Genomic DNA, 57,671 nt, shown 5'->3' on the forward strand with positions numbered 1-57,671 from the left:
GCCCCCAACGGAGTCGCCAACTGTGCGTGCTGCCAGTTGACGACACCACCGCCAAGACTCCGGCAACCAGCGGAACTGAACTCTCCTTGTTGCAACCGCAGTTGCAGCTCTCCCTGGGCGGTGATCGGCAAAGGCAACGACAGCTGTTGGCGCACAACATCTGCAGGAACAGAGAGTTGCCACTCATGCAGTTGAAGATCCAGCCAACCACGCAGGATTCCGGCTCCCTGCAAGCCTTGCGGGTCCCTTAGCTCAATCTCTAAGGCCGGCATCCAAGAGGAGAAAGTGAACTGCCAGTTCAGTTTCGCCAGCATAATGTTACGCCAGCTTAACTGGTGCAAACTGCCCTGCCACACGGAGCCAGAAAAGCCACCGACCTTCATATCTGCGGGTATAAAAACTTGTAATACCCGTGCCGGCGCGTGGCCTCCCAGCAATAGGAGATAACAAGCCAACAAAAGCACGGCCTTTTTGGCTTTAGCGCCCATCGCTGCGCTCCAGCATCAGTTTGTTTACCGTCACCCATCCTGGTTTATCGGGACGCATCGCCACCTCAAGCGCCACAATGCGAACGCTATAGCGCTTTTCCAACTGTGTGAGCCAAAGCATCAAGGCATTAAAATCGCCAGGTTCCAGCGTGACCGCCAGCCGCTCTCCCTGAGGCTGCATGCGGGTAATGTTCATGTTTTGAGCTGCAGCGCTCTGTGCCACCCTGGCCGACAAGCTTAGGGAGGTCTCCTCTATGGGTTGTGCCCCCTGTAGGCGCAAGCGCGGAGCCTGTTGCAACATCCATTCCACCGTGTTTTTTTCACGGGCGATAGTACGCTGCCATTGGCTAGCCTGTTGTTGCCAGGGCAGCCATAGTGCGTAGTAGCACAAGCTCACGATAACCAATACACCACAGCCCAGAACCAAACCTCGTTCCCGAAGGCTGAGCTGTAGCCAGCGGTGCTTGAGTTCATTCATCCTTTATCCCCAGAGTCAGTCGGCCCTCTACCCCAGTTGGATTCTGCTTGATTTCGCCCGGTTGCACTTGGTAACGCTGCCCGGCAGCAACCTGAAACTGTTCCAACGCCTGAAAAGAGGCCGCCTGTACATCGACCTTCAGCTCTTTACGGCCAGCGTCATAAGACAGCGCCTGGAACCGGATTGCCGAGTTCTCCGCCATCAGCTGTTGCAATTGGCGCATCTGTGCGACCACACCGGCTTGCTCGATAGGCTGTAATTGCTGCAAGTGCTGCTGCATCTGCACGCGCGGATTAACCACCTTTTTATCAGCCGGAAACAGCTGTTGGTAGACCCGCACACTTTCCTGCCGCCAATGTTCAGCCTGTTGCCAAAGCCGGTAATGAGATAGCCCGGCGCTCACACACAACAGCAGTAAATACACTGTTAATGCCATCATCACGGTTCGCCAGGGGCGTAATCGAGCACGCCAGGGGCTCGAGCGGATGAATTCGCCCTGGCGCAGATCGGCTCCGCTATCGTGCACGCCTTCTGCAGCCAACTGCAGTAAATGCCGCGGTGGTTGAACACGCCATTCCGGAGGGCTAGTAGTGGATGCTGGTGGTGCAGAGTAGCTTTCAATGACCGGCGGTGCCCACACGGCCAAAAACGCCGATAGCCAGGAGGATTCAACAATCATCCCGGCATGCTTTTCCCGGCGAAACAACCATTGATCATTGAGATTGACCGCACTCCAACCGTCGGCGGCCAAGGGTAACGCCAGCACATCTGGCAACATTGCCTGCACCTGCCCCCCTAGACGTTCACAACGGGCTATCCACTGATGCATAAGGCTTTTATCAACTACCGCAACGTCACACTCATCACCACGTTGCTGCAAAATGGCAAAATGCAGCCGTTCAACCTCCGTTGCCAATTGCTCCTCCAGCATAAACGGCAGCACTTGCAAACGCTGACGCCTGGCACGACGAGGCAGCGTCACACGATGGAAAACCAACTCGCTCGCAGGCACCAATACCCAGGCAGGGTATCTGGCAAGCAGGCTCACCAATTGCTCATCGTTCTCCCCCATAGCCAAACTACCTTGCTGATGACCGTCTGCTGAAGCGAAATACCACAGCACTGGCTGTGCTTCATCGCTGGGTAAGCGCAGTATCAACCTGGCTTGCTCACGGGGCTTTCTGTTAGGCATCAAGGCTCCACCATCATGCTTAATCCATATTGCCGCTGTACCACCTGAAAACTGTTACCGGCCTTGCGCAACAGGCTGCGCTGGCTATAGTGAGTCTCCCCCATCAGCACGGTGAAACGGGCTAAAAACAGCTCACTCTTTATCGTCAGCAGCGATCTGACCGTTGAGGTGTCGATGTCCTTAAGGGCAACCTGTGCCAAAAATGCCGTCGTACTGCTCCACCCTTCACGTGGACGCTGTTGTAACAATCGAGTCGCCATGGCTGAATCAAGCTCCTTGAGAAATAGCGCCGCCAGTAATGGCCCTTGAGACTCACTCAGGGTATTAACGTTTACCAACAGCGTCTGTGTTGGCAGCGCACAAACGTAAGGTAAAAGACGCCGATAAAGGCTGGCATCAACCCCAGAGACGGTCCGCAACTCGCTGACATCCTGCATGGGTTGATTGGCAGGCAAGTAAGCCACCGCCTGGGCCATATAGACCTCATCTTCAGCGCCATCAATGCCTGGCTCGCTGTCACTGTCTATCCAGTCACGCAGTGCCGCGGCTATCTGCGTCGCACGCAGGGGGTCTTCCCCCAGGTTGATTAGCAGCTGTCTAAAAACCTGGGTAGGGTAAGGCAATATCGGCTGCATACCTTCAGTAGCAGCCCCTTGGTTAATGGCATTGAGATTAAAGCAGGCCTGGCCATCAACAATCTGCCCAAACACCTCCCCGCCTTCAACGGGAAAACGGCGCTGCTCTTGCGCCCAGTTTTGCGCCAAATGTGTTTTATTAGGTGAGTCCAGCGCATCTCGTTGCAAAATTTTCACCGCCAGTGCTTCTGCCGAGCGGGCATACCATTTTGCCTGCTGGCGATCCAAATGAGCAGCGGTACGCAGATAAGTGCGCCCGTTTCGCTCGGCAATGGTCGCAGCAATCGTCACCATCAGCGCCAGGATCAGCAACACCACCAGCAGGGCAACGCCCTTTTGCCGCGCCCTCATTCTTGCCCCACCGCCGTGATCAAAAACAGCCGGGTCAATTCACCCACGCCAGCAACCACTAATGTCACCTCAATCCCCTGCGGCAAAACCGACGCGTTGTTCCAACTCTCCCGCCACGTACCCTCAGCAAAAAAACGCAGGCGAAAGACACTGACCTCATCGAGCAAAACCTTGACCACCGGCTCTTCCCCAACGAGTGGATCCGCATGGGCATAGCTCAACCGCTCTAACTGTTGATGGCGCAGACGATATCCCACCGGTTGTAACTCGGCACGGGGCAACATCCCCATCGGGTTTTGCCAACCGTTGCGCATGAAAGAGACGCCCCAGTCCTCACTTTGTAATTGATAGCGCGCCGCTGAAAACACGCGTTCATTCCCTCTGTGATGGCGAGGGATGATCTGACCGAAATCCCCTTCCAACTGTATAAAGGCACGTTGAAGCTCGGCCAACCGCTGAGCCTTACGCTGCGAAATCTCATCATTGCGCATCACCCCCTGCAACACCTGGAAGGCACTGATGCTCAACGCAGCAAAAATCGCCAATGCCAACAGCATCTCAAGCAACGTGAAGCCCCGCTGGCTACGGCATTTCATTCCCGCACCACGTAGCTGCGTAAAGAAACCACTGGCGCAGCGTCTTCTTTATGACGCCGCACCTCAACATCGAGTGCCCGTAATTGACCCAGTTCGGTATCAACCCCCTGCCAGCGTACAGACCAATCCTCGCCCGCATAGGTCACCGTGGTGCCGATCCAGCGCTTTTCCGGCCAGGTTTTCTCAAGATGTAACCTGACCTGTTGATTATCCGCCAACCAGCTTGCCAGTATTTTTTCCTCCATACGGCCAATGCTGCCAGCCTGTTGTGCCGTGGTTTGCAGCACGGCTAACCCCGCCAAAGCGAAAACGATCAGTGCCACCAGCACTTCGAGCAATGTCATCCCTCTTTGGGTATTCATTGTGCGGCTCCGTTTGCTGACGAATCGATCGCGCCTGCTGCATCTACACGAAGCCAAACCAAGGGTTGGCTACCGGCCTCACTGAAAACCAGCTCAAACGGTGTAACCTCCCCGCCGGGTAACAGCAGAATATCGGGTTCTGGTGCCAACTCCGCAGCACGCGGCCACTCCTGCCGATCGGGGAAATGCAGCTTGAGCCGAATATCATCAGGCATTTGGCTCCCTAACGCCGCCTGACGGGGTTGCCAATTCTGCCAAACGTAACCTTGCCAACTATCCGAGCCAGATACTGCCCCGCGTTTTTCAGCAGCCTGACGCTGTAGCATTTGGAATTGCCAGCCATCTGGTCGAACCCAGATTCCCAGCAATTGGTCATTTTGCACCGAGGCATCCATGGCAAACGCCAACTGAGCCTGAAAGCGTTTCAGCTGTAGCTGTGGGTTATTTTGTTGCATGGCCGGAAATGACATGATCACCAAACTGGCAGCACTCCCGATCAGCAGCACTACCAGCATCATTTCCAACAACGTAAAGCCGCGTTGGCGCACTACTTCTTACCAATAGTCCAGTTACCGATATCATCCTCGGTGTCCGGTATGCCATCTGGGCCATAAGAGAAAACGTCTAACTGACCGTGTTGGCCCGGGCTAAGCAACTGATAGTCTGCCCCCCAGGGATCCTGCGGCAAACGGCGAATATAGCCACCTTGGGGATAACTGCGCGGTTCCGGTTGTGCCGAGGGCTTGGTCACCAGTGCCTGCAACCCTTGTTCGGTGGTGGGATATCGGCTGTTATCCAGCTTGTACATATCCAACGCGCTCTCCAGCGCGACAATATCGCTGACGACCTTCTGATGGTCCGCCTTCTCTTTATTTCCCATCAGGTTAGGCACGACCAGACTCGCCAGGATGCCCAGGATCACAATCACCACCATAATTTCCAGCAGGGTAAAACCTCGCTGACGCTGTTGCCGCATTTTTCTCTCCGTTATTTGCAGATTGAATTTACATACTCATCAAGGTATTTAATTGCAGGATTGGCTGCAGGATCGCCAAAACGATAAACAGCACCACACCCGCCATACTCACCACCAACAAAGGCTCAAAAAGCCCCAATGCCAACTGCATTTGGGCAGTAAACTCCCGATCCTGATTGTCTGCCGCGCGTTCCAACATGCTGTCCAGTTCCCCACTGCGTTCACCGCTGGCGATCATGTGCCGCATCATCGGGGGAAACAGCGCAGTGATTTCCAGAGCCCGATGCAGGCTCACCCCCTCACGCACTGATTCCGTCGCCAATGACAACTGGCGGCGCGCATATTCATTGGTTAATACCTCTCCGCTGATACGCATCGCTTGCAGCAATGGCACAGCGCTGGCATTGAGAATGCTCAGCGTTCTGGCGTAACGGGCAGTATTGAGCCCTCGTGCGATGCGTCCGATCACCGGGAGGCGCAGCAACTGCCGATGGAAAGCAATGCGCCGCGCTTCTTGGCGCAGCCACAGGCGCATCAGCATCGGCGCCAATAACAGCAACAACAGCACCCAAGGGCCAAAAGCTCGAACTCCGTCACTCAGCCCCATCAGCACACGCGTTGATAGCGGAAGTGCCTGCTTCATGTGAATAAACTGCTCCACTACCTTGGGCACGACGGCGGAAAGTAAAATGGCGATCACGCTGATGGCTACCACCGTCAGCACGCAGGGGTAAATCATCGCCTGCAGGATACGAGCTCGCATTTGCTGGCGCTGCTCGGTGTAATCCGCCAACCGGTTCAGAACCAGATCCAGGTGACCAGAAGCCTCACCCGCCGCCACCATCGCACAGTACAGCCGCTCAAAACTGGTGGGATAACCGCTCATGGCCTCCGCCAGGGAATGTCCCTCCAGTACTTTGGTGCGCACTGCGGCCATCAGGCTGCGCTGCCGGGGTTTTTCACTCTGTTTTGCCACGGCATCAAGCGCCTCCTCCAAGGGTAAGGAAGCGGCGACCAAGGTCGCCAGTTGACGAGTCAACAACGCCAGATCGGCACTGCTAATCCCCCGCCCCCATGAAAGACGCCGCCCGCTTTGGGCCTGCTGGCGTTCATCCTGCCCTTCGTCCAGGCTTACAGGGACCAACCCCTGCTCGCGTAAAAGTTGACGGGCGTGGCGGGCTGAATCCGCTTCCTGCACTCCCCGCCGTTTTTTGCCGCGCTCGTCTAACGCCTGATAATGAAATAGGGCCATGTCATCCCTCTTCCTGAGACTGGCTTTCGGTCACGCGGATCACCTCTTCCCAACTGGTCTCGCCCGCCAATACTTTTTCCAATCCCCCCTGGCGCAATGTTTTGTATTCATTACGTAATTGACGAGCAATCGTGAACTCACTCTCTCCCTGGTGGATAGCCGTACGCACTCGGTCATCAATCAACAGCAGTTCATGAATACCAGTACGCCCACGGTAACCGGTAAAATTACACTGCGAGCATCCCTTCGGTTGCCATAATGGGGTTCCGGGTAAAATCCCCATCTGATCGGCCAGGACCGGATCGGCTGCATAAGTTTGACGACAATCGGGGCAGAGTGTACGAACCAGCCGCTGTGCCAATACGGCCAGTAATGAGGTAGAAAGCAAAAAAGGCTCGATGCCCATATCCTGCAGCCGCGATAAGGCCCCCAGCGCGCTGTTGGTGTGCAGCGTGGAGAGTACCAGGTGCCCTGTCAGTGATGCCTGAACCGCAATCTGAGCGGTTTCGCTGTCGCGGATCTCCCCAACCAGCACCACATCAGGATCCTGACGCAGAATGGCCCGCAAACCGCGAGCAAATGTCATATCTACCTTGGGGTTTACCTGCGTCTGGCCGATACCCTCGAGTTCATACTCGATCGGGTCTTCGACCGTCATGATATTGCGTTCGCTGGCATTGAGGCGGCTCAATGCGGCATAGAGGGTGGTGCTCTTACCCGACCCTGTCGGACCGGTGACAAGGATAATGCCATGTGGCCGCTGGATCAGTTCATCGATCTGCCGCCGATTAGGTGAAGACATGCCAAGCGCGGCGAGATCCAGACTGACGCTGTTTTTATCCAGTAAACGCAGAACAATTCGCTCACCATAATTAGACGGTAAGGTCGAAACCCGCACATCAATGGATCGGCCACCGATTCGCAGTGCCATGCGCCCATCCTGAGGGATCCGCTTTTCGGCAATATCCAGCCGTGCCATGACCTTGATGCGCGATATCAATAAAGAGGCCAACCGCCGCTGAGGGCGCAGAATTTCACGCAATACGCCATCGACCCGGAAACGGATCTGCAAATGGCGTTCATAGGTTTCGATGTGGATATCCGATGCTTTATCCTTGATGGCTTCAGTCAGCATCGCATTGATCAGGCGGATAATAGGGGCATCATCATCGGCATCCAGCAAGTCGTCGCTGTCGGGTAGCTCTTCTGCCAAGGTATAAAAATCCATTTCATTGCCGATATCGGTCATCATGCGTCGCGCCTCTTTCGAATCGCGCTGGTAGCTGATCACCAGTTGTTTCTCAAACTCGTCACCCGATACCGTGCTGATAGTCAGCCCACACCCGGCAACCCTACGTGCCTCAAGCAATGCTGTGGCGGTGGTTTCCGCCAGACGGAGCACACGGCACCCAGCATGATCCCGCAACAGCAAAATGCGTTGCGCACGCGCATAGGCAAATGGCAGCTGCGGGCGCAATTCACTCAGGTCCTCTGGGAGGGTATTCATCGCCCCCCCGTTGAATAGAATGCGCTGATCGCGGCATTAACCTGGCGGAAAGTGGCACCGTTTTGATCGGGTGGCAACTTCAATACCTCATTGTTCAGCGTGGCTACGCTCCCTTGTTTGCCGCGCTGTTGGTCTTGTTCCTGATTAAAGGCCTGATACTTTTCTGAGGAGGCATGGCGATACTGGTCACGATCCCGGATAATCGATGGGCGGATGAACAGCATCAGGTTGCGCTTGGAAACCTGTTTGCTGTTGGAGCGGAACAGATAGCCCAACACAGGAATATCCCCCAGCACCGGAACCTTGTCGCTGCTGTCGCGAACGGTTTTATCCAGCAAGCCACCCACTACCACGGTTTCGCCGCTGCCTACCAGCACCGCGTTATTGACCGTGCGGGTATTAAAGGTCGCCCCCAGATTAGCGCTGCTGCTGGAAGCCGCATCAGCCACACTGGAAACCTCCTGCTCGATCTCCAGCAGCACGGAATCCCCTTCGTTGATCTGCGGTTTGACCTTCAGCTTAATGCCGACGGTTTTACGCTCCACCGTGTTGAAGATATTATCGCCCGACGTCGTTTGCGAGCCGGAGAGGACAGGAACTTCCTGGCCGACATTGAACGTCGCCTCCATGTTGTCAAGCGTGACAATGCTCGGTGTCGCCAGAATGTCATTCTTGCTACTGCTGGAAAGCGCGGTCAGCAGCATGGCCCAATTGCCCTGATAAAAACCAGCAGCAATACCGTTAAAACTGCTGAGAGCGCTGGCCAGGGTACTATTAACCGTCCCGTCCTGATTGTATTGATTGGCTCCGGCAATCGCCGTGGTGATAGGCAAACCGGTATTGGTGAACTGCGTCACTCCGGCATTCTTGTTAGCCCACTGTATTCCCAGGTTCAAACCATCGGCGTCTTGTACCTCTGCGATAATCGCCTCTACCAGTACCTGTGCACGGCGAATATCCAACTGAGCTATCACCTTCTCCAGATCTCGCATGACATCCGGAGCCGCCGTCAGTATCAGTGAATTGGTTTGCTCATGGGCTTTGATGGTGATGTCTTTACGCAGTGCTTCCGCCGGCTTGGCATTCTGTTGCTCACTTTGAATACTGGTACTGACGCCAGTCAACACCTCAACCAGATCGGTGGCTTTGGCATACTTCAGGTAAATCACTTTGGTATTACCTTGCACGGCCTGCTCACGATCCAGTTGCTTGATCATGGCGATAATCCGCTGGCGGGAGTTGGGTTCTCCGCTGACCAAGACCGAGTTGGTTCGCTCATCCGCAACAAGATTGGCTACCATCAGGCTTGGCATCGCTGATTTGCTGGCATCCTTGGTTAATTCGGTGACCAGCTTGACGACTTCAGCAGCAGACGCATAGGCCAGCGGTACCGTGACCACACTACGGTCACCGACCTTGTCAACGCGTTCAACAATCGCCATCAAGCGTTTGATGACTGCTGCACGCCCGGTCATCAACAACACGTTGGAAGGCTCATAATGCACAACACTGCCAGCCCCGGCGTTATCGTTCAATTGACGGAGTAACGGGGCAAGATCGCGTGCCGCCACGTTATTGACCGGCACGACACGTGTCACCACTTCATCACCCTCGCCCGGCTGGGCATCGCTGGCTACCGGCACCGCAGCGGTTTTCGCATCCTTGGAACGCACCACTTTCAACACGCCGTTACGCATATCCACCACGGCAAAGCCATAAACGTCCAGCACGCTGAGGAAGAACTGGTAATACTGCTCCTCATTGAGCATGTCATAACTGCGTACGGTGATAGTGCCGCGCACGGCAGGATCGATAATCACCGTTTTATTCAGGTTCTTGCTGACCGTGTTGATAAACTCCTGAATATCCGTGCCCTTGAAGCTGGCGGAAAACTCGGCACTCCAGCCCTGCCGAGTACCAAGCAGCATCACCGCCAGTAGCACAATGCGTAAGCTCCTGATTATTTTTGTATTCAACAATTAGTCATCTCCAAGAGCCAAATAGATATCCTGTAACTGACCGCCACGCTCAACGGTAAGATTCAGTTCACTGAGTTCTGAAAGCTGTTTCAATGCCTGTTGAGCCTGCTGTGCATCGCGCAGATCCAGGCCATTAAGTGCCACGGCAAGATCGTTTTCATGCAGCCCGACCTTGCGGAATAACTCCCCTTCTTTGCCCGGATTGAGTCGATAGCCGATGAGTTTGTCATCCACCATCACCGGTGAGATATTCAGGTAATTGAGAATGCTTTGCGGCTGCTTTTGCAACTGTGCCTTGAGCTGCGACGCTAAGGGTTTTTTTTCACTTTTAGCGGCCTCGGGTTGCTCGCTAAACAGCAACAACGATTCATAATTGCCCTGATAGGAGATCACGATACGATCGGCAAAAATTGACGCAATTCGGGCGTCATAACCAGGCACCTGCTCCCCCACGCCAAGGCTGAACTGTTTGCTGTCTTTGGCGATAATGGCGATGGAACGCTCTGAATTAGGGCTGGCGACAATGCCGGTCAGGTTTAGCTTGAGAGAAGAAGGCGGTGCATTACGTAGGGTTTGGTCAGAGACTGAATGCTCAGTGGCGGAAGATGAGGGTAGCGAAGTACCAAAGAGGGTGAAGCGGTAACGTTCAGACTCACCCCCACCGCCCGTTGTTACTGGTGCGAAGTCTGCTTTGGATAAGCGTACGGGGGATATTTCAGGGGGCAGGAGCCCATGCCAGGTAAGCAAGGCGAGTTGATTGCAAATCAACAGTGACAGCACGCATAAAGCCCATCGCGGCGTTAACAGCCTCAAAGTAGCCTCTCTGCACACCGATAACATTACAGAAAATCGCATCTTGCCTTCCTTTGCCTGCTTCTCTGTTTACGCCAGCTAGAAGTTCACCGATATCAGTCAATCGGTGGGCATATCGTTGGGGGCATTGTCGTTTGAGAATATGTAAGATTATGACTAAAACCTTACAACTCATTACCGCTGTCAGCCCTTACGTTTCTGAATACATCCTCTCAGAACTGTTTACTTTATACATACTCCCCTAAATAATAAATCATTATTTTTGCTTATCGAAATAATTTATCTTTCTGTTTTTATAGCTATTTATTTCTTAATCTCGCTAGCATAAAAGCGGTTTAACCGGTTTTATCTCCCTCCTCTAAACTTCGGTTCCTCCTTCCACCTACGCCCCTCCTCCTCCTAAAACAGGAGGATGCTCCTCCTCATCATGCAATATCTAATACCACTGCTTTACACATTGATACCATTTTTTACTTTCTATAATGTAAGCCTGATAGGGAATTTAGAATGCTGAAAAATACCTGTAATGCCCTACTTTTCGGCTCGCTTGTCATATTGAGCGGCTGTGATAATAATAATTCTTCAGACGTTAGCCCCGACACCAACACCCAAGAGCCGATTGCACGTCTGCCTGACATAGCAATGCCTGGCGAAGCCGTCATGGCAGGTGAAAACCAGGCGGTAATTCATCTGGTCGATATTGCTGGTATCACCAGTGGCTCCGCCGCAGATTACAGTACCAAGAACCTGTTTTTGTGGAATAACGACACCTGTGACGCCCTGGATAACCCCTCTGGGAACTGGAATGACACCAGTACAACACCGACAGGCAGCGACAGTTATGGCCCGTACTGGGTGTTACCCCTGACCAAAAACACTGGGTGTATCAACTTCATTCTGCGTGATGGCACCAACAAGCTGATTGATGCGGATATGCGTTTATCGTTCAGTGATTTTCCGGACAGGACCGTTTCTACCCTTGCAGGTAGCAGCACGCTTTATGATACCCGTGCAGAAGCTTTCCGCGCGGCCTTTGGGGTAGCTCTGGCTGAAGCCCATTGGGTAGATAAACACACCCTGCTATGGCCAGCCGGGGAAGGGAAACCTATCGTACGTCTGTACTATAACCACAGTGGCAAAGTGGCCGCCAACAGCGAAGGGAAATTTACCGATCGCTATCTTTCTCTGACACCGACCAGCATCAGCCAGGAACTGGGATCGCGTTTCCCTCACCTTTCAGGTTATGCCGCCTTCAAGTTGCCGGATAATGCAAAAGTCGACGAACTGCTTAGCGGCGAGACCGTCGCCCTGGCTGCCAATCAGGACGGTATTCTTATTTCAGCGACTCAGGTACAGACCGCTGGCGTGCTCGATGATCGCTTCTCAGCCGCCGCGGAAAGCCTGGAATATGGTGCTCTGCTGACCGATTCTGGCGTCACTTTCCGAGTCTGGGCACCAACGGCCCAACAGGCAGAACTGGTGATCTACAGTGCGGATAAAAAAGTCATTGGTAGCCATCCGATGACCAGGGATAACGATTCCGGTGCCTGGTCATATCAAGGAAGTCACGACCTTAAAGACGCTTTTTATCGTTACGCCCTGACCGTTTATCATCCGCAAACGCGCAAAGTGGAGCAGTATGAAGTCACCGACCCTTACTCCCATAGCCTCTCCACCAACTCCGAATACAGCCAGGTTGTGGATCTCGATGACAGCGCGTTGAAACCAGAAGGCTGGGACAGCCTGACCATGCCACACCCGCAGACCAGCCAGGCTGATATTGCCAAAATGGTCATCCATGAGTCGCATATCCGCGATCTTTCCGCCTGGGATCAGACCGTTCCTGAACAGGTGCGGGGCAAATATCTGGCGTTGACTGCCACCGATAGCAATATGGTGCAGCATCTCAGGCAGCTTGGGCAAGCTGGCGTAACCCACATTGAATTGCTACCGGTGTTCGATCTGGCAACCGTCAATGAGTTCAACGACAAAGTGGCGGATCTCACCCATCCATTCAGTCGGCTTTGTGAACTGAACAGCGCCGTTAAGCAAAGCCGTTTTGCCGGCTACTGTGGAAGTTCAACCTCCATCGGAGATGTACTAGAAGAACTGAAACAGAATGACAGCCAGGACAACCCACAGGTGCAGGAATTGAATGGCTATGTGGCTCAGACTGACTCCTACAACTGGGGTTATGATCCGTTCCACTACACGGTGCCTGAAGGCTCTTACGCTACCAATCCCGAAGGCACTGCCCGCATCAAAGAGTTTCGTACCATGGTGCAGACCATCAAGCAGCAACTGGGCATGAACATCATCATGGACGTGGTTTATAACCACACCAATGCGGCTGGCCCAACGGATCGTACCTCGGTGCTGGATAAAATCGTGCCCTGGTATTATCAACGCTTGAACGAAACTACGGGCAGTGTAGAGTCGGCCACCTGCTGTTCCGACTCAGCCCCCGAACACCGTATGTTTGCCAAACTGATTGAAGATTCTCTGGTGGTCTGGAGCCGAGACTACAAGATTGATGCATTCCGCTTTGACCTGATGGGCTATCATCCGAAAGCACAAATCCTGGCTGCCCGGGAGAAAGTAAAATCGGTGAATCACAGCGTTTATTTCTTTGGTGAAGGTTGGAATTCTGGTCAGGACGATCGCTTCGAAATCGCTTCGCAGATCGCGTTAAAAGGTACCGGCATTGGCACCTTCTCCGATCGCCTGCGTGATGCTGTTCGTGGAGGCGGCCCGTTTGACTCTGGTGATGCCTTGCGTCAAAACCAGGGGGTGGGTAACGGCGCTGGAGTATTGGCTAACGAGTTAACCCAGCAAAATGAGGATACCGTGCGCCATCTGGCCGATCTGACCCGTCTGGGCATGGCTGGCAACCTGGCTGAATTCCTGTTGATCGATAAAGATGGCTCCGTCAGGAAAGGCAGCGAAATTGACTATAACGGGGCGATTGGGGGTTATGCCAACGATCCGACCGAAGTGGTCAACTATGTTTCCAAACACGACAACCAAACCTTATGGGATATGATCAGTTACAAAGCCGCACGTGAAGCCGATCTCACCACTCGCGTCCGCATGCAGGCGGTGTCACTGGCCACGACGTTGTTGGGTCAAGGGCTGGCATTCGATCAACAAGGTTCAGAACTCTTGCGTTCCAAGTCATTTACCCGTGACTCATATGATGCTGGGGACTGGTACAACCGTGTGGATTACAGCTATCAAGACAACAACTTCAACGTTGGTATGCCACGCATCAGCGATGATGGTGACAACTATTCGCTGATCGCCAGCGTAAAAGATGCGGTTGCCACACCTGGTCAAACAGAGATCGCGCAGATGACCTCGTTCTATCAGGAACTCACCCAACTGCGCCAATCTTCGCCTCTGATTGCCTTGGGTAGCGGCCATGAAGTGATGAAGCGTGTCGATTTCCGTAACACAGGTGCAGAACAGCAACTTGGCTTACTGGTGATGACCATTGATGACGGGGTTCAGGCCGGAAACGATCTTGATCCCCAAGCCGATGCGTTAGTCGTTATCATCAACGCAGCGCCGGAAGCCAGAACGCTTAATGACTTTACCGGTGAAAACCTCACCCTGAGCGCAATCCAACAAAACCTGGGAGCCCGCTCACTCGCCTCCGGCGTCAATATTACCGCTGAGGGCAGCGTTACAGTACCAGCCTGGTCGGTGGCCTTGTTGGTCAAACAACAAGTCGCAGCCCAAGGCTCAGGATTGCCTGTAAGCAGTAAATAAAACGGTCCGTTTCGGGTCACTATCAGGTGGCCCGAAACGAAAGGTTAAACCAACGGAGTCACATCAATCCTGAATATAAGTACAAAGCTATTGACCCGAGTTTTCTGGCAGGATATACCCTTCATACTTTGGCGTTGCCACAGTATTGGCGACACGCCAATAAAACAACCTCTGGCTGTAGAAATCAGCGTTAATTAAAGGTTCAGGGATGTGGACAATAAATCGATAGTAGAGCCAGAAGTCAGCGTCCAGCCAGCCAAGGGGCTGTTTATTCCCCGCTACCTGCTGCCAGTATATGCATTGTTGTTAATAGCGATAGGTTGGTTTTCCGCACAGCACTGGCGTAACAACGAAGCTTTCGCAGCCCCCGCGTTAGCTCAAGTTGCCCCCTCTGCCGCGGTAAAAACAGTGGTGTCCAGGCAGACGGTCCCCAACGCTGATATAGAAACAGTGCATGATAAAAATAAACCGGCGCAACAAGTGGGATCAGATAAAAAAGCCTCCCCCTCCTTAGCCAGTGATGAATTAGCCCCTTTAAGATATAGCGCGCACATTTACGCATCGGAAGATGACAAACGCAGCATCACGCTGAACGGTCAGCGTTATCAGGAAGGCGACAGCCCGGCCCCCAACCTTACGATTGAGCAAATACAACAGGACGTGACTATCTTTAACTTCAATGGCGAAGTATTCACACTTGACGCGCTCGAGGATTGGCCGGGCGGCAAGGTTGATAGAGAAAGCGCCGCCGAAGGATCAGAATAAACCTTACCACCATCCCGTCACTTGGCGCAGGACATCAAGTTGGTCTTCACTAACTGCTGCTTTCTGCACGCAGTTCGGCGGTAAAAGGTGCCAACAGGCTGTTAAAGCTGCTGCACTTGGTTTGTTCCGGCGTGTTGTCTCTCATCAGGCTTTGATAAATTTCCTCACTACGCTGCGGCAAAGTCCCGTAGCTAGAGCTATTCCAGCCCCGTTGCTTGGCGACTTTGTAGGCAACCTTGTCAATGACCGCATCGCTGGGTAAATCACTACGATTACACTTATATTTTAAATACTTGGTACCAGCAACCACCGACGCCAGCTGTTCTACCTGTTCATTAAGGGGGGTCGGACCCTTTTGCAGAGAAGAACGTGGTTGCTGACAACCCGCAGTGGCCAGCAAAAACAACACGGGGACAAGACGAAAAACCAGAGTTAACTGCATGATAATAATAATCTTATTTTGATTAAGTGGTTCTATTTTAACAAATCCCTCAGCACTGTCACTGGCTAGAGAGAAAAGTTTTCCTTATTGCGATCCCGCTTGCAGATTCATTTTCAGTGCTTTGCATTTTACCTCGTCGCCACACAAGTAGAGCACTGCGCGCCAGGATTAACGATATCTATGATTGAGCGGTTATTAATCCACAGCGTCAATGGCTGACACTGAAAAAATGGCTTCAGCTCCTTTTCATTCAAGGTACTACATCATTACATGACAAGATTGAAGCCTAATGGCCGCCCTTTTCTATCATAAAAGGATTGAAAGCTGAATCGATACATTAATCATGCAGCAAACTCAACCAATTATTCAATTTAAATCACAATAAAAAAGCAATGAAACGATAATAATTAAATTAATTTTGATTTATGTCACAAACAAGAAATACCCTCTTGCTTGGCTAGCGGTTTTATTGCAGTTTCAATCCATAAGATTCAGTAATGCATAAATTTTCTCGGTCTTATTTATAAAAAAGCTGAATCGTTTCAATTTTAAAGCAAAAAAACGCGTTAGATATAATATTTATATAACAGAAGTTAAATACAATGAGCGGGTGAATATATTGCTCCCCCTCGTCCATTTTTAACAAAATTACTACAAGGAACGTTATGTCTTACGGTCATCCTATGAAAAAAAAACTTTCCCCTGGGTTAATCATCGCAGTCAGTGCCACACTGCTTTACGGTTGCGATAACTCAACTAACAGTAATCTCCCAAACGATGATAAGCATGTTCAATCCTCTTACCTGGAAAAGTATCGACCTCAATTACAATATACCGCAGCTAAAAACTGGCAAAACGATCCTAACGGATTAGTTTATTACGATGGGGAATATCATCTTTTTTATCAATACAACCCTAACGGTAATGGCTGGGGCGACATGTCCTGGGGCCATGCGATCAGCACCGATCTGGTACATTGGGAAGAGCTACCCGTGGCTTTAGCCGTTGAGAAAGATGCTGAGGGAAAGGCAACTCAGATGTTTTTCTCTGGCAGTGCTGTCGTCGATATCGATAACACCAGCGGCTTGGGTGAGCCAGGCAAACCCGCCATGGTAGCCATGTATACCAGCTATTATCCGGCAAGTATGACATTGGCAAACGGTAAAACCGTTGAGGCAGGCACTCAGGCACAATCTCTCGCTTATAGCCTGGATAAAGGCCGCACTTGGCAGTTGTATGCCAATAATCCAGTATTGCCTTTGCCACCAACCGGCTATGAAGATCAATTCCGAGAGTTCCGCGATCCTAAAATGTTCTGGTTCGAACCGGAAAAAAAATGGGTAATGGTCGCAGTACTCGCCACCCAGCATAAAGCAGTCCTGTATTCTTCTAAAAATCTACGCGAATGGGAGTTTATGAGTGAATTCGGGCCAATAAATGCCACTGCTGGCGTGTGGGAGTGCCCTGATTTATTCGAACTCCCCGTCGATGGTGATCCCGCAAACAGGAAGTGGGTGATGGTCATCAACCTTAACCCTGGTGGGCCGGTTGGCGGTTCGGGCTCGCAGTATTTTGTCGGTAATTTTAACGGTACCACCTTTGAGGCTGATGACAACAGTGTCTTTGACAGCACGCCTCCAGAGGGCGCCGTTGTTGAGAACTTCGAAGGTGACTATAACTCACTGGGATGGACCGCAACGGGAGATCTGGTTGATAGCTATGTATCGCAAGGTAATAATCCAGGTCAGAATGGGGTAAGCCTTTATCAGGGTGAGAAGTTGCTGAATACCTTCGTCGATGGTGACGCGGCAATCGGCACCGTAACGTCCCCGACGTTTAAAATTACCGATAACTATATCAACCTTATGGTTGGCGGAGGCAACCATCCCCACGTTGCTGACAGTACCCTGAAAACCGAATTGCCAGCGGGTGATCTATTGTTCTCAGGTGCAGATTTTGAAGGTGATGAAAAGGTGACCTATAGTCAACTCGGATGGACAGCTGAAGGTGATTTTGTCAATCAGCAGGTTGCCACTGGCACCATTGGCGATCAGCAGCAAGTCACCGGCTTCCTGGGTTCACACCTGGTAAACAGCTTTTTTGGCAAATTAATCAATAAAGAAGATGGAGATTCGGCAATAGGAACATTGACCTCTCCCGCGTTTACCCTTGAAAAACCCTATATCAACTTCCTGATCGGCGGCGGCAATAATCCCTATGGCAAAAGTGGGGCTACTGCGGTGGTGCTGTTGGTAAATGGAGAGGTCATGCGGAGCGCAACCGGAAATGGCAGCGAAGCCCTGAACTGGGTCAATTGGGATGTCGCCGAATATCAAGGGCAGCAGGCCAGGATCGCCATTATTGATGACAACAGCGGCGGCTGGGGCCATATTCTGGCCGACCACTTTATTGCCTCAGATCTACCGGCTAAACCGATTTCATCCGAAACCACGGTAAATCTGCTGGTTAATGACAACATCATCTATAGCGAGACTGGCTCAAATTCTGAAGCCCTTGGCTGGCGGTCGTGGAACGTCGCATCACTCAAAGGGGAGAATGCTCAAATCCAGGTTATTGATAATAATACCGGTGGCTGGGGTCATATACTGGTTGACCAAATCCTCTTATCTGACCAACCAAAACAAACCGCCAACTGGGCAGATTTTGGCTCCGATTTCTATGCTGCCGTTTCCTGGAACGGCGCTCCTGATGGTAAACGTTATTGGGCCGGTTGGATAAGCAATTGGGATTATGCCGGTAGTGTACCCACCACTCCTTGGCGCGGTGGACAGACCTTGGTCAGAGAGTTGAAGCTGCAAACGGTGGGGGACCACGTCAAACTCACCCAGGCCCCGGTTGAAAGCATGACAAGCCTGCGTGGTAAACCGCTCTACCAGTTAAAAGAAGAGACGGTGCTCTCGGCAGGAGACACTCTGTTGGCAGATGCTGATGTGCAAGGACAAGTGTATGAAATAGAGGCGCAATTGAAACCGGAGCATGCTACAGAAGTCGGTTTCAAAGTCCGTAAAGGTGCACAGGGTGAAGAAACCCTCATCGGTTATGATGCGGTGGCAGGCGAACTCTATCTGGATCGGACAAAATCGGGTGAAAGCACATTCTTTTCAGGTTTTGCTGCCAAACACCGCGCCCCACTGCCACTTTCAGATGACGGCATACTGAAATTACGCATTATTGTTGATACATCCTCAGTCACCGTTTTTTCCGGTAAAGGTGAAGTAGTTCTGACCGATCTGATATTTCCCGATCCTTCCAGCACAGGCATTGAGGTTTACAGCCAAGGCAACTCAGCGACGATTGCTACGATGACCATCTGGCCGCTGAAATCAATTTGGGCTGATAAGTAGCCCTGCCCCCGCCCCCCGAGCTTCCAGGAAGCTCGGGGTAATTCATAATGTTGCGGTGCCCCTTCCGTCAAGAAGAATCGTAACTCAAAGAAAATTAATTATATTTACTCAATTTTAAAAAACATTCAAATTAACTATATAGGTTTCAGTTTTCTGATGTCCTGTCTATCTAACAATATCACCTCCCCATTTTAATTTATGGATATATCGTTTAAAAATGATATTTTCATCCTGTTACATATGTAGTAATGAAAACCATCACATCTACTTGCTATTTATTATGTTCAAGCATTACTATCTCACCGCTTTATTCTCATCACGGGGGCCTTATGGACGATGGAAGTTTTAGTTTTAGCTTAGTACTACTGGATAAATTTCAGTAATGTAGTTCGTGCTACATTCTGAAATAAACAGAATGTAGACAATCAATCAACGGGTTATCAGCAACGGCCTGGCACTGCCGATGTGCCTTGGCATCTGATAATACCGGCTTGTCATGCCTGTTCCTGTAGTATTCATCGTTCACCATCAGCGTAACAATCAGCAAATTAATTTATCTCAAGCTATATGCTTGTTTAAAACGGAGGCGCTCGGCTTAATTAAGCTGACGTTCCCGCCGGTTTTTTGAGAAATTTATGGGATTGGCATTATGCAAAAAAGCAGAAGTACATCTATTTCTAGAAAGTACTATCTAAATGACCTCATTGTTTTTGTAATAGCATCATTGGTCATCGTCTTTCTTATCCGTGCCTGGGGAGACATGCACGGCTCGTTCGATGAACACAGCGTGGGCACCATTAGTCTGGACACCTGGAATCTTTTCTATTACTCACTAAGAACGACAATGCGGTTTGCGATCGGCATGATTTGGTCATTGTTATTCTCCATTGTCTTTGCCGTCTTAGCAGCTCGCTATGTGCCATTACGCAGGGTGATATTACCTTTCGTCAACTTTATGGAGTCAGTACCTTTGGTGGGTTTTTTAACCTTCACCACGGTATATTTTCTTGACCTGTACCCACACAGCGTAATGGGGCTGGAGTGTACCGCTATCTTTGCGGTATTTACCGGCCAGGCATGGAATATGATGTTAACGCTGTACCAGACGCTGCGTATCGTTCCAAGTGAACTGGATGAAGCCGCACGCAGTTTCAACTACAATCCATGGCAACGCTTCTGGCGGTTAGAGTTTATCTATTCCGTACCCGGGTTATTGTGGAATGCCATGGTGTCACAATCGGCTGCATGGTTCGCTCTGGTGGCGTCGGAGGCTATCCCGGTCAGCGATAAATCAGTGGAGTTGCCTGGTGTAGGCTCCTATATTGCCGAAGCGCTGGCGCAGCAAAACCTGCACGCTATTCTGTTTGCCGTGATCACATTGGCAGCCAATATTATCGTGCTCGACCAATTGGTTTTCCGCCCGTTGGTTCGCTACACCTCCCGTTTCAAATACGAAGATGTTACCGCCAATAAAACAGAGGGCAGCTCATGGTTTTATAACTGCCTGAGCGATTCCCATATAGGATCAATGTTGTCAGCGGCCCTGCGTATGCTGGCTGATTTATGGCTGTTTAAACTGCCGCAGATCTGGTACGGCCTTGGCTTGCACAAGCTGTTTCGTATCACCGCCAAAGCCAACTGGCTGTGGCGCAGTACTTGGTATCTCGCGGTGGTCATGGCCTGTGCCTGGTTCGGTTATCAACTGTGGGAGTATTTCCCAAAGCAATACTTCGCCATGATGCCTGAATGGATGCTGCTGACGACTGCGCGTGTAGTGGCTGCAATGGTGCTCAGTATCGTGATTTTCACCCCACTCGGCGTCTGGATAGGCATGAATCCACGCCTGGTGAAATTCTTCCAACCGATCATTCAAATCCTGGCTGCTATCCCGCCGAATATTTTCTATCCTCTGATCGCCGCTTTTATCGCTGTTTATCATCAGGACCTTGGCTGGTGGGCGATTCCAATGATCATGCTCGGCACGCAGTGGTACGTGTTGTTTAACGTCATTGCTGGCGTCACGGCAATCCCATCACATATCACCGAAGTCAGCGAAACCTTCGGTTTACGGAGTTTCAAATGGTGGCGTTACTATATGCTGCCCGCGATTTTCCCCTACATCGTTACCGGCATTATTTCTGCAGCAGGCGGTGCCTGGAATAGCGCCATTGCAGCAGAGGTCATTCAGTGGGGAGCTACCACGATCAGTACTACCGGGCTAGGCGCTTTTATTTCAGTCGTGACCGATGCTGGTAAAAACCCGGAATCCGCGCTGGGCTGTGCTGCCATGTGCTCGCTGGTGGCGTTATGCGTAATCTTTATCTGGCAGCCGCTGTATCGCGTAGCAGAAACCAAATTCAAATATGATTAACGTGGGAAAATTAAATGACTATTCAAGAAGTGGTGCTCAGCGCCAAGCAGGTAAACAAAGCCTTCATTGGAGAAAACAAGCTCCCTAAGGAAGTTCTGCGCGACGTGAATCTGAATATTCACAAGGGTGAATTCGTTACGATCCTTGGGCAGTCAGGTTCTGGTAAATCAACGTTGATGCGCATATTTGCCGGCCTTATTTTCCCTGATACCGGCACGGTATCGCTGGCTGGAAAACCTATCGAAGGACCCGATGCCGATATCAGCATGGTATTCCAGTCTTATGCTCTTTATCCGTGGCTCACAGTGTATGACAACATCGCCTTTGGCCTGCTCGCGCAACACTTGCCAGCGCCCTTGATCGACAAAAAGCTGAAAGCATTACTCACGCTGGTTGGCTTGAATGGGTATGAGAAAGCCTGGCCCCGTGAACTTTCCGGTGGTATGCGCCAGCGCGTAGGTTTTGCCCGAGCATTAGCCGTGGAGCCCAAAGTTTTACTGTTGGATGAACCCTTTTCTTCTCTTGATATCTTCACCGCGCAGAAACTGCGGATGGATTTAATGAATATCTGGACGAGCAAAAAAAATAATACCAGCGCCATCGTCATGGTGAGCCATGACATAGAAGAAGCGGTCATGATGTCCGATCGAGTCGTCATTATGGATGCCAATAGCCGACAGATCACCGATGAGATCGTTATCGACAGACCACGAGGATCACGGGGCAGGCAGAATATGGCATCCATTATTGATGAAACCAGCGATCGTTTGTATAAGAAAATTGCGATATCACAAAAAGCGTCATAACTTTCAACGTATTTATTAACATCAGGTTATTGAAATGAAAAATAAAATGCACTTGGCTGTATTGGGGCTACTATTGCCAGTAGCCAGCACCACGTTGGCCGCAGAAATCGTAAATAAAGACGGCAATAAATTGGATTTATATGGGCAGATTAATGGCGTTCATTATTTCAGTGATAATGCTGGCAGCAGCGGGGATCAGTCCTACACTCGCTTTGGCTTTAAAGGTGAAACACAAATTAATGATGACATCATAGGATACGGCCAATGGGAATATCAGATTGGGCTGAACGAAGCGGAAAACGGCGAGCAAAGTGGTAACTATACGCGGTTGGGTTTTGCCGGGGTGAAATTCGGCCCGTTTGGCAGCATCAGCTATGGGCGCAACTACGGTTTACTCTATGATGTTGGCAGCTGGACCGATGTATTACCCGAGTTTGGTAATGACAGTTATGAAGCTGCCGATAACTTTATGACCAGCCGGGGCAACGGTATGTTGACCTATCATAATCAGGGTTTGGGGGGGATTATTGATGGCCTGGATATCGGCATGCAATATCAGGGAAAGAATCGGGGGGACGACGCTCATCGCACGCAAGACCTACAGACACAAAACGGCGACGGATATTCCTTCTCCACGACCTACGACATGGGTTGGGGGCTAAGTGCTGGCGGTGCCTACGCCAATTCGGATCGTACACAGGCACAGCGTAGCTTTGGTCTGGCCAATGGCGATCGTGCCAGAGCCTGGACTCTAGGCCTGAAGTACGATCGGGATAACCTCTATCTGGCAGCAAACTATACCCGCACTCAGAACATGACCTACGTGGATGGTGGCAACTACACCGGCTTTGCACCAAAGGCCGATGCCGTCGAGGCCGTGGCGCAGTATCACTTTGATTCTGGCATCACCCCTTCTCTTGCCTATTTGCAATCACGTGGGCGTGACCTGCCTGGCATCGGTGATACCGATCTGGTCAAGTATATAGATATGGCGCTGGGTTATAGCTTCAATGCCAATATGTCGACCTATGTTGAGTACAAACTGAACCTGCTGGATAAACACAATGCGGCCGGTTTAAGTGCTGATGATGTCGTCGAGACGGGGATTATGTACCAGTTCTGAGAAGTTAAGCACTGAAACACATGCCCAATGAGGTTTGGCCTCATTGGGCTTTTTTATCGTTTTTGAACGGATAAAAGGCAGCAAGCGGACAGATGAATGAAAGTTAAAAACAGTGAATACAATCATGCTAGCCGTTTTTTCTGCATTCCGCATTGCCAATCGGCATTTCCCTCTGAAATTATAGTATTTATCATAGCGAAGCCAAAGAGAATAATCACCACATTGACTGCATTGCAATCATTTAACGGTTTAGTTTCACTTCCATTTCTTCGGGATTTATAGCCAGCCACGTATTTAAACTACAACCTCGTTGACGCTATGTTTAGTTTAAACAACCCTTGCGACACCCATTAATATTAAATTACATTTTGCAGTTATAAAACACCACTCAGTTATTGAGCTTCCAGAGCCTTGTGGGTACTATGAGACTCCGATTTGATACAGGATAAAATTATGGACACCGACGGTTCGTTATTCATTGGTTTGTTGAGCCTGCTGGAGGCTTAGGCGCAATAGTCATTTTACTGCGTCCTGAATAGTATCCGGATGTGACGTACTCACGTCACAACTGCACTTGATTCTTACTTCCTTCAGCGCCTTATACTAGGCGATCCCTAGCTGACAGCACCACTCAATAGCCAGAATTCAACTTATTAATCAGACCAATAAGGCCGCTGGCATTCTCCCGTGTAAATTTTCACGTCTGGATGTTCCTGTGTAAAACTCAGCGGCATATCCTTTTCGCCAATTTTTAAATATAACCAAGGAAATATGATGGCCAAGAAAAAAGTATTACTTACTGTCAGCAACGTTAGCAAGAGCTTCCAACCTACGGCCAAAAAATCACATTTGGTCCTTAGTGATATCGACCTCAAAGTCTATGACAATGAAGTGATCAGCGTATTAGGAAAGTCCGGATCGGGCAAATCTACCCTACTGCGGATCATCTCAGGTTTGATATCTCCTGATTTTGGTGATGTCATGCTGGGTGAGGACAAAGTCTCAGGCCCTAACCCACAAATCAATATGGTTTTCCAGAACTTTGCTATTTTCCCTTGGTTAACCGTCTATCAAAACATCGCCTTTGGATTGCAGGCACAGCATTATTCCCAAGACACCATCGATAAACAGGTGATAAAAATGCTGAACCTGATTGGTCTGGAAAAGTATCGCAATGCTTTCCCACGAGAACTTTCCGGTGGTATGCGCCAACGGGTAGGGTTTGCCCGTGCGCTCGTCGTCGAACCTGAATTGCTGCTACTGGATGAGCCTTTCTCTTCCCTGGATATTTATACCGGAAAAAATCTGCGCAGTGACCTAATGCAGATTTGGTCGACGCGGCAAATAAAAACTCGCTCCATGATTTTAGTAACCCACAGCGTAACAGAAGCCGTAATGATGTCAGATCGGATTATTTTGCTTGGTTCAGAACCCGCTACCGTTACTGGCAATTATGAAATCACCCTGCGGCGTGAAGAGCGGAACAAACGCTCAATGCAAAGCCTGATCGAAGAAATCAGCGCGGAGCTAAGCCAGCAAATTGCCACTTCGGCCTATTAAAGCCAAGCCCTGTGTAAACGCCGCTGATCCGCGTCTGCCAAGGCATAATATCGAATTTTAATCGCTGACTGGCAGATGAAAAGTCTGCCATTTTAACTACCTGTTTATCAAGAGTTACCTTTTATTCGGTGTTTCATGATAAGCAGATACCATGTTGAGTTTTATCATGCATTTTTTTCAAACATTATTAACGTTGTCAACGGCATCGTTACTTGGCGCAATTATTGGCTATGAAAGACAGTTCCGGCAACGCACCGCCGGGTTACGCACCAATACGCTTGTTGCCACCAGCGCAGCTATTTTTGTACATCTGGCTATGACCATTGATGGCAGTGGGGGTGCGGTAAGAGTGATTTCTTATGTGGTTTCTGGCGTCGGTTTTCTTGGGGCCGGGGCAATCATGAAAGAAGGTATGAATATCCGCGGCCTGAACACAGCGGCTACGCTTTGGGGGTCGGCAGCCGTTGGTACCTGTGCGGGTTGTGCATTATATGGAGATGCACTGGCCGCTACCTTATACGTGCTGGCTGCCAACACACTGCTGCGCCCGATCGTCAATATGGTCAACAAACAACCCTTCAGCGATGTTAACGGTGAATCTACCTACCAGATCTGCGTTATTGCATTTGAACACGAGCAGCGCGAAGCGTTAGCCAAATTCAAGCAGGTGATGCAAGCCGAAAACTGCTTTATCTCGCACCTGGATATCGAGCCTTTTGGCGATGATGACGTGGAGATCACCGCAACTCTCATGCCCGCCTCTGTCACTACTACGGTACTTGATAAAACCGTCAATACTTTACTTGGCGATAGCATGATGAAGCAGGCCTATTATAGCCGAATTTGTGGCTCTGGTTAAAAAACGTCATGCAGGCCCCTTTTACACAGCTGATTAAAATATGAATGAAGAGACTTATTATGAAAAGTATGCCGAAATTATCCCATCTGACTACCTTTAAAGAAATTGTTTATTGCGGTAGTTTACATGAAACATCAAAAAAACTGGCTATTTCACAACCGACACTCAGCCGTATTATTAAAGAACTTGAAGAAAATATTGGATCGCGTCTATTGGAACGCAGCAACCGTGGTGTTCGGCTCACGGCGGTAGGTCAAGCTTTTTTTCAACGCATTGACGCTATCACCAATGAGTTAAGAAATACCATTTATGAATTCCGTGGACTGCAAGAAACCGGAGAGAAATTCTTGCGCCTTGGCATGAGCACCTATCCATTGCTATGCTATCTCCCCGACGCCCTTGAGATCTTTAATCAGCGTTATCCACACACCCGTATTGTCGTGATTGAGGATTGCCCCGAAGGGTTGGTCGCCAAGTTGAGAAATAACGAATTGGATCTGGTGGTCTGTAACCTCAGCGAGGGGATTAACTGTGTCGATCTGGTAACGCAGGACTTTAAGTGTGAAACGTTTTCGCTTTATCAAGGGAACAATCAATCCCCTGATGAGCTGCCGCTGGACGAAACCAAGTGGGTAGTCCCACATTCCTGTACTGCTGGCCGTTTAGCAATGCAAGACTCCTCTTTCCCGTGCACGCAGCAGGGTCATGTCGTGGAAACTGATTCTTTCCTCGCCACCTGGTGCCTAGTGAAACAACAGGGTTATCGCGCGCTATTAAGCGATCGTATCGTGACACAATACAGCCCGCAGCTGAACCTCAAGAAAATATCTGCTGAAGATATCAATATCAGCGCATGCTTTTATATTATTCAACGTGACGAGCCCATGACATCATCCATTACTAACGATTTTACCGAGATCCTGATGGCGATGTGAACGACAGGTAAACGTCCTCTTCCAGTTGGCTTTGTTGATTAAATCGAACTTCTGACTGCAATCAGGATCAGAACACCACATTCCTGATCCTGTAGCGGTATCCCGTGGCAAAAAATTTAAAAACAACAACTGGGCGGCCTACAACAGAACTCTCGTCAATCTGGGGCATTAATGAGGTTAATGTTGCCTAACGCCGCGGCGTTCACCGTTAAATAATGGCACGCCTAAAAGTTAAACCTCTCGGCTTTGGTTCGCTCGCTGTCGGTGTAGCAGCGTCATGGGGATAATCGCCCGCTGACTTTGCCCTTCTCCTTTTAACGCCTGCTGCATGGCTCCAAACGCCTTTTCGACCCAGGCATCCTCATTTTGGCGTACCGACCAGATGTTATTGGATAAAAATCCTAGCATCGGGTGTTCGTCGAAAGTTCCAATATTAATTTCCGAAGGAATATAGCCAAAATGCGAGCGCAGCACGCTTAATGCCCCTTCCAGCACCGGCAGCGAGGAAGCAATAAACGCAGGCGGCGCTGAGTGATGATGTTCCAGAAAAGTACGCATCAGCATTTCGCCATCTTCCCGGCGGTTATGCGCCGCCTCCATTATCCATTGGCGCGTATCTGCAATACCTCGCGTAGCCAGCACCGCCTCATAGCCACTCATACGCTCTTTGATCGTCGGTTGGCCGACGTCACCGGCCATGAAAAACAGTGGCATCTGGCCCGCGTCAAACATCGCTTCGGTCAGCGCGGCGCTGCCGCGCTGATTATCACTCACCACCAGCGATACGTCGGGTATGCCAAAGTCTCGGTCCAGCAATACCAAAGGTTTGGTTGAGCGTTTCATATGGTGTTTCTGCGATTGCAGCGAGGAAGGCACCACAAACAAGCCGTCCACGTTGCGTGCTACCAAGGCTTCCACCAGCCTGTTCTCATGTTTCAAATCGCTATAGGTACAGCAGATCATCAATTGATAGCCCGCCTCACGGCAGCGGATTTCCAGTTTTTCGGCCAGCGTTGAGAAAAATACGTTAGATAACCGTGGAATGATTAACCCAAGCGTTTCGGTTTTATTCAGTTTGAGGCTGCGAGCCGTATGGTTAACGGTGTAGCCATGTTCGGCCACGTATGCATTGATGCGAGCCTGGGTCTTGCTGCTGATACGGTATTGTTGCGCTTTATTATTCAGCACCAGACGGACGGTTGTGATGGAGATATTCAGTGCAGTGGCAATTTGCTCTACTGTTTTAGCCATGAGCAACAGCATCCATGAAAAACAATCAAGAACTCTAGTCTATCAGACTTAGCTACTTCGAGTCAGCGAGGGATCTAGCGGTATGAGCAAACACCGGCGGGGCACAAATTGGTGGTTGAAAGATACCTGCCAGAGCGGCGTAGTCGCCCTGGCAGGTTGCGGATTACAGCGTATCTTTCGTCAGATCACGTCTGGAGGTTTCTGGCGCCCGCCAGGCGGCATAGGCCGCGACCAGTGCCGCAATGACCACATAGCAGGCAACCAGCGTCCAGTCATTGTTATCGATTGCCGTTAATCCTTTAGCAATAAACGGCGTGAAGCCTCCGGCAACAATGGCCCCCAGCTGTGCGCCAATCGATGCCCCGCTGTAACGGACTTTTGGGCCAAACAGCTCCGTGAAGAAAGAAGGCTGTACGGCGTTAATCGAGTTATGGGCAATGTTAATCAGCAGGATATAGCCCAGCACCATCAGTACGAAAGAGCCGCTTTCCAGTAACCAGAAGAAGGGGAAGGCCATTGCTGCGGCAAAGAGTGCACCGAAAATGTATACCGGGCGTCGGCCAACCTTATCGGACAAAGCGCCGAACAGCATATGCATCGGGAACGCCAGCACGCAGGTGGACATAATCACGTTCAGCATGGTCTGTTTATCGACCCCAAGCTGAGTGGTAGCGTAGGACACTGCAAATACCGTGGTCATGAAGAACGGCACGCTTTCGGCGAAGCGCAGCACCATAATCAGCAGAATACTGCGCCACTGGTCGCGGACCACCGTGATCACCGGGCTCTCTTCTTTTTGCACAACCTTTTTCGGATTCAATTTCTGCTGTCTTTGCACTTCCTGGAACACCGGCGTTTCATCCAGGCGACGGCGCATGTACATGCCCACCAGCACCAAAACGACGCTCAGCATAAATGGAATACGCCATCCCCAGGACAACAGCTGTTCTTCCGGTAACTGGGTCACTAGCGCAAATATCCCGGTAGCCAGTAACTGACCAGAGAACCCCCCGGTCTGTGGGATTGAACCGAGCAGCCCACGGCGATTGGCGGGAGCACTCTCGACCACCATCAACATCGCACCGCCCCATTCACCACCGACCAGAAAACCCTGTACGAAGCGCAGCACCACCAGCAAAATCGGTGCCCAGATCCCGATACTGTTATATGAGGGCAGGCAACCAATCAGGAAGGTCGCAGCCCCCATACCGCCCAGCGTGATTAACAGGGTAATTTTACGCCCGAGCGTATCCCCCATGTGACCGAAGAATACTCCGCCCAGCGGGCGGGCAACAAAGCCCACCCCGAAGGTGGCGAAAGAGGCCAGCATCGCGGTCAGAGGGCTGACGTTGGGGAAGAAAACCTTACTGAAAACTAATGCACTCGCCAGGCCATACAGCAGGAAATCATAGTATTCGATGGTGTTACCAATCCAGCTAGACACCACTACGCGGCGAATACTGGATTTATCCAGTACAGCTTTTTGTGTTACAGGCATATCCAGAGAAACTGACATGGCATACTACCTCATTGAGTCGCGCCAGAACGTTTAGGGCACTCTGGCGTCACCGCACTGCTTACAGCCGGCGAATGTTGTAGGGTACTGTTATGGTTCGTCCGGGCTGCTTCAAGCCAGATGCAATGCGCAGTAGACGATATTTTTTCGGTTCCAGGTGTAAGTGAGGTGCAAAGTATCCCCCTCAAAAATGATTGCGGGGTAAGAAAACTCCCCTTCCCCGCTCTCTACATCCAGCGGGGTTGACCAGTGCTCACCGTTATCAAACGACAGACAGAGTGAAATCGGGAAACGCCGACCCCAATTGCCTTCGATCGGGTTATAGGCAAGTACCAGAACGCCCTGAGTCGCGCGTACCAGATCGATACCGCTGTTATTATTGGGCAGGCAGGTAGCGTAGGCCGCGCACCAACTTTTACCGTTATCCGTAGAATCACTGCGATAAACGCGCCCGCGAGTGCTACGCATCAACATATGAATATGGCCTGCGGCCGATTCCCACAGCGAAGGTTGAATCACCCCATCCCACTGAAAAACCCTTTCAAGATCGTTTTCCCATAGGGCATCGGCCTGTAACCCTTGCCATAGCTGACTGTCATCATGGCTGGCCTGCTGTTGATGCTTAATGGGCACCTGAACCATCTGCCAGTGCTGGCCCCCATCTTCACTACGATCGACAAAGGCATCCCAATGGCGATCGTCTTCGGTTGACCCTGGTGCCAACCAACACCCGTCGCTGGTCACCAACAATTTGTTTTTCACTGGCCCGCGTGGCAAAGCATCCCTCTTGACCAATTCCGCGGGTGCGCTCCAGGTAACGCCGTCATCCGATGATTTCACATAGCGGGTTTTCCATTCATGGACATTGGGGCCGACTTTATAAAACAGCCAGATATCTCCCTGTTGTTTGTGCAGTACAGGATTCCAGTGTGCCAATCCCTCGCTGAAAATGGTTCTCTGCGGTGTCTGCCATATTCCCTGGTGTTGCCGCGATAGCCAGATAGCCGTATCGCTACTACCTTCTTTCTGCCCGGCAAAATAAGCCACCAGCACGTCACCACTAGTTAAGGTAAGTAGCGTTGAGGCATGACAGTTGTTAAAACCCGACCAGTCTTGAGGCAATAAAAATTGCTGAACCCTGAGTGTCAAAGACATGGCTTTCCCCGTCATCAAAGCTGTAAATGAATTTGCAACATTTCGCCGAGCCGCAGCATGCTGTTAATCGCTTCGGGATAAAAACTTTCCGGATACGATTGGCTATTTTTAGAGCGGCAAGCGATGGAGCTGAAATTACCTATCTGTTGCTGATAAAACTTGGCGCACACCGGATAATCGAGATTCTCGACCAACGCAGCGGTAGAAAGGTAGTCGGCTAATTGAGCCGCTTTTTCTGGCTCGGCGCGCCAGTGTTCAAACAGCCAGACATATAGCGCAGGATGGAAGTTGGCCATCACCCCGCTATAGGCCTGACACCCGACCTGCAGTGAGGCCAGTAAGGTCTGACTATTGGCATTGGCCAGATGCAGACGGCTACCTTGGCTTAAGCTCAGCCTTCGCTCAATCACGGGCAACGAACAGCAGGTGTCTTTGATAAAAGTGTAACGCCCGCTGCTGGCACACCAGGCCACCACCTCATCGGATAGCAACCGTTTAAAGGGGTATGGGCACTCGTAAATACCCAGATCTATCTCCTTGGGGAGCGCGGCGGTAAGTTGCTGCAATGAGGCCAATACCTGACTGTCCGGCTCCCCGGCCAGGGCCAGGCGGTTGCTTATCAGGATCTGGCCATCAATCCCCGTCTCACACATGGCGTTGAGCTGTTCCTGTTGCTGGCTGATGCCACTGGCGGTATGGCCAGAAGCCACCACGGGCACACGGCCGTCAACCTTCTCGACAATAAACCTGACTAACTGGCGGGCTTCGCCGTCGCTGAGGAAAAACATTTCGCTCGACTGGCAGGCAGCAAACAGCCCGTGGACGCCCGCATCCAGATACCAGTCCACCAGTTTTTCCAGTGAGCCCCAATCAATTTCCCGCCGTTCGCTAAACGGCGTCAGCATCACGGGCCAGATACCGGTGTACTTCTGTGCTTCAGTTCGCGTTTGCATCATCGTTTCCTTACAGCAATTTGAGAGCATCGCCTGCTACCTGCACGCGGATCCCCTGAGTCAGAGACTGGGCCACAAAAGCCTTGAAGACCTCCGCCAATACCGCTTCCTCTACATAGGCCACCGTCAGGTGATTACTTTGGTGACCCGCCATCAGGTCATCTCGCCCAACGCCGTCCAACACCGCATTCAATAATGGCCACTCGTAGTTGGTTGCCCGCCGACGGCGTTCAAACTCGGCTTCGGGCAGTTCCACCGCGTGGCCGGTACCGATGTGCATAATCACCTCAATGCCCTCATAATGTGCACGCGCCCAGATAAAGCGGCCGCCTTTGCCCTGGCCGGTAATAGTTGAGCCACCATATGGGAAGAACATCGCTGGCTGGCGATAGCCGGTAGCACCGGCGATCCCTCCTTTTAGATGTGCGAACGGCACCGCCCCGGAAATCTCCAGATCCCAATAGAACGTGCCCTGATACTCACTCCCCCAGCGAATATCGTGCAGCGTAGTTTCAGCTGGCATGCCCAACGCATCCAGCAACTGCCACAGCATTGCCTGAGGGATCGCCGTACCCATATCGACTTCGTTGATGCAAGGAATGGCTTTGCCGGGCCAGATGATTTCGCCATTTTCGTCTGGGATCGGGAAACGCTCCGCATTACCGATAGCCCCTTCGGCGAAATCTGACGCCGCACAGCTGTCTTTCAAGCCCTGCTGATATTGCACTCCCACCGCAGCCAGGCCAAAACGCTTAACAAAGCGCGCCATGGCAATCATCATGGCGCATTGCTCCAGCACCTGCTCACGAGTCAGCTCCTGCTGGCTGTCGCTACCCAACTTAAAGTCCATCCCACGGTCTTCATACCACTGCAAACAGGCCTCGCGCAGCGCCTGTGGCACCTTGTTCATCTCGATCAGCAATGCCGATTGTGAAAGTGACTCGATAGGCATACCGATATTCACCATCGCTTGCTGCGGGAATACGCCATTTATCATTCCCATACAGAAAGTATCGAACAGCCCGATAATCGCCTTGTTGCGCAGCAGATATTCCCCTACCTGCCGCCCCTGCTGGCCTGCTACGCTGGCCATCACCGGGTGCGTTGGCTCAATGGGCCGCAAGTAGCCGGTAGGATGACTGACGGCCCCGTTACGTAGCCAGGTTGCCAACCCCTGTTCAAATAAATCGTCGTCAAAATTCACCGACCACAAACGAGAATATTGCTTGCCCAAGCTGGTCAAGCTACCTGCCATACATAGCATGCCAACCAGGCCAGGCCAGGTACCGTCAAAATTTGCCAGCAATAACACCGGACCACGGTGGTGGATCAGTGAAGGGGCGATATGGTGTGAATACTGCCAGGCGGTTAACAGCACGATCACTGGCGCATCAACATCGATCTGCGCAAACAGGTCACTACCCTGGCGCTGGTTGCTAATAAACCCGTGGCCACGCTGAGCATCTACCGGGTGGGCACGCCGCATACGGTAACCATGCCGCTCCAACGCCGCCTGCAATTTTATTTCAAACTGCTGTTGTACCGGCCAACATGCCAGGTTGGCGGACTCGCGCAGATCGGCGTTTGTCACCATCAGGATCTCTTGGTGTTGAGGCTCAATCGGCGCGGGTGCCGATGGAAGTTTTACTGTCAGCATCGTCGATTCCTTAATATTGATTAGTTAAGCCCGTACCTGCATGACATCCGCAGCCAGCTGTTGATGCTGATACATCTGCAAATACAGTTGATATTTTGCCTGCCGGATTTCCTCTTACGACTGTTCCACCACCTTTGTGTGAGGATGAAACTGGCTGATTGGGCGAACAGCAAAGACCAGACACTCTCCCCTCAGCGTTAAATATCCGCGCTCTGACGCTCGCTCTGCACCGACATCAATTACGATAAAACAGCTGCCGCATTGCTCCCGCCTTCATTGCTAACTCGAGTTAGCAATGTATGACCCAGAGAAAGAACAGACAAAGCCTTTAGACGGAATTTGTGACTCAGTTCATGGTGAATTATTTAATTCATTGATTTGTATTAACTAAAAAATCACGATTAGCAGAAAAACCAGGGGCGGTGATGAGCGGATTTTTATTCAGGATAATTAGTGCGGAAGGACAGATCTGCGACAGGCATAAACCAGCTGGCATATGGTGTATTAGCGTATTGGCACAAAGCCCGTAACGGCCCCCTCAAATACCTGCACAACACAAGGCAAACAAGGGTAACTACAGTCAACATCCAATGGCTTACTCAACATTGCCACAAACGAAAAACCCCAAGCTCTTACGAGCTTGGGGTCTGTATTTGGCGGAAGGACAGAGATTCGAACTCTGGGAGCTGTTACACTCGACGGTTTTCAAGACCGTTGCCTTAAACCACTCGGCCATCCTTCCAATGGGCGCAGATATTAACGGTACCGTTATGAAATGTCTATCGTTTTCACATAAAAAAAAGCGTCAAAATGCGCGTTCGCTTAAATTTCAGGCCGATTATGGTAAAAAAAGCCAGAACCCCGCATCAGCGAGGCTCTTTTGAACACTAAACAGGCCGTTATTTAGGTTGGGTATCGTACTCTGAACAACTCTGATAGCCCTTGTTCATCACGTGGCCGGTGTCGTTGTAGCTGACAAAATAGGTCTGCACTTTGCCATCCCGTGGTGCCACGGCATAGGTATCACAGGTACCCTTCGCATGGATCAGGGTGGCTGAGGTGGATGGCGGCCCGGCAATGGCTCGCACCTGCTGCTTCGTCATCCCGACTTTGACATCGCTTACCACAGGCTCGTTCACATAGCTCGCGGCCCTGTCGTAAGTGGTACACCCAGTAAGTACGGTAAATAGCGCCGCAGTACATACGGTCAAAACCAGTTTCTTTGTCATCGCTTATCTCCTTAGCATGCTTATTGTTATCTAAGTGTAGATGCTAAAAGGCTTTTCTGCCAATAATGCTTTGCTGCCGTTAATAGTTGGCCCAGATACCCGGCGTTACCAGTTCCAACAGGTGGCCATCCGGATCGCGGAAATAAATGCTCTCTGCCCCCTGTTCCCAACGCATACGCCCCTCTATCTCAACACCGTGTTCGGCTAACTGCTGCTCCCACAGGGGTAACTGGGCCTCGCTCACGGCCAAACCAAGATGTTGTGGGCCACTGCCGTCATGAGGGGGAATATAGCCTCCCGGATAGTGAGCACCGTCCAGCGAATCTCCGGCGACAAACAGCAGCAACACGCTTTGATCGGAGATGTTATAGGCCAGGAAACGATCATTTGCGACCATAGCTGGCAGTTGCAATACCTGCTGGTAGAAGGCAGCGGCTCGTTCGATATCATTGACATACAGCACCGTCTCAATCACGCGTTCAATCTTAAGTTCCATAACAACCTCCTGATTTATCAATTTATAAACAGGGTAGACAGGTACGGGCTCAGCAGAATAGCAATCAGTGCCGCGCGAAGATCAATCTGTGCTGCTGGAGAACGGGCAAAAAAAACGCGGCCCGAAGGCCGCGCTGTCACATTCACGGTATTGCTTAGAACTGGTAAACCAGGCCTACAGCAACCACGTCGTCGGTATTGATACCGGCTTTGTCGGTAAATGTGTTGTCGTCCAGCAAGTTGATTTTGTAGTCAACGTAGGTGGACATGTTTTTGTTGAAGTAGTAGGTCGCGCCCACATCAACATATTTCAGCAGATCCTGGTCGCCGTAACCGCCACCAATGTCCTTGCCTTTAGACTGCAGGTACGCCACGGAAGGACGCAGGCCGAAGTCGAACTGGTACTGTGCAACCACTTCGAAGTTCTGTGCCTTGTTCGCGTAACCGTACAGAGAGCTATTGCTGTTGCCGAAACGGGTAGCATTGTAAGACTGAGTATACATCGCTGCCAGATAGACGTTGTTGGCGTCGTATTTCAGACCACCGCTATAGCCTTCGGCCTTACTACCACGACCCAGAATAGAAGAGGTGCCGTTAGGGCCACCGTTCTGATCGTTGGTACGGTCAGCATTGAAGAACGCACCAGCAGCACTGATGCCATAGCCCAGATCGTAGGAAACGGACATACCGTAACCGTCACCGTTCTGGTTCAGGACATCACGACCATTGTTGCTTTCTTCACCGTTGCCGTTTTTACCCTGATACTGCAGAGCAAAGTGCAGGCCATCAACCAGACCGAAGAAGTTGTTGTTACGATACGTCACTACACCGTTGGTGCGTTGGAACAGGAAGTTGTCTGCACCATAGGTATCGCCACCGAACTCAGGCAACACGTCGGTCCATGCGCCGATGTCATACATCACACCGTAGTTACGGCCGTAATCCAATGAGCCGTAATCGCCGAATTTCAGACCAGCGAAGCCCACACGGGTGAAGGCATCATTTTCAGCTTCGGTTTTATTCAGCTGAACCTGATATTCCCACTCACCATAGCCGGTCAGCTGATCGTTGATCTGAGTTTCGCCACGCAGGCCAAAACGCATATAAGACTGATCGCCATCGGTTTTATCGTTGTCGGAAAAATAGTGAAGACCATCGATTTTACCGAACAAATCCAGTTTATTGCCGTCTTTGTTGTAGATTTCTGCTGCACCTGCAGTGCCTGCCATCAACAGAGCTGGGACGATCAGGGAGAGTACTCGAAGTTTCATCGTTATTATCCTCTTAATTATGTCGAGCTACGGCCACTGCTCTTCTGAGCATTATTAGCGCGACTGTGAATCACCATTCTGGTAACAAGGGCTATATTAATCCAGAAAGAAAATGATACCAAGTATCCGATAGTGTTTCATACCAATATTTAAAGGTTTCAAAATGTAAATACTGGCGAACTTTAACAAAAACTTACCGACAAATAAAATTAAGCACCGAAAGATAAAAAAATAAATTAAACCTTATAAAACAATGAAATATACAAATCTTTATAAAAATAAAGATATCAGTACAAAAGTATCAAACAATAAGCACGTTGTGCCAAAAATCGCTTCAACGCCTGGCGCTATAATCACCCCGCTATCATCATTATTTTCATTATTACCTTCATTATCCGTATGATAATTTTTGTAGTTACGACCGGCCTCTGGCCGGTTTTTTTATACCCAAAACCAGCGCGCAAATCGTTCCAATAAAGCATTTTATGCACAAATTTAATCACAATGAGATATCATAAACATGGTCAATCACCGCACTAATAGCTAAATAAATAATAAAAATACCGACCACTAATTAACCAGTGAATAATTTTCAGGCGCTCATCGTTTAAATAGCCCACAATCACATACAAAATAACAATGAATCCTGCATCAATTCCCTCGATAATATATTTGTTACTTTGAGAAACTATCTCACCCTCATCAGCAAGTGATCTAACACAGCACCTCCCCCCCTGATGGGTTACAGGGTTAACGCGAATCCTTTCGACCCCGATCACAGATTGTGATAAAAACAGGGGTTCATTTAAGCCACTATCCAGAGCCGATCCCGATACCGACATGACAGTCACTTGCAACGAACAAAGTAAGCCCGGTGTGCCCGAGCAGAATGCTACCCGCCTGGCCTTTTTTATCGCCGGACTGGCGATGGCCACCTGGGCGCCGCTGGTACCTTTTGCCAAAACGCGTATCGCGATAGATGACGGCTCATTAGGCCTGTTGCTGCTGTGCATCGGGGTTGGCTCGCTCATGGCAATGCCGTTGACTGGGCTATTGACCGGCAAATTTGGCTGTCGACGCGTGATCCTGCTGGCGGGCATCGCCCTATGCATCGATCTGCCGCTGCTGGTGCTGATGGACTCCACCTTGGGGATGGCATTGGCGTTGCTGCTGTTCGGTGCGGCGATAGGTATGATTGACGTAGCCATGAACATCCAGGCCGTGGTGGTCGAACGCGCCAGCCATCGTGCCATGATGTCCGGCTTTCACGGTTTCTTCAGCGTTGGTGGGATCGCCGGTGCGGGTGGAGTCAGCGCCCTGCTATGGCTGGGGCTAGGCCCGCTGCAAGCCACGCTGATCGCCGTCGTCGCCATTCTGGCTCTGCTGCTGATTGCCAGTAAAAACCTGCTGCGTGAGAGCGGCGGAGATAAAGAAGGCCCGATGTTCGTTCTGCCACGTGGCTGGGTGATGTTCATTGGCCTACTGTGTTTTATCATGTTCCTGGCGGAAGGCTCAATGCTCGACTGGAGCGCGTTGTACCTGACCACCATGCGCGGGATGGATCATAGCCAGGCAGGCTTGGGTTACGCCTTGTTCTCCATTGCCATGACGATCGGCAGGCTGAATGGCGATCGCGTGGTAAATGCCATGGGCAGATATCAGGTACTGTTGCTGGGTAGCCTGTGTGCGGCCATCGGCCTGGCATTGGCTATTACCATAGACAACGCCATAGCCTCTTTGATTGGTTTTATGCTGGTCGGCGTCGGGGCATCCAATGTGGTCCCTATTCTATTTAGCGCAGCTGGAAACCAACGCGTCATGCCTGCCAACCTGGCCATCGCTTCGGTCACCACGGTGGGCTATGCCGGTATTCTGGCCGGCCCGGCGGTGATCGGGTTAATCGCCCAGATCTCCAGCTTGACGTTTGCCCTGGCCTGTGTGGCGGCATTACTGCTGATCGTCACTGCCAGCGCCAAAGCGGTCACTCGCTAATTTCAGGAATGCGTAGCCATGTTGCAAGATAGACAACTGACCATTAACTCCCGCTACATCACACGCAGCTTCTGGCTGTTTATCGTGCTGCTGGCCATGGCCATTGGGTTGTACAGTTACAACTACACCAACGCCTACCTGACGGAGAAAAAGCATGCCGTCAGTACCATCGCCAATATGCTGCAAAAGCGCATCGACAGTTACCGCTTTCTGACCTACCAAATCTACGACAAATTTGGTAATACCGCGGCGCTTCCCGTTGAAACCCATCTGCAGGAAACCCGCCTGCGCCCGGATGTTTATTACGTTGAGAAGCCACGCAGCAAAACCGATGCGGTCATTTTTGGCAACCACGACAACGCCACGTTGGCTGCGGTTGCCAGTATTTCGGACTTCCTGGATAACCGTTGGGGAACCGAAACCGAAAACTATGCGATGTATTTTCTCAACGGGCAAGATAACAGCCTGAGCCTGGTGACAACCCAATCGCTGAAAGACCTGACCTCGCGGTTGAAAGAAAACTACCTGACCACGTCGGTATCGGACCGCCGCACCGAAATGCTACAACAGGCCAATATGCTGGACGAACGCGAGAGTTTTTCCGGCCTGCGCAAACAACGCTTCCAGAACGCCTACTCGTTTTCTATCCGCACGACCTTTAACCAGCCGGGGCATTTGGCCACGGTGGTCGCCTTCGACCTGCCGATTAACGATATCATTCCACTTAACATGGCCCGCTCCAACTTCCTGTTGCTGCCCGATGAGCAAGAGATCGACGATAGTGTGGTGCCAAGCGAAACGGCAATCAACGCCCAGGCCGCCTTGAAAGGCAGTTGGGTTGAATTCAGTGTTTCATTGCCCAACTCGCCTCTGCAGCTGATTTACCGCGTCTCAGCTTTCAATCTGGCGATTGACCTGTTGCGCAATAACATCTGGCTACTGGCGATCAATCTGCTGTTGCTGGCGCTATCGATGGTGGGTATTTATTTCCTCCGCCAGCAATACATCCGCCCCAGCGAAAATATCGCCGCCGAGCTGGATCTCCAACGCTCGCTCAACCAGGAAATTGTCGCCAGCCTGCCTTGCGGGCTACTGGTCTATGACTTTGCCGACAACAGCGTGATTACCAGCAACAAGATCGCCGAGCACTTGATGCCACATCTTAGCCTGTCCAAAATCGCCCATATGGCGGAGCAGCATCATGGCGTGATCCAGGCGACGGTCAACAACGAAGTCTATGAGATCCGCATCTTCCGCAGTCAGCGAACGGCGGAAACCTATCTGTTCCTGCTCAACGATCAGGATAAAGAAGTGATGGTGAACAAACGGCTGCAACAGGCCCGCCGCGAATACGATAAAAACGTTCAGGCCCGTAAGTTGATGTTGCACAACCTGGGGATCGAGCTGAATCAGCCGGTGCGACAAATGCACGAACTGACCCGGAGCCTGTGCCAGCCATCAGATGTCGAGCAGCAACAGACATTGCTTAAACAACTCAACCTGGCTTCTGCATCGGTATTGGATCTGATCGACAATATCACCCTGCTCACCCGGCTGGAAACACAGGATTGGCAGCCGGTACGTCAACCATTCAATCCCTCTGCACTGCTGGATGAACTGCTGCTGGACGTGCTGCCAGCCATCAACCAGAAAGGGCTGGCGCTATTCAATCACGTTAATCTGGACGTCAACCAACAGTACATTGGCGATGCTGGCGCACTGCGCAAAATCCTTTCATTACTGCTGCGCTACGCCATCATCACCACCGCCTACGGCAAGATCACCCTGGTGGTAGAACAGGAAGCCGAACGCCCTGAACACCTTGTATTTCATATCAATGATACCGGCACCGGCATTTCCAATGAGGAAATCAGCAACCTGACCTACCCGTTCCTAAGCCAAACGCTGGTCGATCGCTTCGATCACGGCTCTGGGCTGACGTTTTTCCTGTGTAATCAGCTGTGCAAAAAACTCAATGGCCAGTTGGATATCCGCAGCAAAATCGATATCGGTACCCGCTATACCATTCGTGTCACTATGGAGCAGGAGAAAACCGAGGAACAGGCGACAGAGAAATTACTCGATGGGGTAACGGCGCTGCTGGATATCACCTCCGACGAGATCCGTCGTATCGTGACTCAGCTACTGGCGGGCTATGGGGCCAACTGCATCGTGGCCGAGGAGCACCAAAACAGCCAGGATTATGATGTATTACTGACCGATAACCCGCAGCAGGCCGACGACTATACGTTACTGCTAACCAGCGATGAAGCGGGCTGGCAGCAGCTTGATAAAGGCTATATTCGCGTCAACTATAACCTGCACAATGCCATGATTGACGCGGTTCTGATCTTGATAGAACACCAGATGGCGGCACAAGAGCAGGAAGAAAACCCGGTAGGATCGCTGGCCGATAGCGCCCAAGTGTATGAAAAACAATTGAGATCAAGTGATTACTATGGTTTGTTTATTGATACAGTACCCGACGATATCAAAAAACTGTATACTGAGGCGGGCAGCAGTGATTTTGCAGCGCTGTCTCAAACTGCACACCGCCTGAAGGGCGTGTTTGCTATGTTAAATCTGCTTCCCGGAAAGCTTCTGTGTGAATCGTTAGAACAGCACATCGCGGACGGTGATGCGCTCAAGATCGAGAATAACATCAGTCAGATTGATTTTTTCGTCAGTAGACTGCTGCAGCAAGGTAGCCAACAACATGAATAACTTGAACGTAATTATTGCCGATGACCACCCTATCGTACTGTTTGGCATCCGGAAGTCACTTGAGCAAATTGAGTGGGTGAATGTCGTTGGGGAGTTCGAGGACTCTACAGCACTGATCAACAATCTGTCCAAGCTGGACGCCAACGTACTGATCACCGATCTTTCGATGCCGGGTGACAAATATGGCGACGGCATTACGCTGATAAAATATATCAAACGCCACTATCCGCAATTGTCGATCATCGTTCTGACCATGAACAACAATCCGGCCATTCTCAGCGCGGTGTTGGATCTGGACATCGAAGGCATCGTCCTGAAACAGGGTGCGCCCACCGATTTGCCAAAAGCGCTGGCCGCATTGCAGAAAGGCAAGAAATTCACGCCGGAGAGCGTCTCGAAGCTGTTGGAGAAAATCAGTGCCAGCGGTTACGGTGACAAACGTCTGTCTCCGAAAGAAAGTGAAGTGTTGCGTCTGTTCGCCGAAGGTTTCCTGGTGACCGAAATCGCCAAAAAACTGAACCGCAGCATCAAGACTATCAGTAGCCAGAAGAAATCAGCCATGATGAAACTGGGTGTTGATAACGATATCGCACTGCTCAACTATCTCTCCTCCGTCAGTATGACGCAGTTGGATAAAGACTAGTGTTCAACGGGTGCAGCATGCGGCACCCCTGAAACAACATTGTTATCAATCTAAAGGGCGCTCTTAGGCGCCCTTTGGTATTTATGCAGTTTCCGACTCAGCCCTAAGCCGCCGTACCCGTTGACTGTAATAGCCAAGCGACTGCTCCAGCGTCTCTAGCGTGACCGGTTTCGACAGGCAGTTATCCATCCCGGCCTCAAGACAGCGCTGTTTCTCTTCTGCCAACGCATTAGCCGTCACGCCAATCACTGGAGCCGTGAAGTTCGACTGACGCAGGCAACGTGTCAATTCATAGCCATCCATGTTCGGCATATTGACGTCGGTCAGAACTATATCCACCGTATTGCGTTCCAATACGCTGAGCGCGTCGACACCATCATTGGCAGTGATCACCAGATAGCCCAACGATGCCAGTTGATCGGACAGTAAGCGCCGGTTAATCGGGTGATCGTCCACCACCAGCAGGCGAATATCCCCATTATCGGCACTATTGGCCTTAACCGGTAACGGCAGTTGCACCAATGCCTTGTCGCTTTCGGTAACCACACCAAACAGCCGGTTCAACAGCAGGATGGCATCCCGTGGCGTAGAGGTACTATGCAGCCAGTAACCCGGATGCGTTTCCAATGACGGCCCGATGTGCGCGATGGAGAACTCTATCTGTGCCAACAGCGGGGTATCCACCTGCAAAGGATAATCGCTGAGCAGAACATCCCCTGTCGCGGTTTGCTGCCCCTCATAACGTAATACCGTGGCACCGTAGCCGCCAAGGATCGCCTGCAGATAACTTTCCAACCGCTGATTACGAATTTGCAGCCACAGGTTTTTGCCCTGCCAGGTATCGCTGGCCTGCGGCGTCGGGAACAACGCCCCAAACAGCGGAATACGAATGGTAAACAAGCTGCCGAGGCCAGGCTCGGACTCCACCGCGATATCACCGTCCATCAGGTTGATCAGTTTTTCACAAATCGCCAGCCCAAGCCCAGTACCCTGGAAATGGCGCTGTACCCCGCTGCCAACCTGGAAGAAAGGATCAAACAGGCGCAGGACTTCTTTTTCTGGAATACCGACGCCGGTATCGCGAACGCTGAACTCCAGATAGCTGTCACGCGTGCAGACTTGCAGGATGATACAGCCGGTATCGGTAAACTTGATGGCGTTATTCAATAGGTTAGACAATACCTGCTGCAAACGCACGGGATCGCCATTGATACGCTCAGGCACTCCTTGTTCAATAAAACAGTACAAACCGAGCCGCTTTTTCACCACCAGCGGCAAGTAGTTGCCCGCGATGTGGGTAATGACTTCCAGGCAAGAAAACTCACGGGGCTCTATCTTCAACTGCTCCGACTCAATCTTGGAGAAGTCCAGGATGTCGCTGATAATCTTCAGCAACAGCCCCGAGGAGTTGCTCATCGCATTGACCAGGCGATCGACCCCTTGTGGCAACGCCTTGGTCTGCAGCAGATCCAGGTTGCCGATGATCCCATACAGCGGCGTGCGCAGTTCATGGCTGACGGTGGCCAGGAACATCGATTTGGACTGGCTGGCCTGCTCCGCTGCCGCGGCCATTTCCTGCAGCGACTCTTCCATTTTGACGCGGGCGCTAACGTCAACCAGCACGCAGATCGCCACGTCCTCATTGCGATAACGGGAATGAACAAAGCTGATTTGCAGGTTGTTGTTGTTACTGGTCATCACATCAACAAAGTTGACCTGCTGTTCGCAGATAATACGCGTAATGCGATCGCGATCCTCGTTGGTCAACAGGTTGATATAGTTATGTGCCAGTTCATTACTCAGGATGTTGGTACCATCACTGATGCGCAGAATGCAAATGCCCACCGGCGCCGACGCCACGATCTTGCGGTTGAACTGTTCATGCTCCTCCAACCGGAAGGCATTCTCCTCCGCAGGCAGGAACATCTTGCGTTCGAACAGCCACGCCAGGCTGAACAACACCACGGCCGACAGCAGGTTAAGCAGCACCGCATTGAGGATCAGCACCTTGAAGCGCTCCACCACGCTCTTCACCGGCAAGGAATACACGATGCTGAGCGACGAAGGCGGCAGCGCCTTCTTCATGATTAGATCCTGGTAACTGTCGACATAGCCAAAATAGGTGTGTTCCTGCGGATAAACATTGAGCGAAGAGGCGTAACGATCGCCATTGGCCAGTTGCAACACAGATTCGTTGTTCTCATCCAGCAGATTTACCCCCACCGGCAAGTTGCTGGTGGTGACAAAGTCCTCCAGGCGGATCGTCTGTTCAATCCCCAGCAACGCTTCCAGTTTGTTACCGACATAGACCGGCGTCATCACATACAGGTAACCTACATCAGGCCGCTGCTGGCTGGGGCTGATCCAATAAAGGTTATTGTCTTTCTCCGCGCTGTTGGCGGCGTTACGGTATTTAAGGATGCGCTCATGCAGCGCCTTGAGCACCTTTTGCCGGTCGGTGATGCCGCTGCTGCTACCGAATTCCGTCATGCACAGGCTATCACTGCCGATGAAAAACACTCGGTTCAGGTCATAGGCTGCGACAAAGTTTTCTTTCCAGTATTGGATCAGACCGTTTAACGAGGTGATCGCGTCACGGTAGTTGGAGTTCAGCGCGCAGTTGGATTCCGGGTACAGCGGCTTCATCTCCGGTTGGCTGTCTTTGCCATTCATCATGCCGGTGAACAGCTCGAGGCTCCCTACCGTGCCGTTGAGGCGGTTTTCCGCCATGTATTTGATGTCGCGTATGATATCCGCCGAATGGCGAATGTAGCCCTGTGCCTGGTCAAAGTTGAGATTGTATTCCTGCCTGATATCGGATTCTTTCTCATGCACGATATCCAGGATATAAAACGTGGTCAGCAGTGCGCCCAGCGACCACAGCATGAACGCCAGCACCCGAAACAGATAGCGGGAAATTTTTAACGTGGTACGGAAAGAGGCTAAGTATTTCAAGCAGGTACCATGCCAGAGTAAGGGGTGACGAGCATAATCATAGCAAAACAACGATCCCGTGCAGCATCGACAAGTGATTGCAGCAATTAAACCATACAACTGAAAAAGGGCCTAGCATCGCTGCCAAGCCCTTTTTGATCCACCCAGATTGTACGAGATCGCACTATTTAGGCGTTCTCGTCATCCAAATCGTCTGCGGTGCCGGTATCCTCATCACCCTCATCGAGTGGTGTGGTATCTTCTTCCGCTTCATCGCTACCTGGTTCAAGGCTATCAAGCTCTTCATCTTCAACCGGTTCAGCAACGCGCTGCAGGCCGACGACGTTCTCGTCTTCCGCAGTACGGATCAGAGTGACACCCTGAGTGTTACGGCCAACCACGCTGACTTCCGCGACACGGGTACGCACCAGCGTACCTGCATCGGTGATCATCATGATTTGATCGGTAGTTTCTACCTGCACAGCCCCAACAACCTGGCCATTACGCTCGCTGACCTTGATGGAGATAACCCCTTGGGTCGCGCGCGATTTGGTCGGATATTCCGTTACCGCGGTACGCTTGCCGTAGCCGTTCTGCGTCACGGTCAGGATATCGCCTTCACCGCGTGGAACAATCAGCGAAACTACACGATCGCCTTCACCGAGGTTGATACCGCGTACGCCGGTAGCGGTACGGCCCATCGAGCGCACCTGCCCTTCTGGGAAGCGCACCACTTTACCGTTGGCGGAGAACAGCATCACTTCGTTGCTGCCGTCGGTCAGGTCAACACCAATCAGCTCGTCACCCTCGTTGAGGTTAACGGCGATGATGCCAGCACTGCGTGGGCGGCTGAACTCGGTCAATGCGGTTTTCTTCACGGTACCGCTGGCGGTAGCCATAAACACATGGCGCCCTTCTTCGTATTCACGCACCGGCAGAATGGCGGTGATACGTTCGTTGGCTTCCAGCGGCAACAGGTTGACGATCGGCCGGCCACGAGCACCACGGCTGGCTTCCGGCAGTTGATACACCTTCATCCAGTACAGGCGACCACGGCTGGAGAAGCACAGGATCGTGTCGTGGGTGTTGGCCACCAGCAGACGATCGATAAAGTCTTCTTCTTTAATACGGGCGGCTGACTTGCCTTTACCACCGCGACGCTGTGCTTCATAGTCGGTCAGAGGCTGATACTTCACGTAGCCCTGATGCGACAATGTCACGACCACATCTTCCTGGTTGATCAGGTCTTCGATGTTGATATCAGACGTGTTGGCGGTAATTTCGGTACGGCGTGCGTCACCGAACTGATCGCGCATGGCCACCAGTTCTTCACGGATCACTTCCATCAAGCGGTCTGGGTTTTCCAGAATAAAGATCAGCTCGGCGATGATGTTCAGCAGCTCTTTATACTCGTCCAGCAGCTTCTCGTGCTCCAGGCCGGTCAGTTTCTGCAAGCGCAGATCCAGGATCGCCTGAGCCTGTTGCTCGGTCAGGTAATATTTACCGTCACGGATACCGAACTCTGGCTCCAGCCACTCTGGGCGTGCCGCGTTGTCACCGGCGCGTTCCAACATCGCCCCGACGTTACCCAGATCCCAAGGTTGCGCGATTAACGCAATCTTCGCTTCTGCCGGAGTCGGCGCACGGCGGATCAGTTCGATAATCGGGTCGATGTTGGCCAACGCAATGGCTAACGCTTCCAGGATATGGGCGCGATCGCGGGCTTTACGCAGTTCGAAAATGGTACGGCGGGTCACCACTTCACGGCGGTGGCGCACAAATGCACGCAGAATATCTTTCAGGTTCAGCAACTTTGGCTGGCCCTGATGCAGTGCCACCATGTTGATACCGAAGGTGACCTGTAGCTGAGTCAGCGAATACAGGTTATTCAGCACCACTTCACCCACCGCGTCACGTTTGACTTCAATCACGATGCGCATACCGTCTTTATCAGACTCGTCACGCAGCGCGCTGATGCCTTCAACGCGTTTTTCTTTCACCAGCTCGGCAATTTTCTCAATCAGGCGCGCTTTGTTCACCTGATAAGGAATTTCATGCACGATGATGGTTTCGCGGCCGGTTTTAGCGTCCGCCTCTACCTCGGCACGGGCGCGGAGATACACTTTGCCACGGCCAGTACGGTAGGCTTCTTCAATACCACGACGGCCATTGATGATTGCCGCCGTCGGGAAGTCCGGGCCTGGGATGTGTTCCATCAGCCCTTCAATGCTGATGTCTTCATCCTCGATATAGGCCAGACAGCCATTGATAACTTCAGACAGGTTATGCGGCGGAATGTTGGTCGCCATACCTACGGCGATACCGGACGAGCCGTTGACCAGCAGGTTCGGGATCTTGGTTGGCATAACGGCCGGGATCTGCTCGGTACCGTCATAGTTTGGCACGAAGTCGACGGTCTCTTTTTCCAGATCCGCCAGCAGTTCGTGGGCGATTTTCGACATGCGCACTTCGGTATAACGCATTGCTGCGGCGGAGTCGCCGTCCACAGAACCGAAGTTACCCTGGCCGTCCACCAACATGTAACGCAACGAAAACGGTTGGGCCATACGGACGATCGTGTCATACACCGCGCTGTCACCATGCGGGTGATACTTACCGATCACGTCCCCAACGACACGGGCCGATTTCTTGTATGGTTTATTCCAGTCGTTACCCAGTACATTCATCGCGTACAGAACGCGGCGGTGCACCGGCTTCAGTCCATCACGAACATCTGGCAACGCACGGCCGACAATAACGGACATCGCGTAATCCAGATACGAGCTTTTCAGCTCTTCTTCGATATTTACCGGTGTGATTTCTCTGGCAAGGTCGCTCATGGAGCTGCTATCCCTCATACTGAATGATTCATCTGCCTTGGCGTAGTGCCAAAGGTGTAAAACTATATCACAAAGCGCGCTTTACGGGGAAATTACCGGCGCTGTTTCGCTGAAATGTGCTGCCCTGCGGGCGAAAAATGCCCCGGTAACAACAGCGCTGCGCCAAGCGTGCCGGAACATGTATAATCTGCACCATAAGAGAACCAGGAGCTAATAACGCCCATGAATGCTGAATCATCCCGTCACGCGCCAAACGTTGATCACCAGGAAATCGCCAAATTTGAAGCTGTCGCCTCGCGCTGGTGGGATCTGGAAGGTGAGTTCAAGCCGTTGCATCGGATCAATCCGCTGCGTCTGAATTATATCATGCAGCGCGCAGGAGGCATTTTTGACAAACAAGTGCTCGACGTTGGCTGTGGCGGCGGCATTCTGGCAGAGAGCATGGCGCGTGAAGGTGCGTTGGTAACCGGGCTGGATATGGGGGCAGAACCGCTCCAGGTGGCGCGACTGCATGCGCTGGAAAGCGGTATGCAGGTGACCTACGTGCAAGAAACGGTAGAAAGCCATGCGCAGGCTCATCCGCAACAGTATGACATCGTCACCTGTATGGAGATGCTCGAGCACGTCCCGGATCCGGCCTCCGTCGTGCGCGCCTGTGCACATCTGGTCAAGCCAGGCGGCCATGTGTTCTTCTCCACCATCAACCGCAATACCAAAGCCTGGCTGATGGCGGTCATCGGCGCTGAATACGTGCTCAAAATGGTGCCACAGGGCACCCATGATCATAAGAAGTTCATCCGCCCTTCTGAACTGATCGGTTGGGTCGACGGCACCGAACTGCGTGAAAAACATATCATCGGCCTGCATTACAACCCGATCACCGACCATTTCAAGCTGGGCCGTAACGTGGATGTGAACTACATGGTCCATACCCAGCACCAGGGTTGAAACGGCCACAACGTACCGGCGACGATGTTTCCGCCGCCGGTACGACTAAGCGTATAAGATAAATACCTATTTATCCGTTTTCGATCAAAAAAGCCGATCTAAACCGTTTTTAAGAATATAAAAGCAGATCAATATGCGGTTTTTTTCTAACGTTTAATAAAGCGGCAAACGATCGAGGTTTTCAGAAAATCAGCAAAATCTCCTCGCGCTTATTGACAACCTTGTCACCCCAGATAGGGCGCGCACTAGGAACAATTGGTAACATTTCACCCCCAAGTTATCCACAAGATCGGCAGGTTTTGTTCACTTGCAAACCCACCGTTTTATCACTATCTTGTTACCTCACCGACATACACCCCCTATATATAGTGTTTACATACTGAGCAGAGCGACTACACTTTCTGCTTAGGGGAATCTCACGGACAGGTAAAAATGAACCAAAGCCTACTTGTAACTAAACGCGATGGCAGTAAAGAGCGCATCAACCTCGACAAAATCCACCGAGTCATCGACTGGGCCGCGGAAGGTTTAAACAACGTCTCGGTCTCTCAAGTAGAGTTACGTTCACATATTCAGTTTTATGACGGCATCAAAACCGCCGATATTCATGAAACCATCATCAAGGCCGCAGCCGATCTGATCTCCCGTGACGCACCGGACTATCAGTATCTGGCCGCTCGCCTCGCCATCTTCCATCTGCGTAAAAAAGCTTACGGCCAGTTTGAGCCACCGAAGCTGCTCGACCACGTCGCACGCATGGTGGAGATGGGCAAATACGATAAACATCTGCTGGAAGACTACACCACTGAAGAGTTCGAGCAGATGGACTCCTTTATCGATCACTGGCGTGATATGAACTTCTCTTACGCTGCCGTGAAGCAGTTGGAAGGTAAATATCTGGTGCAGAACCGCGTCAGCGGCGAGATTTACGAGAGCGCACAGTTCCTGTATATCCTGGTAGCCGCGTGCCTGTTCTCCAACTACCCGCGCGCCACCCGTCTGGACTACGTAAAACGTTTCTATGACGCGATCTCCACCTTCAAGATTTCACTGCCTACGCCGATCATGTCTGGCGTGCGCACCCCAACCCGCCAATTCAGCTCTTGCGTGCTGATCGAGTGTGGTGACAGCCTGGATTCCATCAACGCCACCTCCAGCGCCATTGTGAAATACGTTTCACAGCGCGCCGGTATCGGTATCAATGCTGGCCGTATCCGTGCCTTGGGTAGCCCAATTCGTGGCGGTGAAGCCTTCCACACTGGCTGTATCCCGTTCTACAAACACTTCCAGACCGCGGTGAAATCCTGCTCTCAGGGCGGCGTACGTGGTGGTGCCGCAACGCTGTTCTACCCAATGTGGCATCTGGAAGTGGAAAGCCTGCTGGTGCTGAAAAACAACCGTGGGGTTGAAGGCAACCGCGTCCGTCATATGGACTACGGCGTGCAGCTCAACCGCCTGATGTATCAGCGCCTGATCAAGAATGAAGACATCACCCTGTTCAGCCCGTCTGACGTTCCAGGGCTGTACGACGCGTTCTTCGCCGATCAGGACGAGTTCGAGCGCCTGTATACCCTGTATGAGAAAGACAGCAGTATTCGTCAGCAACGAGTGAGAGCGGTAGAACTGTTCTCACTGATGATGCAGGAACGTGCTTCTACTGGCCGTATCTACATCCAGAACGTCGATCACTGCAACACCCACAGCCCGTTCGATCCGCAGATCGCCCCGGTACGCCAGTCAAACCTGTGCCTGGAAATCGCTCTGCCGACCAAACCGCTGGATGACGTTAACGACGAAAACGGCGAAATCGCGCTGTGTACGCTGTCCGCATTCAACCTGGGTGCGATTGAAAGCCTGGACGATCTGGAAGAGCTGGCCACGCTGGCCGTACGTGCACTCGACGCCCTGCTGGATTATCAGGATTACCCGATCAAAGCCGCTCACCGTGGCGCGATGGGCCGCCGTACCCTGGGTATCGGCGTGATCAACTTCGCCTATTACCTGGCGAAGAACGGCGTACGCTATTCCGACGGCAGCGCCAACAACCTGACCCACAGAACCTTCGAAGCGATCCAGTACTACCTGCTGAAGGCCTCGAACCGTCTGGCTCAGGAGCAAGGGGCTTGCCCGTGGTTCAATGAAACCACCTATGCGCAAGGCATCTTGCCAATCGATACTTACAAGAAAGATTTAGACGCGATCTGTAACGAACCGCTGCATTACGACTGGGAAAGCCTGCGTAAAGAGATCAAAGAGACCGGCCTGCGCAACTCAACGCTGTCTGCCTTGATGCCGTCGGAAACTTCGTCGCAGATCTCCAATGCCACCAACGGCATTGAGCCACCGCGCGGCCATATCAGTATCAAAGCGTCCAAAGACGGTATTCTGCGCCAGGTCGTTCCTGAGTATGAGCGTCTGAAAAACGACTACGAACTGCTGTGGGAATTACCGAATAACGACGGTTACCTGCAACTGGTTGGCCTGATGCAGAAATTTATCGATCAGTCGATCTCGGCAAACACCAACTATGACCCAACCCGTTTCCCGGGTGGCAAGGTGCCGATGAAGCAGTTGTTGAAAGACCTGCTCACCACCTACAAGTTCGGTGTCAAAACGCTGTATTATCAGAACACCCGCGACGGTGCAGATGATATCCAGGAAGACATGCAGCCTGCTCAGGGCGGCGATGACGACTGTGAAGGCGGCGCCTGCAAGATCTAACGTTTGATACAGCGGGCCGGAACTCTTCCGGCCCCTTTACTTTTCAGCTCGGCACTAATGGATCCAAGCTCATGGCTTACACTACTTTTTCTCAAAACAAAAACAACCAGTTGCTTGAGCCGATGTTCTTCGGCCAGTCGGTCAACGTGGCGCGTTTCGACCAGCAAAAACATGAAATCTTCGAAAAGCTGATCGAAAAGCAGCTCTCCTTCTTCTGGCGTCCGGAAGAGGTTGACGTCGCGCGCGATCGTATCGACTATCAAGCGCTGCCGGAACACGAGAAGCACATCTTCATCAGCAACCTGAAGTATCAGACGCTGCTGGATTCCATCCAGGGCCGTAGCCCTAACGTGGCGTTTCTGCCGCTGATCTCCATTCCGGAGCTGGAAACCTGGATCGAAACCTGGTCATTCTCAGAGACCATTCACTCGCGTTCCTACACTCATATCATTCGTAACATCGTTAACGATCCGTCGGTGGTGTTTGACGATATCGTCACCAACGAGGAGATCCTCAAGCGGGCAAAAGATATCTCCGGCTACTACGACGATCTGATCGAAATGACCAGTTACTATCATCTGCTCGGTGAAGGCACGCACCAGGTCAATGGTAAAACGGTGACCGTTAACCTGCGCGCCATCAAAAGGCAGCTGTATCTGTGCCTGATGAGCGTCAACGCGCTGGAGGCCATTCGTTTCTACGTTAGCTTTGCCTGTTCGTTTGCTTTCGCCGAGCGTGAGCTGATGGAAGGCAACGCCAAAATCATCAAGCTGATCGCCCGCGACGAAGCCCTGCACCTGACCGGTACGCAACATATCCTGAATCTGATGCGCTCAGGCGCCGATGACCCAGAGATGGCCGAAATCGCCGTGGAATGCCAGCAAGAGTGCTATGACCTGTTCGTCCTGGCGGCACAGCAGGAGAAAGAGTGGGCCGAGTATCTGTTCCGCGACGGCTCCATGATTGGTCTGAACAAAGACATCCTGTGCCAGTATGTGGAATACATTACCAATATCCGCATGCAGGCCGTTGGCCTGGGCTCACCGTTCCCTACCCGCTCCAACCCAATCCCATGGATCAACGCCTGGCTGGTGTCGGATAACGTGCAGGTGGCTCCGCAGGAAGTGGAAGTCAGCTCTTACCTGGTCGGCCAGATTGACTCTGAAGTCAACGCCGACGACCTGAGTGATTTCGAGCTGTAAGTGGCTGCACCAACCATCACGCTGCGTGCCACCGGTACGCAGCTCTCCTGCCCCGAAGGTGAAAAATGCCTGCTCGACGTGCTGGAACTGCATGAGGTGGAGGTGGAATACCAATGCCGCTCCGGCTATTGCGGTGCCTGCCGAGTGAAATTACTGAAGGGTGAGGTCGCTTACCACCAGCAGCCGTTGGCATTTATCAATCATGGCGAGATCCTGCCCTGCTGCTGCATGCCCGCCATGGATATCGAGCTGGAAATCTAACTCAATAAAATAATCATCAAACACTGAATACCCTAAGAATTTCAAGTTGCAGCTAGGCGGCAAGGGGGTAAACACCCGCAGCCAACAACGCTGCAGCTTGAAAGGCGACCGGTATCAATGCCCAACACGAAGAGTCTCAAACACCCGCAAAGCGTGTAACAACCCACTCCCACAGCGAATACCCCTTATATTGTTATGATCCATAAGGGATATCTCACCGCCATGAACGAGTTTCTACTCGATAATTTCTACAATTTCCAGCCAGCCGTTTTTGCCGCAAACCTGGCCGCCATTCAGCCAACGGCGCAGCATATCCAGCGCCAGCATCGCGACCGACTCCTGGCGTAAACGCAGGCCATGACGTGAAGCACGATAGCTCACCGTCTGGCCAATACCGCCTTTTGGCGTATGCAGGGCAACACTGACACGATCCCCTGCCATGGCGCTAACCGCCAACGCCAACTGCGCACCGGTGAGCTGCGCCAAAGACTGGGCACGCGCCAGCACTGTTGCCAATGCCTCGGAGCAATGCGCAGGTAGCAGTTCGCCACCGGCCAGCGGGGCAGCTTCGCTCTGCAACTGCAGGTTGATTAGGCCGGCGGTAAATTGCTCGCTCAGCGCCAGCGTCAAGTTCTGCTGCTGTAAGCGTTGCGTCAGCTCTGCCGGTAGCCCAGCCGTTCCTTCAAAAATCGTATTGTCACCCGCAACCTGCCGCACTCGCTGCCAGGCTTGTTCCATCGCGGCACGCTGAGCCTGTGGGCCAGTCAACTTCAATTCAATAATCGGACTGGAAGAGCGATAGCCCAGTACGACGCCCGGCGGCAAAGGCATGCCGTCCAATTCAGCAGCCAAGTCGCTTTCCGAAGTCCCGAAGGTGGTAAGGCGAAGGCACAATGGCGGCTCAGGCAGAGTAAAGCTCTGTCGCAGACGTGGCAGGATCTGCTCTTCTACCATCACTTTAAATTCGGAAGGCACGCCCGGCGTAAAGAACATCCGGCACTTATTCAGCGTTAAGGCGAAGCCGCAGGCGGTACCTACACGGTTATCCAGCATTTCCGCATTAGCCGGGATCTGCGCCTGTTTACGGTTTGAAGCCGCCATTGGGCGGCCACGTTCCGCAAAGTAGGCCTCCATACGGGCGATCCATTCAGGATGTTCGACCAATTCGGTATCACAAGCCTTGGCCGCTGCCAACGCACTGAGATCGTCGCTGGTTGGCCCCAGACCGCCGTTGACGATCAGCACGTCGGCAATATGGCTACGCTCCTGCAGGATTTCGATCAGCGAAGAAAGGCTATCCCCCACCGTTTCGCGCCCGCTCATCGGTAAGCCTTGCTGGAACAGGTAATCTGCCAGCCAGGCGGCGTTGGTATCAATAATTTGCCCATGCAGCACCTCATCACCGGTACTGAGCATCTCCACCCTTAACATTGATCTCTCCCTTATGTTCAGATCCCTCCACTATAGAAGCCCGTAAACAACTTTTCACTACGCAGCGAACGATATTGCTGTCTAAAGGCATTTTTTAATACCGCCGCCCTCCCACCCACAACCGTAAATTTATATGTACACCAGACGTAACGTCGGTTTGACACAAAATCGGCAATCAACTATTCTGCCGCACTAAAAATAGGCCCCCGAAAACGCCTATAAATCATCCAATAGCAGAGAAAAACGTGAAGAATCGTACGCTGGGCAGTGTTTTTATCGTGGCAGGCACCACCATTGGTGCGGGGATGCTGGCTATGCCCCTGGCGGCAGCGGGTGTAGGTTTTGGCGTAACGCTGGCATTGCTGGTCGGGCTGTGGTTATTAATGTGCTATACCGCGCTGTTGCTGGTCGAAGTTTATCAGCATGAGCAGGCGGACACCGGCCTGGGAACGCTGGCCAAACGCTATCTGGGCGGTGGTGGCCAGTGGCTTACCAGTTTCAGCATGATGTTCTTGATGTATGCGCTGACCGCTGCCTATATCAGCGGCGCTGGCGAACTGCTGGCTGTCAGCATCAGCCAGTGGACTTCTCAGGACTTCCCGACTTACCTCGGCGTACTGCTGTTCACCTTGGTCGCAGGGGGGATCGTCTGCATCGGCACCCATTCGGTAGATCTGTTCAACCGTATTCTGTTTACCGCCAAGTCGATTTTCCTGATCGTCATGCTTGGTCTGATGATGCCGCACATCCAGCAAACCAACCTGCTGACGCTCCCGCTGGAACAGGGGCTGGCGCTCTCGGCAATCCCGGTGATCTTCACTTCGTTTGGTTTCCACGGCAGCGTACCCAGCATCGTCAACTATATGGGCGGTAACATCCGCAAGCTGCGTTGGATCTTCATCATCGGCAGTGCCATCCCGTTAGTGGCTTATATCTTCTGGCAGTTGGCGACGCTGGGCAGCATCAGTTCCACCACCTTTGTCGGTATTCTGGCACAACAGGCCGGGTTGAACGGTTTACTGCAAGCGGTACGCGACGTGGTCGCCTCGCCGCATGTCGAGCTGGCGGTACACCTGTTTGCCGATTTGGCACTGGCAACGTCGTTCCTGGGGGTTTCGCTCGGGTTGTTCGACTTCCTGGCCGATCTGTTCAAACGCCGGGATAACGTGCGGGGCCGCTTGCAGACCGGTGCCATCACCTTCCTGCCGCCATTGGCATTCGCCCTGTTCTATCCGCGCGGTTTTGTGCTGGCACTCGGGTTCGCGGCAATCGCGCTGTCCGTGCTTGCTCTGTTGCTGCCTTCATTGCTGGTCTGGAAAACTCGTCGTCGGCATCAGGCCAGCTATCGAGTCTGGGGCGGGACACCAGCGTTGGCGTTGGTGTTTGTCTGTGGGGTGGCAGTGATCGCCATTCAGCTCAGCATCGCCAGCGGTCTGTTACCCGCCATCGGCTAACATAAAAAAATGGGCGCAGCCTATGCGGCGCCCGTTGAAGATCAGGCAGGATTAGAAGCCCACGCCCACGCCAATATAAGGGCCATCGGCTATCGCGTTGTCGCGGTTGCCGTCTTTACCTTCGATGTTGATGTAACGATAACCGACATCCACATTGAACGGACGAACGTTTAAGCGCACCCCGCCATTGGCCTCGTTATAAGCTTTTGCCCCGCTGGTCAAAGACTCCGGCGCAAAATAGCCTTCACCATACAGGCTGAGATAGCGGTTGAGCTCCCATTGCAGACCGCCTCCTAATGCCAATGCTCCGCCATTTTTGCCATCTTCCGGGCTAAGATAAATGGCCTTGCCGCCCACGGTAGCCGTCAAAGGCCCAACCGGCAGGCCGAAGCTCAATCCCAGGCTACCAATGTCACCATCATGATCGCTACGGATCCAGTTGCCGCTGATCCCCAAGCCCGCCGTTGTGCCCCCCAAGCCTACACCAAGGTTGGTGTAATGTTCCCCTGCCTCACCGCTCACGCTGATCGCATTGGCAGAGCCAGCCACAAACAGCAAACCTGCTGCGCACGCGACTAAAGTTTTGTTCATTATTGATCCTTTTCATTCTTCATCATCAAGGAGTGATGATGTCTATCACCGCAAAAAACACACGGGTCAGTGTAACCGAGTTGTCATCAATTCCCGGCTAATTTAAAGCAATAAACTGTTAATTTTTCAATAAACTGTAAATAAATAACCATCCGTCACCGCCAAAATTGCAACGATAAGTGCTGCCTATTTGCCGAGGAGTGCGAATGAGTCTACAACTAGTAGTGTCTTTGATGGAGGTCAGCAGGGCAGGCCTTTTCATTAGTTAACATGATGAAGATCTACAGCACCCGAAACTGAGCTATCAACTTAACTGCAACAGAGTAAGGAGCAATTGATGAGCAAGAAAGGATTAACTACCGCGGCTGGCGCGCCCGTTGTTGATAATAATAACGTGATCACCGCCGGTAAGCGCGGTCCGATGCTACTTCAAGACGTTTGGTTCCTGGAAAAACTGGCCCACTTTGACCGAGAGGTGATCCCAGAGCGTCGTATGCATGCCAAGGGGTCCGGAGCTTACGGCACCTTTACCGTCACCCACGATATAACCCAGTACACCCGCGCAAAAATCTTCTCTGAGATTGGTAAGCAAACCGAGATGTTCGTCCGCTTCTCTACCGTTGCCGGTGAGCGCGGGGCTGCCGACGCCGAACGTGATATCCGTGGCTTTGCCATGAAGTTCTATACCGAGGAAGGTAACTGGGATCTGGTCGGTAATGATACCCCGGTGTTCTACCTGCGCGATCCACTGAAATTCCCTGATCTGAACCACGTGGTAAAACGCGATCCGCACACCAACCTGCGCAATCCGGTGTACAAATGGGACTTCTTCTCCCATCTGCCTGAATCACTGCACCAGTTGACCATCGATTTCAGCGACCGTGGTCTGCCTAAATCCTACCGTCATATGCACGGTTTCGGCAGCCACACCTTCAGCTTTATCAATGCCAATAACGAGCGTTTCTGGGTCAAGTTCCACTTCCGCTGTGAGCAAGGCATTGAAAACCTGATGGACGATGAAGCAGAAGCCATCATCGCCAAAGATCGTGAAAGTTCGCAGCGCGATCTGTTCGACTCCATCAAGAACGGTGACTTCCCACGCTGGAAACTGCAAATCCAGATCATGCCAGAGCATGAAGCGTCACAAACCCCGTATAACCCGTTTGACCTGACCAAAGTCTGGCCGCACGGCGACTACCCGCTGATCGATGTCGGCTTCTTCGAGCTGAACCGCAACCCGGATAACTACTTCTCAGAAGTGGAACAAGTGGCCATGAACCCAGCCAACGTGGTGCCTGGCGTGAGCTTCTCACCGGATAAAATGTTGCAGGGCCGTCTGTTCTCCTATGGCGATGCGCACCGCTACCGCCTGGGCGTCAACCATCACCAAATCCCGGTCAACGGTGCCAAATGCCCGTTCCATAACTATCACCGCGATGGGGCGATGCGGGTGGATGGCAACAGCGGCAACGGCGCAACCTATGAGCCAAACAGCTTTGGGGTGTTCCAGGAGCAGCCAGATTTCAGCGAACCGCCATTGAGCATCGAAGGTGCCGCCGATCACTGGAATCATCGTGAAGACGACGATTACTACAGCCAACCGCGTGCGCTGTTCAATCTGCTGAGTGCCGAGGAGCACCAACGTATGTTCACCCGTATCGCCGGTGAGCTGTCGCAGGTGCCAGAACAGATCCAACGCCGTCAGGTTGAACTGTTCACCAAGGTACATCCCGATTACGGCAGCGGCGTTGCCAAGGCCCTGGGCCTGAAATAATCG

Annotated in this window: 44 protein-coding genes and 1 tRNA gene (1 of these 45 cut by a window edge); 18 read left to right on the forward strand and 27 right to left on the reverse strand. The window is 51.9% G+C overall.

Annotated elements, in window-relative coordinates:
• The 12 genes in view from N6G83_RS25145 to gspC are tightly spaced (at most 28 nt apart) and all read right to left on the reverse strand, a layout consistent with a single transcriptional unit that may run on beyond the window.
• On the reverse strand, window positions 1-488 hold the 5' portion of the coding sequence (locus N6G83_RS25145) for a type II secretion system protein N (protein WP_211136200.1). It extends 256 nt beyond the left edge of the window; only the first 488 of its 744 coding nucleotides appear in the window; the start codon lies at window positions 486-488; its stop codon lies off the left edge, out of view.
• A complete protein-coding gene (gene gspM, locus N6G83_RS25150) occupies window positions 478-966 on the reverse strand; it encodes a type II secretion system protein GspM (RefSeq protein WP_211136199.1) in 489 nt (162 codons plus the stop codon). Before gspM ends, N6G83_RS25145 begins: the two co-directional genes overlap by 11 nt.
• On the reverse strand, window positions 959-2,158 hold the full coding sequence (gene gspL, locus N6G83_RS25155) for a type II secretion system protein GspL (protein ID WP_211136198.1): 1,200 nt from the start codon (window positions 2,156-2,158) through the stop codon (window positions 959-961). Before gspL ends, gspM begins: the two co-directional genes overlap by 8 nt.
• On the reverse strand, window positions 2,158-3,144 hold the full coding sequence (gspK, locus tag N6G83_RS25160) for a type II secretion system minor pseudopilin GspK (protein WP_211136197.1): 987 nt from the start codon (window positions 3,142-3,144) through the stop codon (window positions 2,158-2,160). The genes gspL and gspK overlap by 1 nt, the downstream gene beginning before the upstream one ends.
• The gene (gene gspJ / locus N6G83_RS25165) at window positions 3,141-3,740 is read right to left on the reverse strand and encodes a type II secretion system minor pseudopilin GspJ (RefSeq protein WP_024530064.1); all 600 of its coding nucleotides are present in this window, start codon (window positions 3,738-3,740) and stop codon (window positions 3,141-3,143) included. Before gspJ ends, gspK begins: the two co-directional genes overlap by 4 nt.
• On the reverse strand, window positions 3,737-4,102 hold the full coding sequence (gene gspI, locus N6G83_RS25170) for a type II secretion system minor pseudopilin GspI (RefSeq protein WP_024530063.1): 366 nt from the start codon (window positions 4,100-4,102) through the stop codon (window positions 3,737-3,739). The genes gspJ and gspI overlap by 4 nt, the downstream gene beginning before the upstream one ends.
• Window positions 4,099-4,650 carry a type II secretion system minor pseudopilin GspH gene (gene gspH, locus N6G83_RS25175; protein ID WP_211136196.1) on the reverse strand — a complete coding sequence of 184 codons (552 nt, stop codon included), beginning with the start codon at window positions 4,648-4,650 and terminating at the stop codon, window positions 4,099-4,101. Before gspH ends, gspI begins: the two co-directional genes overlap by 4 nt.
• Entirely contained in the window at window positions 4,650-5,078 is a 429-nt protein-coding gene (gspG, locus tag N6G83_RS25180; RefSeq protein ID WP_024530061.1) for a type II secretion system major pseudopilin GspG, read from the reverse strand. The genes gspH and gspG overlap by 1 nt, the downstream gene beginning before the upstream one ends.
• A gap of 28 nt (window positions 5,079-5,106) precedes the next feature.
• Window positions 5,107-6,330 carry a type II secretion system inner membrane protein GspF gene (gene gspF / locus N6G83_RS25185; protein ID WP_065683133.1) on the reverse strand — a complete coding sequence of 408 codons (1,224 nt, stop codon included), beginning with the start codon at window positions 6,328-6,330 and terminating at the stop codon, window positions 5,107-5,109.
• A gap of 1 nt (window position 6,331) precedes the next feature.
• Window positions 6,332-7,837: a type II secretion system ATPase GspE gene (gspE, locus tag N6G83_RS25190; RefSeq protein ID WP_211136195.1), complete on the reverse strand. Its 1,506-nt coding sequence runs from the start codon at window positions 7,835-7,837 to the stop codon at window positions 6,332-6,334.
• On the reverse strand, window positions 7,834-9,798 hold the full coding sequence (gspD, locus tag N6G83_RS25195) for a type II secretion system secretin GspD (protein ID WP_024530058.1): 1,965 nt from the start codon (window positions 9,796-9,798) through the stop codon (window positions 7,834-7,836). Before gspD ends, gspE begins: the two co-directional genes overlap by 4 nt.
• 18 nt (window positions 9,799-9,816) lie before the next feature.
• Window positions 9,817-10,671: a type II secretion system protein GspC gene (gene gspC / locus N6G83_RS25200; protein WP_260524044.1), complete on the reverse strand. Its 855-nt coding sequence runs from the start codon at window positions 10,669-10,671 to the stop codon at window positions 9,817-9,819.
• Window positions 10,672-11,136: 465 nt separating this feature from the next.
• Between gspC and pulA the strand changes: the two genes are divergently transcribed.
• The gene (pulA, locus tag N6G83_RS25205) at window positions 11,137-14,400 is read left to right on the forward strand and encodes a pullulanase-type alpha-1,6-glucosidase (protein ID WP_211136194.1); all 3,264 of its coding nucleotides are present in this window, start codon (window positions 11,137-11,139) and stop codon (window positions 14,398-14,400) included.
• A 210-nt stretch (window positions 14,401-14,610) separates the two neighbouring features.
• Window positions 14,611-15,165, forward strand: a complete 555-nt coding sequence (gene gspB / locus N6G83_RS25210; RefSeq protein WP_211136193.1) for a type II secretion system assembly factor GspB — start codon at window positions 14,611-14,613, stop codon at window positions 15,163-15,165.
• Between the two features lie 49 nt (window positions 15,166-15,214).
• Here the strand turns inward: gspB and gspS are convergent, their stop codons facing one another.
• Complete coding sequence (gene gspS / locus N6G83_RS25215) at window positions 15,215-15,607, reverse strand: type II secretion system pilot lipoprotein GspS (RefSeq protein ID WP_211136192.1); 393 nt, start codon at window positions 15,605-15,607, stop codon at window positions 15,215-15,217.
• Between the two features lie 665 nt (window positions 15,608-16,272).
• Between gspS and N6G83_RS25220 the strand changes: the two genes are divergently transcribed.
• The 7 genes from N6G83_RS25220 (at window position 16,273) to N6G83_RS25250 (ending at window position 26,626) form a co-directional block, all read left to right on the forward strand.
• Window positions 16,273-18,972, forward strand: a complete 2,700-nt coding sequence (locus N6G83_RS25220; RefSeq protein WP_248006688.1) for a glycoside hydrolase family 32 protein — start codon at window positions 16,273-16,275, stop codon at window positions 18,970-18,972.
• 649 nt (window positions 18,973-19,621) lie between these two features.
• Complete coding sequence (locus N6G83_RS25225; RefSeq protein ID WP_024530053.1) at window positions 19,622-21,343, forward strand: ABC transporter permease; 1,722 nt, start codon at window positions 19,622-19,624, stop codon at window positions 21,341-21,343.
• A gap of 14 nt (window positions 21,344-21,357) precedes the next feature.
• Window positions 21,358-22,149: an ABC transporter ATP-binding protein gene (locus tag N6G83_RS25230; RefSeq protein WP_260524045.1), complete on the forward strand. Its 792-nt coding sequence runs from the start codon at window positions 21,358-21,360 to the stop codon at window positions 22,147-22,149.
• 46 nt (window positions 22,150-22,195) lie between these two features.
• On the forward strand, window positions 22,196-23,272 hold the full coding sequence (locus N6G83_RS25235) for a porin (protein ID WP_211136588.1): 1,077 nt from the start codon (window positions 22,196-22,198) through the stop codon (window positions 23,270-23,272).
• Window positions 23,273-24,046: 774 nt separating this feature from the next.
• Window positions 24,047-24,832, forward strand: a complete 786-nt coding sequence (locus tag N6G83_RS25240) for an ABC transporter ATP-binding protein (protein WP_024530050.1) — start codon at window positions 24,047-24,049, stop codon at window positions 24,830-24,832.
• Window positions 24,833-24,983: 151 nt separating this feature from the next.
• Window positions 24,984-25,691: an MgtC/SapB family protein gene (locus N6G83_RS25245; RefSeq protein ID WP_024530049.1), complete on the forward strand. Its 708-nt coding sequence runs from the start codon at window positions 24,984-24,986 to the stop codon at window positions 25,689-25,691.
• 59 nt (window positions 25,692-25,750) lie between these two features.
• Window positions 25,751-26,626, forward strand: a complete 876-nt coding sequence (locus N6G83_RS25250) for a LysR family transcriptional regulator (RefSeq protein ID WP_211136584.1) — start codon at window positions 25,751-25,753, stop codon at window positions 26,624-26,626.
• A 231-nt stretch (window positions 26,627-26,857) separates the two neighbouring features.
• Here N6G83_RS25250 and N6G83_RS25255 read toward each other — a convergent pair whose 3' ends face one another.
• From N6G83_RS25255 to N6G83_RS25300, 10 genes are all read right to left on the reverse strand, one after another.
• Window positions 26,858-27,877, reverse strand: a complete 1,020-nt coding sequence (locus tag N6G83_RS25255; RefSeq protein WP_024530047.1) for a LacI family DNA-binding transcriptional regulator — start codon at window positions 27,875-27,877, stop codon at window positions 26,858-26,860.
• Window positions 27,878-28,040: 163 nt separating this feature from the next.
• Complete coding sequence (locus N6G83_RS25260) at window positions 28,041-29,393, reverse strand: MFS transporter (RefSeq protein ID WP_024530046.1); 1,353 nt, start codon at window positions 29,391-29,393, stop codon at window positions 28,041-28,043.
• Window positions 29,394-29,504: 111 nt separating this feature from the next.
• Complete coding sequence (locus tag N6G83_RS25265; RefSeq protein ID WP_211136583.1) at window positions 29,505-30,548, reverse strand: exo-alpha-sialidase; 1,044 nt, start codon at window positions 30,546-30,548, stop codon at window positions 29,505-29,507.
• 14 nt (window positions 30,549-30,562) lie between these two features.
• Window positions 30,563-31,504, reverse strand: coding sequence for a dihydrodipicolinate synthase family protein (locus tag N6G83_RS25270; RefSeq protein ID WP_248006687.1), 942 nt, complete (start codon window positions 31,502-31,504; stop codon window positions 30,563-30,565).
• 7 nt (window positions 31,505-31,511) lie between these two features.
• On the reverse strand, window positions 31,512-33,158 hold the full coding sequence (locus N6G83_RS25275) for a signal transduction protein (RefSeq protein WP_211136582.1): 1,647 nt from the start codon (window positions 33,156-33,158) through the stop codon (window positions 31,512-31,514).
• A gap of 654 nt (window positions 33,159-33,812) precedes the next feature.
• Window positions 33,813-33,900, reverse strand: a tRNA-Ser gene (locus tag N6G83_RS25280).
• A 157-nt stretch (window positions 33,901-34,057) separates the two neighbouring features.
• Window positions 34,058-34,387: an osmotically-inducible lipoprotein OsmE gene (gene osmE, locus N6G83_RS25285; protein ID WP_024530042.1), complete on the reverse strand. Its 330-nt coding sequence runs from the start codon at window positions 34,385-34,387 to the stop codon at window positions 34,058-34,060.
• Between the two features lie 79 nt (window positions 34,388-34,466).
• Window positions 34,467-34,883 (reverse strand): VOC family protein, encoded by a 417-nt coding sequence (locus tag N6G83_RS25290; protein ID WP_211136581.1) that lies wholly within the window; start codon window positions 34,881-34,883, stop codon window positions 34,467-34,469.
• Between the two features lie 154 nt (window positions 34,884-35,037).
• A complete protein-coding gene (gene ompC, locus N6G83_RS25295; RefSeq protein WP_024529620.1) occupies window positions 35,038-36,153 on the reverse strand; it encodes a porin OmpC in 1,116 nt (371 codons plus the stop codon).
• A 536-nt stretch (window positions 36,154-36,689) separates the two neighbouring features.
• Window positions 36,690-36,995 (reverse strand): hypothetical protein, encoded by a 306-nt coding sequence (locus N6G83_RS25300; protein ID WP_074028101.1) that lies wholly within the window; start codon window positions 36,993-36,995, stop codon window positions 36,690-36,692.
• Here N6G83_RS25300 and N6G83_RS25305 point away from each other — a divergent pair.
• Genes N6G83_RS25305 through rcsB form a run of 3 tightly spaced genes read left to right on the forward strand, consistent with a single transcriptional unit; the run spans window position 36,994 to window position 41,512 of the window.
• The gene (locus N6G83_RS25305) at window positions 36,994-38,145 is read left to right on the forward strand and encodes an MFS transporter (RefSeq protein ID WP_211136573.1); all 1,152 of its coding nucleotides are present in this window, start codon (window positions 36,994-36,996) and stop codon (window positions 38,143-38,145) included. The genes N6G83_RS25300 and N6G83_RS25305 overlap by 2 nt on opposite strands.
• 21 nt (window positions 38,146-38,166) lie before the next feature.
• Window positions 38,167-40,869, forward strand: coding sequence for a phosphotransferase RcsD (gene rcsD / locus N6G83_RS25310; RefSeq protein ID WP_211136574.1), 2,703 nt, complete (start codon window positions 38,167-38,169; stop codon window positions 40,867-40,869).
• Window positions 40,862-41,512, forward strand: coding sequence for a response regulator transcription factor RcsB (rcsB, locus tag N6G83_RS25315; RefSeq protein WP_021178490.1), 651 nt, complete (start codon window positions 40,862-40,864; stop codon window positions 41,510-41,512). The genes rcsD and rcsB overlap by 8 nt, the downstream gene beginning before the upstream one ends.
• Before the next feature lie 81 nt (window positions 41,513-41,593).
• Here the strand turns inward: rcsB and rcsC are convergent, their stop codons facing one another.
• Entirely contained in the window at window positions 41,594-44,467 is a 2,874-nt protein-coding gene (gene rcsC / locus N6G83_RS25320) for a two-component system sensor histidine kinase RcsC (protein WP_211136572.1), read from the reverse strand.
• A gap of 167 nt (window positions 44,468-44,634) precedes the next feature.
• A complete protein-coding gene (gyrA, locus tag N6G83_RS25325; RefSeq protein WP_024529616.1) occupies window positions 44,635-47,286 on the reverse strand; it encodes a DNA topoisomerase (ATP-hydrolyzing) subunit A in 2,652 nt (883 codons plus the stop codon).
• A gap of 222 nt (window positions 47,287-47,508) precedes the next feature.
• On the opposite strand from gyrA, the gene ubiG reads away from it, so the two are divergent.
• From ubiG to yfaE, 4 genes are all read left to right on the forward strand, one after another.
• Entirely contained in the window at window positions 47,509-48,234 is a 726-nt protein-coding gene (gene ubiG, locus N6G83_RS25330) for a bifunctional 2-polyprenyl-6-hydroxyphenol methylase/3-demethylubiquinol 3-O-methyltransferase UbiG (protein WP_021178493.1), read from the forward strand.
• Between the two features lie 432 nt (window positions 48,235-48,666).
• The gene (gene nrdA / locus N6G83_RS25335; protein ID WP_065683116.1) at window positions 48,667-50,955 is read left to right on the forward strand and encodes a class 1a ribonucleoside-diphosphate reductase subunit alpha; all 2,289 of its coding nucleotides are present in this window, start codon (window positions 48,667-48,669) and stop codon (window positions 50,953-50,955) included.
• Window positions 50,956-51,026: 71 nt separating this feature from the next.
• On the forward strand, window positions 51,027-52,157 hold the full coding sequence (nrdB, locus tag N6G83_RS25340) for a class Ia ribonucleoside-diphosphate reductase subunit beta (protein ID WP_024529614.1): 1,131 nt from the start codon (window positions 51,027-51,029) through the stop codon (window positions 52,155-52,157).
• Window positions 52,158-52,418, forward strand: coding sequence for a class I ribonucleotide reductase maintenance protein YfaE (gene yfaE / locus N6G83_RS25345; RefSeq protein ID WP_021805960.1), 261 nt, complete (start codon window positions 52,158-52,160; stop codon window positions 52,416-52,418).
• Window positions 52,419-52,652: 234 nt separating this feature from the next.
• On the opposite strand, the gene N6G83_RS25350 is transcribed toward yfaE, so the two are convergent.
• Complete coding sequence (locus N6G83_RS25350) at window positions 52,653-53,849, reverse strand: nicotinamide mononucleotide deamidase-related protein YfaY (protein ID WP_211136570.1); 1,197 nt, start codon at window positions 53,847-53,849, stop codon at window positions 52,653-52,655.
• Between the two features lie 245 nt (window positions 53,850-54,094).
• On the opposite strand from N6G83_RS25350, the gene tyrP reads away from it, so the two are divergent.
• Complete coding sequence (gene tyrP, locus N6G83_RS25355; RefSeq protein WP_024529612.1) at window positions 54,095-55,303, forward strand: tyrosine transporter TyrP; 1,209 nt, start codon at window positions 54,095-54,097, stop codon at window positions 55,301-55,303.
• Window positions 55,304-55,354: 51 nt separating this feature from the next.
• Here tyrP and N6G83_RS25360 read toward each other — a convergent pair whose 3' ends face one another.
• Complete coding sequence (locus N6G83_RS25360) at window positions 55,355-55,894, reverse strand: YfaZ family outer membrane protein (RefSeq protein WP_024529611.1); 540 nt, start codon at window positions 55,892-55,894, stop codon at window positions 55,355-55,357.
• 337 nt (window positions 55,895-56,231) lie between these two features.
• On the opposite strand from N6G83_RS25360, the gene katA reads away from it, so the two are divergent.
• The gene (gene katA, locus N6G83_RS25365; RefSeq protein ID WP_199062414.1) at window positions 56,232-57,668 is read left to right on the forward strand and encodes a catalase KatA; all 1,437 of its coding nucleotides are present in this window, start codon (window positions 56,232-56,234) and stop codon (window positions 57,666-57,668) included.
• Window positions 57,669-57,671 lie beyond the last annotated feature (3 nt).

Source organism: Serratia sp. PL7, assembly GCF_945957435.1.

Excerpts from the sequence above, each read along its gene's own strand:
- N6G83_RS25265 (WP_211136583.1), bottom strand. The coding sequence starts at position 30,548 with ATGTCTTTGACACTCAGGGTTCAGCAATTTTTATTGCCTCAAGACTGG.
- N6G83_RS25245 (WP_024530049.1), top strand. The coding sequence starts at position 24,984 with ATGTTGAGTTTTATCATGCATTTTTTTCAAACATTATTAACGTTGTCA.
- gspS (WP_211136192.1), bottom strand. The coding sequence starts at position 15,607 with ATGCAGTTAACTCTGGTTTTTCGTCTTGTCCCCGTGTTGTTTTTGCTG.
- gspG (WP_024530061.1), bottom strand. The coding sequence starts at position 5,078 with ATGCGGCAACAGCGTCAGCGAGGTTTTACCCTGCTGGAAATTATGGTG.
- gspI (WP_024530063.1), bottom strand. The coding sequence starts at position 4,102 with ATGAATACCCAAAGAGGGATGACATTGCTCGAAGTGCTGGTGGCACTG.
- N6G83_RS25350 (WP_211136570.1), bottom strand. The coding sequence starts at position 53,849 with ATGTTAAGGGTGGAGATGCTCAGTACCGGTGATGAGGTGCTGCATGGG.
- N6G83_RS25250 (WP_211136584.1), top strand. The coding sequence starts at position 25,751 with ATGAAAAGTATGCCGAAATTATCCCATCTGACTACCTTTAAAGAAATT.
- N6G83_RS25360 (WP_024529611.1), bottom strand. The coding sequence starts at position 55,894 with ATGAACAAAACTTTAGTCGCGTGCGCAGCAGGTTTGCTGTTTGTGGCT.
- nrdB (WP_024529614.1), top strand. The coding sequence starts at position 51,027 with ATGGCTTACACTACTTTTTCTCAAAACAAAAACAACCAGTTGCTTGAG.
- gspM (WP_211136199.1), bottom strand. The coding sequence starts at position 966 with ATGAATGAACTCAAGCACCGCTGGCTACAGCTCAGCCTTCGGGAACGA.
- N6G83_RS25220 (WP_248006688.1), top strand. The coding sequence starts at position 16,273 with ATGTCTTACGGTCATCCTATGAAAAAAAAACTTTCCCCTGGGTTAATC.
- N6G83_RS25270 (WP_248006687.1), bottom strand. The coding sequence starts at position 31,504 with ATGATGCAAACGCGAACTGAAGCACAGAAGTACACCGGTATCTGGCCC.
- N6G83_RS25300 (WP_074028101.1), bottom strand. The coding sequence starts at position 36,995 with ATGTCGGTATCGGGATCGGCTCTGGATAGTGGCTTAAATGAACCCCTG.
- N6G83_RS25235 (WP_211136588.1), top strand. The coding sequence starts at position 22,196 with ATGCACTTGGCTGTATTGGGGCTACTATTGCCAGTAGCCAGCACCACG.
- ompC (WP_024529620.1), bottom strand. The coding sequence starts at position 36,153 with ATGAAACTTCGAGTACTCTCCCTGATCGTCCCAGCTCTGTTGATGGCA.
- pulA (WP_211136194.1), top strand. The coding sequence starts at position 11,137 with ATGCTGAAAAATACCTGTAATGCCCTACTTTTCGGCTCGCTTGTCATA.
- rcsB (WP_021178490.1), top strand. The coding sequence starts at position 40,862 with ATGAATAACTTGAACGTAATTATTGCCGATGACCACCCTATCGTACTG.
- N6G83_RS25240 (WP_024530050.1), top strand. The coding sequence starts at position 24,047 with ATGGCCAAGAAAAAAGTATTACTTACTGTCAGCAACGTTAGCAAGAGC.
- osmE (WP_024530042.1), bottom strand. The coding sequence starts at position 34,387 with ATGACAAAGAAACTGGTTTTGACCGTATGTACTGCGGCGCTATTTACC.
- N6G83_RS25290 (WP_211136581.1), bottom strand. The coding sequence starts at position 34,883 with ATGGAACTTAAGATTGAACGCGTGATTGAGACGGTGCTGTATGTCAAT.
- N6G83_RS25305 (WP_211136573.1), top strand. The coding sequence starts at position 36,994 with ATGACAGTCACTTGCAACGAACAAAGTAAGCCCGGTGTGCCCGAGCAG.
- gspJ (WP_024530064.1), bottom strand. The coding sequence starts at position 3,740 with ATGAAATGCCGTAGCCAGCGGGGCTTCACGTTGCTTGAGATGCTGTTG.
- ubiG (WP_021178493.1), top strand. The coding sequence starts at position 47,509 with ATGAATGCTGAATCATCCCGTCACGCGCCAAACGTTGATCACCAGGAA.
- gspE (WP_211136195.1), bottom strand. The coding sequence starts at position 7,837 with ATGAATACCCTCCCAGAGGACCTGAGTGAATTGCGCCCGCAGCTGCCA.
- nrdA (WP_065683116.1), top strand. The coding sequence starts at position 48,667 with ATGAACCAAAGCCTACTTGTAACTAAACGCGATGGCAGTAAAGAGCGC.
- katA (WP_199062414.1), top strand. The coding sequence starts at position 56,232 with ATGAGCAAGAAAGGATTAACTACCGCGGCTGGCGCGCCCGTTGTTGAT.
- gspL (WP_211136198.1), bottom strand. The coding sequence starts at position 2,158 with ATGCCTAACAGAAAGCCCCGTGAGCAAGCCAGGTTGATACTGCGCTTA.
- N6G83_RS25225 (WP_024530053.1), top strand. The coding sequence starts at position 19,622 with ATGCAAAAAAGCAGAAGTACATCTATTTCTAGAAAGTACTATCTAAAT.
- N6G83_RS25260 (WP_024530046.1), bottom strand. The coding sequence starts at position 29,393 with ATGTCAGTTTCTCTGGATATGCCTGTAACACAAAAAGCTGTACTGGAT.
- N6G83_RS25275 (WP_211136582.1), bottom strand. The coding sequence starts at position 33,158 with ATGCTGACAGTAAAACTTCCATCGGCACCCGCGCCGATTGAGCCTCAA.
- gspK (WP_211136197.1), bottom strand. The coding sequence starts at position 3,144 with ATGAGGGCGCGGCAAAAGGGCGTTGCCCTGCTGGTGGTGTTGCTGATC.
- gyrA (WP_024529616.1), bottom strand. The coding sequence starts at position 47,286 with ATGAGCGACCTTGCCAGAGAAATCACACCGGTAAATATCGAAGAAGAG.
- gspF (WP_065683133.1), bottom strand. The coding sequence starts at position 6,330 with ATGGCCCTATTTCATTATCAGGCGTTAGACGAGCGCGGCAAAAAACGG.
- N6G83_RS25255 (WP_024530047.1), bottom strand. The coding sequence starts at position 27,877 with ATGGCTAAAACAGTAGAGCAAATTGCCACTGCACTGAATATCTCCATC.
- N6G83_RS25230 (WP_260524045.1), top strand. The coding sequence starts at position 21,358 with ATGACTATTCAAGAAGTGGTGCTCAGCGCCAAGCAGGTAAACAAAGCC.
- gspC (WP_260524044.1), bottom strand. The coding sequence starts at position 10,671 with ATGCGATTTTCTGTAATGTTATCGGTGTGCAGAGAGGCTACTTTGAGG.